Here is a 55398-nt window from a genome sequence, read left to right on the forward strand (position 1 = left end):
TCGCCCCTCGAACGCAACGTCATGGAGTACGCCGAGGCGATGAGCCAGACCCCGCCCGCCGTCACCGACGAGCTGTCGGCCGCGCTCCTCGACGAGCTCGGCCCGGCCGCGCTCATCGAGCTCACCGCGAAGGTGGCGTTCATGAACATGAGCTCGCGCATGAACGTCGCCCTCGGCATCCACTCGGAGGGCTACGCCGACGCGTGCGAGCTGCCGCCGATCGCGACGCGCGCCGATGCCTCGGCCGAGGTCGTAGGCTCGGCATCATGACCGACGACCCGTTCGTCACCCACCGTGCGCTGCTCTTCACCGTCGCGTACGAGATGCTCGGCTCGGCGGCCGACGCCGAGGACGTGCTGCAGGAGTCGTGGCTGCGCTGGAACGCCGTCGACCGTACGGAGGTGCGCGACGAGCGGGCCTACCTCGTGCGGATCGTCACGCGCCAGGCGCTGAACCAGCTGCGCACCCGGTCGCGCCGGCGCGAGTCGTATGTCGGCGAGTGGCTGCCCGAGCCGCTCCTCACGAGCCCCGACGTGGCCGACGACGTCGAGCTCGCCGAGAGCGTCTCGATCGCGATGCTGACCGTGCTCGAGACGCTCGGGCCGACCGAGCGGGCGGTGTTCGTGCTGCGCGAGGTGTTCGACGTGCCGTACGACGAGATCGCCGACGCGGTGGGCAAGACGACGGCCGCGGTGCGCCAGATCGCCCACCGCGCGAAGGCGCACGTCGCCGCGAGGCGGCCGCGCGTCGCGGTCGATCGGGCCGAGCAGGAGGCCGTCGTCGCGCGATTCGTCGCGGCCGTGAACTCGGGCGACCTGCAGGGCCTCATGGACGTGCTCGCGCCCGACGTCGTCTCGGTCGCCGACGGCGGCGGCTTCGTGAAGGGCGCGGCGCCACGCCCGATCGTCGGTGCCGACAAGATCGCCCGCTACCTGCTCGGCGGTCTCGCGAAGCTCGGCCTGCCGTTCGAGGCGCGGCCGACGTGGGTCAACGGGCACCCCGCGATCCGCGGCGAGGTCGACGGCGCGCTCGCCGGCTCGATCAGCTTCGAGATCGAGGACGGGCGCATCACGCGCATCTTCTCGATCGCGAACCCGTACAAGCTCGGGCACCTCGACGAGGAGGCCGAGCTGGCTCGGTAGCGACCCAGGCGATTCCATGCGGACGGCGGCATGATGCGGCATCCGCTCTCTACGATGAACGGGTGGACTTCTCCTTCGCCCTCACCCCCGATCTGATCGCCGTCTTCCTCACGCTGTTCGTGCTCGAGATCGTGCTCGGCGTCGACAACGTCATCTTCATCTCGATCCTCGCGTCGAAGCTGCCGAAGGAGCAGCAGGCGAAGGCCCGCAACCTCGGCCTGACGCTCGCGATGGTGATCCGCGTGATCCTCGTGTTCTTCGCCGGTTGGATCATCACGCTGAAGGAGGACGTGGTCGTCTGGTTCGGCATGGGCTTCTCGGTGAAGGACTTCATCCTCATCGCGGGCGGTCTCTTCCTCGTCTACAAGGCGGTCACCGAGATCCACCACAAGCTCGAGGGCGCCGAGGAGGAGCACGGCGGCGCGCCCCGGCGCATCACCTTCGGCTCGGTGCTCGCGCAGATCCTCGCGCTCGACATCGTGTTCTCGCTCGACTCGGTCATCACCGCGGTCGGCATGACCGAGAACCTCGTCGTCATCGTTACCGTCGTCGTGCTCTCGTTCGCGATCATGCTCTTCGCCGCGCGCTTCATCTTCACCTTCGTGAACCGCCACCCCACGGTGAAGATGCTCGCCCTGTCGTTCCTGCTGCTGATCGGCGTGTTCCTCATCGCCGAGGGCTTCGGCGTGCACATCGACAAGGCGCTCATCTACGCCCCGATGGCCTTCGCGATCCTCGTCGAGGCGCTCAACCTGCTGGCTGCGTCGCGCAAGGCGAAGCGCGAGCAGCGCCGCCGCACGCCGGTGCAGCTGCGCCCGCAGTACCCCGACGTCGACGAGTCGGTCGCGGTGTCGGCCGCGCTCTCGAAGGGCGAGCCGGGCGCGGGCTCGGTGGGCCTGTCGAACCGCCCGGTCGAGGGCGAGCGGGATGCCTCGGAGGAGGAGCGCGCCGGGCTCGGCTGAGCCTTGCCTGCGCGCTGCCGTCAGCCCAGCCGTTCGGCGAGCGCCAGCACGATGCCGGCGGGGCCGCGGAGGTAGCAGAGGCGGTAGACGTTCTCGTAGTTCGCGATCTCGCCGAGGAGTTCGGCGCCGTGGCCGCGCAGGCGCGCGACGGTGTCGTCGATGTCGTCGACGGCGAACATCACGCGGTGCAGGCCGAGGGTGTTCGGCGGCGGGTTCGGCGGTGACATCTCGGATGCCACGGGCTCGAGGTACGTCGCGAGCTCGAGCCGGCCGTGGCCGTCGGGCGTGACGAGCACCGCGATCTCGCTGCGGACGCCGTCGAGGCCGACGGTCCGGTCGGCCCACGTGCCTTCGATCGGGGCTCGGCCTTCGACGGCCATGCCCAGCTCGACGAAGAAGGCGACCGCGGCGTCGAGGTCGTCGACGACGATGCCGACGTTGTCCATCCGTTGAACGGTCATGGGGGTGAGCCTACGCCCGGGGCCGCGAGCCCGGGCCGAGCCGAGTGATGCCGTCAGGCGACGGCGGCCGTCTTGCCGGGCTGCGACAGCATGATGGCGAGCACGATGAGGCCGGCGATCGGCACGAGCAGCCAGAACACGTGGCCCCAGCCCTGGCCCGTGTCGCGCAGGCGCCGCACGATCACGGCGAGCGTCGGCAGCAGCATGGCGATGCCCCAGAGGCTCGACAGCACGGCACCGAGGCTCGACGCGTCGCCGAGCGGGATCACGTTGAACACGCCGAGCGCCGCGGCCACGAGGGCGTAGAAGAGGATCCACCACCAGAACTCGGGGCGGGCCGCCCGGCCGTCGAAGTCGGCGTACTTCCGCAGCACGGTCGTGATCGCTTCACCGAATGACATGGGCGTCCTCTCCGGAAGTGGGGTCAGGGACATCCTATTCAGCGGGGCGGATGCGCCCGCGACCGAACGGCAGTGCGGGCGCACGGTAGACGAGCGAAGCGGGACGCCCCGGCTCGAGGGCGAACTCGGCCGCGCCGAAGCGCCACAGCCGGTTGAAGAGGTAGGCGCCGATGACGGCGTGCTCGTCGGCGCGGAGCTGCCACGTTCCGACGCCCCACTGGGTCGGCTGGCCGCGGCCATCGATGACGAGGGTCGGCCTGACGCCCCAGTAGAGGGCGAACCAGGGCTTGTGCAGCGCCAGCTCGAGGCGGCGGGTGGCGGGGGCGTCGGTCACCCGGTGAGTCTCGGCAATCCGGGTGCCGGGCGAGCGAATCGGCGGGATGATTGAGGTGGAGCAGACTTCGCCACCGGAAGGAGGCGATCGCATGTCATTCGACACGTCGAACGGCACCCGTGGTGCGCGGCAGCCGGCGCGCAACCGCTTCGAGCGGTGGGCCAACCTGCGCATGGCCGAACGCATCCGCCGCAAGGGCGACCGTCGCGGCACGAAGCTGGCGCTCGTCACGATCGGCCACCGCACGGGGCTCGAACGGGTGACCCCGGTGCGCTGGTTCCCGGCCGGGGGCGGCGCGCGGTACATCGTGGCCTCGGCGAACGGTGCGGCCCAGAACCCCGCCTGGTACTACAACATCGCCGCCAACCCCGATCGGGTGCGCATCGAGTTCGCCGGGAAGCACCTCGACGTCGTCGCCGAGCAGCTGCACGGCGCCGAACGGGCGGCGGCGTGGGCGCAGATCACGGCGACGGCGCGGGGCTTCGCGAAGTACGAGCGGCTCACCGACCGCGAGATCCCGGTGATCGTGCTGCGGTCGCGACCGCTCGGGCGGCATGCGGCATCGTCGAACGGTCGATGACGGCGAGCGCGCGGCACGAGCAATTGCAATCTTTTGGTTGCATTTCTTCCTACTGTTGTGCAACTCTGAAGTTGCACAATTCGAAGGAGGTTCGACATGCTGCTCGAGAACAAGGTGGCCGTGATCCACGGCGGTGGCGGTTCGATCGGGAGCGCGGCGGCGCGGGTGTTCGCCCGCGAGGGCGCACGGCTGTTCCTCGCGGGGCGGTCGCTGCCGAGGCTCGAGGCGGCGGCATCCCTGGCGAGGGTCGAAGGGGCCGAGGTCTCGGTCGCCGTCGTCGACGCCATGGACCAGGCCGCGGTCGACCGGCACATCGACGAGGTGGCGCAGGCGGCTGGTCGCATCGACGTCGCCCTCAATGCGGTCGGCTTCGACCACGTGCAGGGCCTCCCGATCGCCGAGACCTCCCTCGACGACTACCTGCACCCCGTCGTCGGGTACCTGCGGACGAACTTCGTGACCGCGAAGGCGGCGTCGCGGCACATGGTCGCCCAGCACGACGGCGTCATCCTCACCATCTCGACGCCCGGTGCCCGGCTCACCGGCCGCGGGCTCATCGGCAACGCGGCCCAGTCGGCCGGCCTCGAGGGCTTCTCGCGCGCGCTCGCCGGCGAGCTCGGACCCGACGGGGTGCGGGTGGTCTGCGTGCGCCCGCACGCCATGTCGGACGCGCTGGCGACCTCGTACACGGGCGAGATGTTCGGCCGCATCGCCGACGCCGGCGGCATCGCGATGGACGAGTGGGTCACGGGGCTCAGCGGCATGACGCTGCTGGGTCGGCTGCCGAAGCTGGAGGATGTCGCCGAGTACCTCGCGTTCGCGGCATCCGACCGTGCGCACTCGATGACGGGCGCCATCGCGAACCTCTCGGCGGGCGCGCTCGTCGACTGAACCCGCCGTCGTCGGCCGAGCCCGAGGGGTCGCGCCGGCGGGATCACTCCGGCCGGTTGCCCGCGTCGCCGTTGATCGTGAACGGCGTCGTCACGCCCTCGTACATGAGGTGGGCGATGAGCCCGTCGACGGCGTGGGGGAGGGTGTGGCAGTGGTCGCTCCAGATTCCCGGGTTGTCGGCGACGAAGGCGATGTCGTACGACTCGCCGGGGTGCACGTCGAGCGAGTCGACGACCCACGGGCTGCCCGACGCCGCGACCCCGTCGCGCGAGAGCACGACGACGTGGTGGCCGTGCAGGTGCATCGGGTGCACGTCGCCCGAGTCGTTGCGGAGGTGCATCACCACGACGTCGCCCTGGGCCACCGCGAACATCGGCACGTCGGGGAACATGCGCCCGTTGATCGTCCAGAAGTTGCCGGGCCGGCCGTCGATGATGCCGAAGCGGCGCGCGATGGCGTACTCGTACGAGCGGTCGGGCGATTCCGCGTCGAAGTCGAGCGGGGCGGGGGCGCCGTAGGCGAGCAGGTCGAGGGTCTCGGCCGGCTGCCGCACCGGAGGGGCGGAGGCGTCGGGCTCCGAGGTCGGGCCGATGAGCACGCTCCGGGCGCCGCCCACGTGCAGGCGCGCTGCGCCGCGCGCGGGCACCGGCACCGTGACGTCCGCCCGACCGCCCGCCGGGACGAGCAGGCGCTCGCCGTCGACCTCGCCGGGCTCGTGCACCTCGTGCCCGTCGGTCGCGACCACGCGGAACGGGACGCCCGACCACACCGCCGCGGTGCCCTGGTCGGAGTTGATGACGCGCACCCGCACCGTCGAGCCGGGGGCTGCGGTGACGCGCTCGTCGCCGGCCCGTCCGTTGAGCGTGTGCTGGCCGCCGTAGACGTGCAGCAGCGCGGTGACCTCGGCCGAGGCCGAGGCCGAGGGCGCCGGCTCGTCGGCCGGGCCGGTCTCGGGGTCGATCACGATCGCGCCGAGCAGCCCGCCGACGACCTGCTCGTGCGAGACCTGGTGCGAGTGGTACCAGTAGGTGCCGGCATCCGTTGCCTCGAAGCGGTACACGTGCCGGCCGCCGACGGGCACGGCGTCCTGCGTGATGCCCGCGACGCCGTCGGCCGCGTTCGGCACGTCGATGCCGTGCCAATGCAGCGTCGCACCGGCGGTCACCGACTCGTTCACGAACTCCACCTCGACGAGGTCGCCCTGCCGCGCCCGGATCTCGGGGCCGGGCGACGTGCCGTTGACCGTGTAGCCCTCGACGTCGCGCCCGGCAGGGCACCTCGACGGTGCCCTGCCGGGCGACGAGCTCGACGCGCACGTCGGCCGGGCGGTCGGGGGCGGTGAGCGCGGTCACGCTCAGCAGGCCGGGGGGAGCGGATGCCTCGGTGCCGCCGCCCTCGACGGGCCCGCCCGAGCCGTGGCCGGCGTCGCCGCCGTGGCCGGCGTGCCCCTCGCCCGAGCCCATGTCCATCACCGAGTACTCGCCGAGCAGCGTGGAGCTCCACGCGAGCGCACCGACGCCGAGCGCGGTCGCGACCGCGACGCCGACGACGGCGCACCGCAGGAGCTCACGCCGCGACGGCATCGCTCGTCGCCTCCTCCGGGCGTTCCGCCGCGGCGTCCGCCCGTCGTGCCCGGCGCATGCGAAGGGCGGCGACCGCCCCGGCGGCGACGATCGCGAGCGCGTTCGCGCCGTGGATGAGGCCGAGGTAGGGCGACCCGACGATCGAGAACCCGAGCGTCACCTGCAGCACCACGAGCCCGAGGGTGATCGCGGCCCACAGCTTCGCCCCGCGCACGCGGACGAAGAACGACACGACGAGCAGCGCGACCGCGACGAGCGGGATCAGCACGCCGCCGACGACGCCGTGGATCAGGAATCCCATCTCGCCGACGCCGGCGGCCTGGAAGCCCTCGAGCAGCGCCTTGTCGACGACCCCGCCCTCGGCGATGAGGTTGAGCATGCCGCCGAACGCGAACGCGATCGCGGCGGCCTGGACGACGACGGCGCCCGACACGGTCCAGGCGAGTCCCGAGTACAGCTTGCGCATGATGCCTTCTCCTTCGTGCGGGCGCCGGTGCGTGGCATCCGCTCGTGTTCACGCTGCTCGCTGCCCGGCCGCGCCGGAACGCGGCGGGCCGGATGCCGCATGGCAGGCGCCCCCTCGCCCCATGGGGGCCAGCCGCTAAGGGACGGCCGGGGCAGGCCCCCTCCCGCCGAGCGCCGGAGAGGAGGACGATGGAAGCGTGGAACGCAGGTGGGTGTGCCTGGCGACGCTCGGCCCGATCGGGGTCGCGGCCCTGGTCTACATCGTCGTCGTGCGGGGGTTCATCGACGGCGAGGCCGACCACGGCCTGGCGTGGCCGATGATCGGGATCCTGCCGATGTTCGTGTTCGGCATGTGGCTGCTCACCGTCTCGGCGTCGCGCATGGCCGTGCTGATCGCGCTCGCCGCCACGGCGATGCTCGTCGGCTCGGCGTACGAGACGTTCGTGCTGCGCAACCCCTTCGTCGTGGCCGAGCCGTGGTTCCCGCTCTTCAACGCGATCGGGTTGACCGCAGACGCCACGGCGACGGCGGCGTTCCTGATGGTGTTCGCGACGTTCCCCGACGGCACCGCCGAGCACCGCTGGCAGCGGGTCGCGGTCGCGTTCCTCTGGATGCCGCTGCTCGCCGCCCCGCTGACGCTGCTCACCACCCCGCACGTCGTCACGTCGCCGTACCTCGGCGTCAGCGGCGATGCCATCCCGAATCCGTTCGCGGTGACGTGGCTCGAATGGGCTGCGCCCGCGGTGCAGTACCTCGTGGTGCAGTCGTGGGCGGTCGTGGCGATCGGACTCGCGGTGCTCGGCACTCGCGCACTGTTCGGGGCTCCCGAGGTGCGCGCCCACACGCGGGTCATGGCGCTCGTCGTCACCGGCGCGATGGTCGCCTTCGCGCTCTGGACGTTCTTCGACAACTGGTTCGTGCAGCTGCTCGTCTTCGCGTCGCTGCTCGCGATCCCGATCGCCGCGATCCACGGCATCCTGCGGTACGGCGCGTTCGACATCGCTCCGGGCGACCGCGGGCGGCTGGTCGCTCGGTCGTCGAACCTGCTGATCACCGTCATCTACGCGGCGGTCGTCGCCACGCCGGCGGTGCTGCTGGCGCCGCCGCTGCGCGTCGTGCCGGCGATCCTCCTCACGACCTTGCTCGCCGTCGCGCTGCTGCCGCTCCGGAGCTGGTTGCAGCGGCGCCTCCATCGACGCCTGTTCGGCGACCGCGAACGGCAGCTCGAGATGCTCGGCGAGCTCGGCGCACGGCTCGAGCAGGCGGTCGAGCCGCGCGAGCTGCTCGCCCGCCTCGCCGAGGCGGTGCGCGAGGGGCTGGATGCCTCATGGGTGCGCATCGAGCTCGTCGGCGTCGACGGCGGAGTGGCGCCGGCGCCGGTCGGGTTCGCGAGCGCCGATGCGGCTGGGACCGCCGCCGCGGCCGGCGAGGCCGCCGCCGACGTCTGCGACCTCGTGCACGGCGACGAGACGCTCGGGCGGATCGAGCTCGGTCCGAGACGCCGCGGCGAGTACGGCGAGGCCGAGCGGATGCTGCTGCGCACGGTGGCGGGCCAGGCCGCGGCGTCCGTGGCGAACGTGCGCCTGACGGCGCAGCTGGCCGAGCAGCTCGACGAGCTCACGGCCTCGCGGGAGCGGCTCGTCGCCGCGCAGGACGACGAGCGCCGGCGCCTCGAGCGAGACCTGCACGACGGCATCCAGCAGGACGTGGTGGCGCAGATCGCGGGGCTCCGCCTCGCGCGCAACCGTCTCCAGCGCGGCGAGCTCACCGCCCCCGAGCTCGTCGCGCTGCAGGAGCAGGCCCGCGACACCCTGCGCGAGCTGCGCGAGCTCGCCCGTGGCATCCACCCGCCCGTGCTGAGCGACAACGGGCTCGTCGCCGCGGTGGAGTCGGGGGTCGCGCGCTATCCCATCCCGCTCGAGGTGTCGGCCGATGCGGCGCTGCGCGCCACCCGCTTCCCGGACGACGTCGAGACGACCGCCTACTACGTCGTGCGCGAGGCGCTCGCGAACACGGCGAAGCACGCGAACGCGACGCACGCGTCGGTCGGGCTCGTCCGCAGCGACGGGCACCTGCGCATCGCGATCAGCGACGACGGGTGCGGGATCGGCGGGATCGCGGCGGTGGATGCGGCGCCGGCGTCGCACGGCGGGCTCGCGAACATCCGCGACCGCGTCGCCGCCCTGCGCGGCACCGTGCGCGTCGGGCCGAACGACCCGTCGGGCACGACGCTGGTCGTGGAGCTGCCGGTCGACACCGCGCCGGCGGCGGGGCAGGAGGCGCCCGTTGGATGACCCGGGCGTGCTGCGCGTCGTCGTCGCCGAGGACAACTACCTCGTGCGCGAGGGCGTACGGCGCCTGCTCGAGGACTCGGGCGAGGTCGACGTCGTCGCCTCGGTCGGCAACGGCACCGAGCTGCTCGACGCGGTGCGGCGGCTCGCGCCGCACGCCGTGCTCACCGACATCAGGATGCCGCCGGGCCATCACATGGAGGGCATCGAGGCCGCGCACGCGATCCGCGCGTCGTCGCCGTCGACCGGGGTCGTGGTGCTGTCGCAGCACGCCGACGAGAGCTATGCGCTCGCGCTCTTCGCCGATGGTTCGGCCGGCCTCGGCTACCTGCTGAAGGACCGCATCGGCGACCTCGAGGACCTCGTGCACGCGCTTCGCGAGGTGTGCGCCGGCGGGTCCGTGATCGACCCGCAGATCGTCGACACGCTCGTGCGGCGGCGGAGCGCGGGGTCCGCGAGCCCGCTCGCGACGTTGTCGCCGCGGGAGCTCGAGGTGCTGCGCCAGATGGCCGCGGGCAAGACGAACGCCGGAATCGAGCAGGCGCTGTTCCTGTCGACCTCGACGGTCGAGAAGCACGTGAACGCGATCTTCACGAAGCTGCGGCTGCCCGAGTCGGGCGTGCACCGGCGGGTGGCGGCGGTGCTGGCGTTCCTCCAGAACGACGGGGGAGCGGGGCATCCGGCGCAGGGGCTCCCGGACTGATTCCGCTGAGAGCGAGCGCCGGCCGGAGGGTCTCCGCGAGCGAGCAGAATTGCCGCATGGTCGAGATCTCCGACGACGACTTCGAGCGCATGGTGAGCGAGGTCTACGACGCGCTGCCCGACGAGATGGTGCGCGGACTCGAGAACGTGGCGGTGCTGATCGCCGACCAGCCGCCGGGGGAACGGCCGCGGCTCTACGGCCTCTACAGCGGGCGGCCGCTCAAGACCCGCGGGGTCTACGGCTACGGCGAGCTGCCCGACCGCATCACGCTCTTCAAGAACAACATGCAGGCGCACAGCGCCGACCTCGACGCGCTGCGCACGCGGGTGCGCATCACGCTCGTGCACGAGATCGGCCACTACTTCGGGCTCGACGACGCCAAGCTGCGCGAGCTCGGCTGGGCGTAGCGCCTCCTCGCAATCGGCGCCATCGCGGCGCCGGTGATCAGGCGGATGCCTCGGTCGCCTCCGCCGTCGCGTGCCGTTCGTCGATCTCGGGCTCGAGCAGGTGCCGCTTCGCAGCCTGCAGCGTGTGCGAGTACCCGACGAGCTCGTGCCCGACGACCTCGATGACGCAGGAGAGCGACACCAGCCCGATCACCGTCACGAGGGCGGTGAGGTCTCCGCCGGGCTCCAGGTCGATCGGCGCCCCCGCGTCGACGACGGCGGCGATGATCACCGCGGCGACGAGCGGCACGAGGTTGCAGATGAACAGCGGCACGTGGGTGAAGTCCATCGAGTGCATGAGCACGCTCCAGATGAGGAAGACGAGCACGACCACGCACGCCACCGGCACCGCGAGTGCGAGGGTGATCTGCAGCAGGCTGAGCTCCTGGTGCTCGACCCCGAGCGCGGCGACGTGGAGCCCGGCGCCGACGGCGGCGATCGCGCCGAACAGCGGCAGGTGCACGTATCGCCAGCCCCACGTGCGTTCGGGCCACCGCTCGAGGATGGTGCGCGACGGGATCAGGTAGTACGCCCACCACAGCCCTGCGGCGATCACGAGTCCAGCCGCGACGATCGCGACCGCCGCGATCGACCACCCCTGCTCGGCGACGAGGGCGCCGACCGCGGCGACCGTTCCGGCGATCACCTCGCCGATCGTGATGAGCGTCAGCAGGCCGAACCGCTCGGCGATGTGGCCGGCGTTCCAGGGCGCGCGACCGTAGCGGCGCTCGATCACGAGCGGTGCGATGAGCTCGGCGGCGGCGAGCACGGCGAGCGCGGCGACCGTCGCACCGGCGGGGATGCCGGGCACCGTCGTGAGCAGCCAGCCGACCTGCGCGACCGCGATCACGACCGCGTAGGCGACGGAGGTGCGTCGCCGGCTCGGATCCTGGCGGGCGGCGCGCAGCCAGAGCGCGATGAGCGGCACGCGCATGACGATGTAGCCGGCGACGAGCAGCACGTTGTTGGGGCTCTCGCCGTGCGCGGCATTCTCGAAGCTGACGGGCAGCCCGAAGATGAAGATCACGACGCCGACCATCTGCGCCACGACGGCCGCCCGCACGAGGGCGTCGTCGTTGTCGTAGGCCGACGAGAACCAGGTGAAGTTGAGCCACGCCCACGACACCCCGAAGATCGCGAACAGGTATGCGCCGATGCCCGGCCCCACCTCGCCGACGAAGAGCGCGTGCGCGAGCTCGTCGGCCGCGGCCGCGAACGCGATGACGTAGGTCAGGTCGTAGAGCAGCTCGAGCGGGGTGACGGCGCGATGCGGTTCGTCGGGGTTGCGGCCCGACATGGGGCGCAGGCGATGCCTGAGGTCGAGCCTGAGCTGCGCGGTGAGGGTCGGCGTCGTCATGGGGACATGATGCGCCCGCGCGCGCCGCGCGTCGAGAGTGAGCCGTTCGCGCGGCCCGTCAGGCGTCGGGTTCGAAGAACAAGGCCTGCAGCTCGTCGGGCCAGTCGGCGCCGCGCCGCGTCGTGGCGTCGACGTACGCCACGATCATGAGGCAGGTCGCGGCGGTGGTGCCCGAGGCATCCGTCATCGTGCACTCGATGATCGCGTCGTGCCCGCGGAACTCCCGCACGAAGGAGGTGATCGTCACGGCCTGGTCGCCGTCGACCGGCCGCAGGAAGTCGATCTCCATGCGCCGCACCCACGTCATGAAGCCGAGTGTGCCGAGCGTCGGAAGGTTCCAGCCCGCGTAGCTCGCGAGGCCCTCCATGCGATGGTCGGTGAAGTACCTCGCGTAGTTGCCGGTGCTCAGGTGCTGGAAGGGGTCGAGCTCGGAGAAGCCCACCTGGTGCGCGGTCTCGTAGATGATCGGTGCCCTCGCCATGGCGACCTCCTCGTGCAGCACGGCGTCCGGCGCTCACGCTACTCCCATCGTGTCGGCGCGGCGGGGTCGCCGACCACGCCCGAACTGGGGTCAGCGCCGAACCCCGGCACGGTCGAGAATGGCGCTCATGGGGGCACAGCGCGCGTCGCTGCACGCGGAGGCGGGTCCGTCGTCGGACGCCCACCTCGTCAAGACCTACGTCTACCTGCGGGTCTCGCTCATCGCCGCCGTGCTGCTGGTGTTCGCGGCGCTGGTCTTCGAGACCTTCGGCACCGGCGAGCTGCTCAACTCGATCAGCGCCTATTACTACACGCCCGTCAGGAGCGTCTTCGTCGGCGCGCTCGTCGGAATGGGGTTCGCGCTCATCGTGCTGGTGGGCCGGCCCGGGCCCGAGGACGCGGCGCTCAACCTCGCGGGCATGCTCGCACCCGTCGTCGCGTTCGTGCCGACCCCGGTGCCCGAGCCCTGCCCGACCGCGGGCGAGCGGTGCATTCCCGAGGCGTACCTGCCGGGCGTCGTGAACAACATGGCGGCGCTCTTCGCCGTCGGCTTCCTCGCGCTCGTCTTCACCGCGCTGTCCATCCGCCGGCTGCAGCGCGGCGACCGGTGGTCGCTCTGGGGCTTCGTCGTCGCGGCGGTCGTCTGGCTCGGCGCACTCGTGTGGTTCGGCTTCACCGACGACTGGCCGCTGCGCGAGTCGTTCCTCTCGTTCGCGCACTACGGCGCGGCCGTGCCGATGTTCGTGCTCATCATCGTCGTGGTGTTCGTCAACGGCTTCAGCTCGGAGACGCCGCTCGTCACGATCCGCGATCGCGAGGTGACGTACCGGCCCGTCTACCAGGCGATCGCCTGGGTGATGGCGGCGACCGTGGCGGTCGGCCTCGTGGCCTGGTTCATGACGCGAACCGACGAGCGCCCGCCGCCCGTGATCTTCTGGGTCGAAGCGACCGTGCTGCTCTTCTTCGGCGTGTTCTGGGGCCTGCAGACGTGGGAGCTCCGGCGGCAGGGGCCGCCGCCGGCGTCGGAGGCCGCCCCTGAGTCGCACGGGCGGTCGCAGCGGGTCGCGTGAGTCATGCCGGGGGCGCGGGCGCGGGGCGCGGGCGCGCTCGAGGGCGGAGGGTTCTCCACCGGGAATCGGTGGTGAAGCAGCGTCGCAGAGCACTTCTGCCCGCGGAACCCACTCGCGCGCGCGAGCCGTCGGGAAGCCCGCCGTCTACCGGATGACGTCGATCTCCACGAAGCCGAACGTGAACGGGATCGAGAACGGCTCACCCGGGCTCGGCGGGTCGAGCGGGATGGCGAGGAACGAGACCATCGTGAGCGCCGCCCAGGCGAACGTGCCCGCGATGATCACGATGACCACACGGTCGATGACCTTCAGGGCGGATGCCTCGGTCCGCCCCGTGCGCAGCACGAGCGTCAGCGCGACGATGACCGTCACCGCGATCGCGGTGTACACGATCGGGCTCGGGTGCAGGGTGAGGTTCACGCACGTCGGGGCGGCGTCGGCGGGATCGCCCTGCGTGGCGATGCTGCCGCCGCCCAGGCAGCCGCCCTTCGTGGCTGTGCCGAACATCGAGTAGAGCAGACCTGCGCCCAGCGCGACGAAGATCATCCGGCGGATGCGCCGGATGATCGTCGCACCGGGCAGGGTCGAGAACGGCGCGGCGTGCGGGCGGTCGAGCGTTGCGGGCATCGGGACTCCAGTCACGTCGGCGTACTGGCATCGTGGCAGTCGGATGCGCCGCTCCGCTACCTCACGGCGTCGTCGGCGCCTGCCCGATGCTCAGCCACTCGTCGGGCCCTTCGCGATGCTGCTGCGTGCGGGTCGCGCCCGGGTCATCCCCCTTCATGGCCTGCAGCTGCCGCTCGACCTCGGCCTTCGCCGAGAGCGTCGCGAGCTGCCGCTCGATGTCGGCGTCGGGCGCCGCGGTGAGGTCCTTGAGGGCGCCGCTGGCGAGCAGCTCGTCGGTCGCGGCGGCCCGGGCCTGCATCTGCGTGACGCGGTCGCGTGCGCGGTCGAGGCTGGCACCGACGTCGTTGATGCTCGACCCGATGCCGGCGACGGCCTCGTTCGCCTTCACCTGCGCCTCGGAGGCGGTGTAGGTCGCCTTGATCGTCTCCTTCTCGACGCGGAACGCGGCGACCTGCTCGGAGAGCTGGCGCTCTCGCTGCTGCAGCTGCGCGGTCTGCTGCTGCATCGAGGCGTACTGGTCCTGCAGCTTGGCGACCTGCGACTCGAGCAGCGCGCGGCGCTCGAGGGCGGCGCGCGCGAGGTCCTCGCGGCCCTGCGCCATCGCCTCGCGGGCCTGCTCGCCGAGCCGCTGGTACCGGGTGCCCATCTCCTGCCCCTGCAGGTCGACGCGCTTCTTCGCCGTCGCGACCTCGGCGACCGCCTGGCGCACCTGCTGCAGCAGCTTCACCTGCTGCTCGTAGCTGTCGTCGAGCGTTTCGCGCGGGTCCTCCATCTTGTCGAGCGCCTTCTTCGTCTTGCTGCGGAAGATGGTGCGGACGCGCGAGGTGTTGTCGCTCATGGTCGGGTCTCCTTCAGGTCGTACGTCGGACTGGGGCGGCGCGCGGCGCTCGCGGATCGGGCGGGAGCCCGGGTCGAGGGTCGTGCCGGCGCGACGTATTCGTCGCGGCGGTTGAGGCGCTGCAGCTCCTGCACCCCGGCGGCGAGTGCGGCGACCTCCCGCTCCATCTCGGAATGGAGGATGCCGAGCGTGTCGTCGGTGGAGCCGGCGAGGCCGGTCGACACCGCCGCGCGCAGGCGGCGGACGAGCGCGGTCACCTGGTCGACGCGGTCCTCGGCCGCGGGCAGCTCGCCCGCGAACACCGGCCGATCGATCTCGCTCTCGAGCAGCCGCAGCTGCAGGTCCAGCGCGTCGCCCTCGGCCTTGATGCGCGCGAACAGCCGAGGGAGTTCGCCGTGCGCGCCTCCGCTCTGCGCGGCGAGGTCGATCGCGGCCTGCCCGCTGTCGAGCGCCTCGGCCAGTCGCACGCGGAGCGCGAGCACCTTGCGTCGCGGGCCCCGGCTGAACCCGGCCCTGGTGCGCAGCGCCGTCGTCGCGACCGCACGGTTGCGGCGGATGCGTCGGTAGACCGCGCGCACCACGAGCACGACCGTGGTGATCGAGACGATGACGAAGACCAGGAATGCGATGACTATGCCGAGCAGCACCTCCATGGCGCCCACCTCCTGCCGGCGCGCCCGAGGGCGTCGAGCGCGATGTGCCGTTGTCCGTGATTCAGGTTCATGTGTCCGCCTTCGTCGAGCCGAGACGTGGCCCCCTCGCCACGCCTGAAACGCGATATAACGCAATCTACGCTTGCTCAGGCCGAAGCCCTAGCGCTCCCTGCGAATTCGGAGCGAAGCGACCCGGGGGAGGGCGGCGCCGCCCGGGCTCGAGAAGTACCCGCCCTATCATGGACAGCACCGTACGAGATCGTGATCGTCCGCGAAGAGGAGTCACCTTGGCCGCTCCCGCCACGCCAGCCAAGCGCGCGGATGCCCGCCGCAACATCGAGGCGATCCTCGATGCCGCGACCCGGCTGCTCGCGACGAACCCCGATGCGAGCGTGCAGGACATCGCCAAGGCCGCCGGGGTCGGCCGGGTGACGCTGTACGGGCACTTCGACTCCCGGACGGCCCTCGTCGCCCAAGTCGCGACGCGCGCCATCGACGAGACCGAGCTCGCGCTGCGCGAGCTCGACATCGACGGCGACCCGCGGGCGGCGCTCGCACGCCTGCTCGAGGCGAGCTGGTACCTCACGCACCGGTTCGGCGGCATCGTGATCGCGGCCGGGCAGGCGCTGCCGGCCGAGCAGATGCAACGCGCGCACGAGGGCCCCGCCCAGCGGGTGCGCGCGCTGCTCGAGCGCGGTCGGCATCAGGGCGTGTTCCGGGCCGATATGCCGGTCGAGTGGCAGATCATCACCATCCAGGCGGTGCTGCATGCCGCCTCGGGTGCGGTGCACCGTGAGGAGCTCGCCGTCGCCGATGCGCCGCGCCTCGTGGTCGAGACGGCGCTCGCCGTCGTGGCCGCGCAGGGCTGAGGCGCTCCGCGTTCGAGCCGCACGGCCCGAGGCGCCCGCCCGGCGTCGCGAGCGGGGCCGCGGAGCCCTCGATGCGCCCGCACAGGCGGTCGTCCATCTCACCGTTGTCGAACACGTGTGTTCATGTTATCGTGCGAACTCGTACACAAGAGTTCGACTTGAGATGAGGGCGGCACATGTCCGAGCAACGACCGAACACCGACACCGGCAACACCCCGCAGCCGTACCAGCGGCGATGGCGCATGCTCGCGCTGCTCGGCATCGCGCAGCTCATGCTCATCGTCGACGTCACGGTGGTGGCGCTCGCCCTGCCGCAGATGGGCGTCGAGCTCGAACTCAGCCGCGGCGAGCTCACCTGGGTGGTGAGCATCTACGCGCTCATGTTCGGCGGCCTGATGCTGCTGGGTGGCAAGGCGGCCGACGTCTTCGGCGCACGTCGCATCGTGCTGGCGGGCCTCGCGGTCTTCACCGTCGCCTCGCTGCTCACCGGCTTCGCCGCCGACCCGACGACGCTGCTCATCGGTCGGGCGTTCCAGGGCGTCGGGGCGGCCGCGATGTCGCCCGCGGCGCTCTCGACGATCGCCCGCACCTTCCAGGGCGCCGAGCTCGCGAAGGCGCTCGGCGTCTGGTCGGCCCTGGGTGGCGCCGGTGCCGCGATCGGCGTGCTGCTCGGCGGCCTGCTGACGTCGGGGCCGGGCTGGTCGTGGGTGTTCTGGGTGAACGTGCCCGTGGGCGTGCTGCTGCTCATCGCGCTCGCGCGCATCCTGCCGCGCCTCCAGGGCTCGGGCGGGCGCCTCGACGTCGTCGGCGCCGTGCTCGCGACGCTCGCGACGGCGAGCGTGATCTTCGCGCTGGTGAACGCGGGCGACGCCGGCTGGCTCAGCCTCGCCGTGCTCCTGCCGCTCCTCGGCGGAGCCGTCGGCTACACGCTCTTCGCCTGGCGCCAGCGCACCGCTCGCAGCCCGCTGCTCGACCTGGGCATGCTCGCGCGACGACCGGTCGCCTCGGGCCTCGGGCTCATCTTCATCGCCACCGCGCTCATGATCGCCGTCTTCTTCCTCGGCTCGTTCACGTTCCAGCAGGTGCACGGGTTCTCGGCGCTCGACACCGGGCTCGTCTTCATTCCCGTCGCGCTCGGCACCATCGGCGGCGCCCAGTTCGGCGCCCGCGCGCTCGGGCGCTTCGGCGCGCGCACGACCGCCGTCGTCGGCCTGCTCATCGCCGCGCTCGGCATGGCGGCGGCCGCGGGCATCGCGAGCATGACGGTGCTCGTGATCGCGATGACCGTCGCGGCGCTCGGCATCGGCGCGACGTTCGTCGCGTCGTCGACCAGCCTGTTCTCGGCGGTCGCCCCGCACGAGGCCGGCATCGGATCGGGTGTGCTCAGCACGTTCCACGAGTTCGGCGCCGCCACCGGCGTCTCGGCCGTGTCGAGCATCGCGGCGGCGGCCCTCGTGGGCGACGCGATCACCGCCTTCGACGGCGGCTACTGGTTCGGCGCCGTCGTCGCGGCGGTCGCCGCGCTGCTCGCCATCGTCGTCATGCCCGGTCGCGCGGCCCCGTCGACGCGCACGCAGCCGGGGGGCGAACGCGCCGCCGAGGCGTGACGCATGCGGTGAGCACGCCTCCGGCGCTACGCCGAGCGGCCGTCGGCGACCTCGGGCGGCCACACCACCCTGAAGCGCTCGAAGACGACCTCGTGCTGCTCGGTCCACTCGAGTCCGATCGCCGCCGCGGTGCGCCGCCAGTAGCGGGAGTGGTTCTCGCGCCACGACTCGAGCGAGCGGTCGTCCTCGCCCTCGTCGTCGGCGAAGGCGGCGTCGACGCTCGTGAACGGGCCGACGCGCAGCTCGGTGCTGCGCAGCACGACGCGGGGCGCGCCGGTCGAGTCGCAGGCGATCCAGTGGCTGCCGACGCGGGGGAGCGCCTGCTCCTCGGCCGCGAACTCGGCGACGAGGGTCGCGGTCGCGCGCTTCGTGCCGTCGAGCACGAGTCCCAGCAGCTCGTCGGTGAGCTCGGGGTGATCGCCGAACCGCTCGACCGAGGGCGGCTCGGCGTCGGTCGCGATCGCCGGATGCGCGGCGCGGTACTCGGCCCACATCGCGAGGGCGGCGTCGTGGTCGATCGGGGCGTTCGGCATGAGGCCAGTCTGACAGTGCTTCGAGAGTCGCGTGATTCGTAGACTCGCAGCATGGGTGCCGTCGTCGATCGCACGCCGCGCCGCCCCGCAGGGCGGGCGTTCGCGATCGTCGTGGCGATGCTCGGCGGCGTCGCGCTCGCCGCATGCACGCCGTCGAGCGGTTCGGGGCCGCCGGGTGCCACCGGCCCGGGCGAGGCATCCCCGTCGACCGACCCGACCGCGCCGAGCGCCGCGACGACGAGCTTCGCCGTCGTCGGCGACTCGATCACCGATGCGAACAGCCCCGACCTGCCGCGAGGCGAGCTCGGCAGCGAGTCGTGGGTGACGTACGCCGTCGAGGCAGGCCTCGAGTTCGCCGGGGGATGGGCCGAGTGGGGCGCAACGACCGCGTTCATGGCCGACTCGGTCGGCGCGGTCGACGCCGACGTGCTCGTGGTGCTCGCGGGCACGAACGACCTCGCGTTCGGGGTTCCGTTCGACGCGTCGACGGCGAACCTCGACCGCATCGTCGAGCGGGTCGGCATCGACGAGGTGGTCGTCTCGTCGATTCCGCCGGCCGACGCGTTTCCCGCGGCGTCGGTCGAGTACAACGAACGGCTCGAGGCGCTCGCCGACGATCGCGGCTGGCGGTTCACGGATGCCTCGGCCGACCTCCGCACGGTCGACGGGAGGTTCGCCGACGGCATGTCGTACGACGGGCTGCACCCCTCGGAGCAGGGCGCCCGTGCGCTCGGCGAGGCGATCGCGGCGGAGCTGCTCGCCGGCGGCTGAGCGTCAGCGGGTCACGCGCTCCCGTCGCGGGGCCGCGTGCCGTCGACGAGCAGGCGGATGCCGAAGCGCGCCGCCATGAGCACGACGATCAGCAGCGTGACCGAGAAGAACCCGCCGAGCTGCACGGCATCGCCGAAGAGCAGGTCGGTGAGCCACAGGATGAGGAACTTGCTGCCCCCGCCGAGCACCATCAGCAGCGCGGTGTTCATCGCCTTGCGGGCGGGGGTTCGCGCCGACCGCACCCGGTCGATGATGCGCGACTTGAGCCAGGCGATGACCTCGAGTGCGAGCTTGAACAGCACCGCGGTGAGCAGCGAGACGAGGAACGACTCGGTGATGACCGCCGGGAAGAACTGCGTGAATAGCCCCAGCACGACGAGATAGACGAAGACGTCGACGAGGTCGACGGCACGTAGGCGCACGGAGGGCTCCTCGCTCGGCGGTCCGATGCGTCGAGGCCCGATGCAGCGGTGCTCGCAGGTTACACCGGGGGCGCTGCCGCGAGCGCCCGCGCCTGTGCCGCGAGCGCGTGCGAGAGCGCCGTGACCTCCTCGGCGAGGCCGGTCCAGTCGTCGTCGGCCTCGCCGCGATAGCCGGAACGGGCGCGTTCGAGGAGGGCCCGGTCGCCCGGCGCCAGCGTCTCGGCCACCGCTGCGGCCGCGACATCCTTGGGCACGATCTCGCCCGTGCGCAGGGTCGTCACGATGCGGGCGAACGCGAGCAGCGTGTTGCGCTCGTCGCCCACGATCTCGCCGAGGATGTCGTCGATGCTCGCGAGCATCGCCTCGCGCAGTTCGCCGGGGGCGACCGGGTCGACGACCTCGTCGAGCGGATGCCCCCGCAGCACACGGTGCGCGGTGTGCGCGGTCGCCAGCAGGATCGGCACGTCGGGGTCGAGCGTCGTCTGCGGCGTCTGCCCGGCCTGGATGTCGGCGCGCAGCCACTCGCCGTACTGGAAGTCGTGCGCGGCGGGATCGGGCCACCGGCGGTGCTCGTCGACGACGACGCACGTCAGCTCGAGCGGGCGGCCCGCGGCGCCGTCGGAGAACTCGAGCGGGTGCGACGATCCGCTCGAGGCGTCGAGCAGCACGTGCGTCAGCGCCATGCGCTCGCCGGGGGTGAGCGAGCGTCGCGTCAGCACGAGCACGTCGAGGTCGCTGTCGGGGCGGAGCCCGCCCGAGGTCGCCGAGCCGTACAGGTAGACGCCGACGATCTCGCCGGGATCGGCCCGGTCGAGATGGTCGAGGACGGGTGCGAGCTGCTCCTCCATGCGGGTCACGCGAGCACGCCGCGCGCGGTCACGCGGCCGGCTTCAGCACGGTGAGCACGTACGTGTCGGGATCTGGGCAGGCCTCCCGCAACGCGGCATCCATCTCCTGGTCCATGAACCGCTCGTCGTCACCGACGGAAGGGAACCAGACGAAGCCCGGATACGTGTCGACCCAGACCTCGCGCCCGGGCGGCTCGGGCACCTCGATGCCGTTCGCGGCGAGGCACGGGGCGTAGAACTCGGTGAGGTAGTCGTAGATCCACCCGAGCTCGGCGTCGTTCGGGCCTGGGCTCGTGATCTTCGTCGGATGCGCGGTGTCGCACGTGTACGCCGCGATGAGCTCGGCCTCGCTGCCGCTGCCCGACCAGCCGATCGAGTCGGGCGGCCCGTCGGTGTTGCCCGCGCTTCGACCCTCGTCGACCTGCAGGCCGCCCGCCTCGTAGCATTCGCGGAAGACCTCGACCCGGTTCTCGTCGGTCACGTAGCCCGCGAAGGCATCTGCGGGGCGCACCGCGTCGGGGTAGCTTGCGAGCACCGCCTGCCATCGCGCATCGGCGTCCTCGAGGCGCTTCGCCTCCGACTGCGCCTCGGTGAGCGGCGGATCGGACTCGGGGTACGGCGCCCAGTCGGGCATCTCGATGCTCACGACCGACGCCGGGCCCGTCGGCTCGACCGCGTCGGCGTCGCCGGCCGCGGACGGCGCGGCGCACCCGGTCAGCACGACGAGGGATGCCGCGGCCAGCGCGAGGCCGAAGCCGGCTGCCGTGCGCCGGCCACCGGCCGTGCGGAGTGATGTGCTGATCGCGTCGTCGCGCATGCGTCCCCTTGTTCGTCGTCGAAGCGGTGAGCACCATCATGCTCGCCCGGGCGCCGCCCGCGTCGCTGTCACGACGTGCACGCGCGGTGCTCCGCTCAATGGATATGTCCGGTGCGCGGCAGCAGGTTCCGGATCCGTCTGCGACGTCGGGGCATCCGGCGGGATGTCTCGGCGTCGCGCCGACTCGGTCGCGGTGACCCCTCGGGGCTCAGACGTGTCCGATGCCGAAGTTCCACGGCGCGAAGACGCGATTGGAGGCCCCCTGCCACTCCCACGTGTTCACGGCGACCGAGTACGCGTTCTCGACGTCGTGGCCTGCCTGCTGCGGCCCGATGGGCTCACCGGTCTCGACGCGCACCTGGTCGTAGCCGTTGTCGAGCCACGGCTCGCCGAGCTCGGCCGCGAGCGCCTCGGCGTCACCGCCGGGCTGGAAGCCGTCGACCGTGCGGACGACGACGCCGTCGCCGAGCGTCGGGGCACCGAAGTTCACGCTCACGTTCATGTCGATCGGCCCGTAGCCGCCGAAGCCGTTGTCGGAGATCTCCTCCTCGTGGTCGTCGCTGAGGATGACGCCGGGCCATGTGTAGTCGGTGCGCGGCGGCGTCTCCATGCTGGCGGGGTGCTCGGCCTGCTCGGGCTCTGCGCCCGCGATCGTCGAGAGCGCCGCGACGAACTCGGCCGCCTCGGCGTCGTACGACAGCGAGTGGACGACGGCACCGGAGGCGTCCACGAACTCGAGCTGCTCGGGTCGCACCACGATCGCGGCCGTGGTGGTGATCGGGTCGACCGGCACGGCCTCGGCAGAGGGTGTCGGCTCGGCGGACGGCGCGGTCTCCGGGGGCGCCGTCGGCGCCCCGAAGCAGCCGGTGAGCGCGAGGACGACGGTGAGTGCTGCTGCGGCGGAAGCGCTGCGGAGTACCTCGCTCATTGAGACCCCGATTCTCGACTGGATGAGGCGTTGGCTCAGTGTACGAGCGAGGTGCCGGTGCGTCGCCAGAGGTGCCGGTGACGATTTCACAACGAAGCAGGCGAGCCGATCATCGCGGGATTCTCCGTCGTATGGGGGAGGCGGCGAGCCGCCATCCGGCCGCATACTGCGAGGTATGAGCAGCACCATCTTCACGCCCGGAGCCGAGGTCGTCACCGCACGAGGTCGGGGCACGATCATCGACGTCCGCGCGACTCCTTCGGGCAAGTTCGTCTTCGGCGTCGAGGACGCCGAGGGCGAGGTGAACTACTTCACCGAGCAGGCGCTGCGGCTCGTGCAGGGCTAGCGGCCGGATGCCGCTGCGGGCTCGGGCGCCGCGGTCGGAGCGGTGCGGCGCCGCCCCGGCGCGTTCGCGATGAATACCCCGGCGACGAGCACCAGCCCGCCGACGGTCTCCCACAGGTTCGGGATCTGCCCGAGCAGCAGCGCGGCGGAGGCCATCGCCACGACCGGCGCGAGCAGCACCCACGGCACGACCGAGGCCGAGCGGTTGCGGGCGAGCAACCCGTTGAAGATCGCGTAGCCGATCAGGGTGCAGAGCCCGGCCGTGTAGAGCGTCGAGGCGATCGGGCGCCAGCCGAATGCGGCGATGCCCGCGGCGATCGCGTCGGGACCCTCGATGAGCGCTGACAGGCCGAGCGCCGGCAGCGGCACGACGAGCGACGACCACACCGTCAGCGACAGTGCACCCAAGCGCTTCGCCGGGGCGACCGGCCCCGCCTTGCGCGAGATGACGTTGCCGACCGCCCACGAGAAGGCGGCGAGCAGGCACAGCACCACGGCGAGCGCCGGTGCGTCGCCGCCGCGGCCGAACGCGACGACGCCGAGCCCGACCGTGCCGACCAGCACGCCGACGGTCTGCAGGCGGCTGGGGCGCTCGCGGAGCGCGAGCGCGGCGACGACGATCGTGAGCACGACCTGCGCCTGCAGCAGGAGGGCGGCGATGCCGGGCTGCAGCCCGAGGGCGATCGAGGTGTAGAGCAGCGCGAACTGGCCGAGGCACATGAAGAGGCCGACGCCGACGACGGTCTTCCAGCTCGCGAGTGGGCGGGGCACGACGACCACGGCGAGGGCGACGACGGCGAAGCGCACGGCGACGAAGAACAGCGGCGGGATGCCCTCCATGCCCCAGGCGATCACGACGAAGTTGAACCCCCAGAGCGTCGCCACCAGGGCCGCCAGCAGCATGTCGCGTCTCGTCATGGTTCTACTTCAGCGCGAGGCATCCGGAAACACCAGCGATCATTTGTGCGGTTGATTCGGTAGCATCCGTACATGATCGATCTCGAAGCCGTGGTCGCGCTGCGCGCGGTGGCCACGAACGGCAGCGTCGCGGCCGCGGCCGACGCGCTCGGCTTCACGCCGTCGGCGGTGTCGCAGCAGATCAAGCGCCTCGAGCGCGGCACGCGCGTCGCGCTGCTCGAACGGGCGGGCCGCGGCGTCGTGCTCACCGACGCCGGGCGACACCTCGTCACCTCGTCGGCGACCGTGCTCGCCGATCTCGAACGTCTCGAGGCCGACCTGCACCTCGCCGGCGGCGCGGCCGGGCCCGAGGGTGCAGGCCGTCGCCCGGTCACGGGCGAGGTGCGCATCGGCGCGTTCTCGACGGCGGTGCGCGGCATCCTCGTCGAGGTGCTGCCGCGGCTGCGCGCGGAGCATCCCGAACTGCGGGTGCCGACGCGCGAGAGCGAGCCGTGGGAGACCATCGCGCTCGTCGCGTCGGGGCAGCGCGACCTCGGCATCGTGCACCGCTGGGGTGCGGTGGCGCTCGCGATGCCCGATCACCTCATCGAGACGCCCCTCTTCACGGATGTCGCGGACGTGATCCTGCGGCGCGACCACCCGCTCGCCGACCGCGCCGAGCTGGAGCCCATCGATCTCGCCGACGAGCAGTGGATCGCCACGTTCGACTCGACGATCTGCCGCCAGTGGCTGCGGCGCCTGTTCGACGGCGTCTCGAACGCGCCGCGCATCGTGCACGAGTCGATGGAGTTCGAGAACCACCTCGAGCTCGTGCGCGCGGGGCTCGGGGTCGCGCTCGTGCCGCGCATGGGGCGTCCGGAGCTGCACCCGGAGCTGGTGGCGATTCCGACGGTGCGGCCGGCGTCGACGCGCGGGGTGTCGGCGGTGCACCGGCGCAGCCAGGCGGACTCGCCGGCGCTGCAGGTGGTGCTCGATGCCGTGCGCGAGGTGGCGACGCACGGCGCTGCGGCTGCGTGAGAGGAAGGGGTCAGCCCGGATACGGCTGACCCCTTCAGATCGTGCGTGCGATTCAGCCGGCTCGTGACGCCGCCGACCGAATGGCGTCGGCGAGGTCGCCGGCGCGGCTCCACATCGGCCAATGGCCTGTCGGGAGGTCGATGACGTCGAGGGTCTCGAGCTTCGCGACCTCGGCGAACATGGGGTGCCCTTCCCTCGCCATCTCCAGCACCTGTGCGCCCGAGATCGAACAGCACACGAGGGTGGTCGCGACGGCGTTGCGGGCGTCGTTCGTGAGCTCGACGGCCTGGCGAAGCACGGGCCCGGGCTCGGGCACGGCCTCGGTGCGGAAACGCTCGAGGTCCTCCGGGCTCAGGCCGTCGAGGCTCGCCTGCTGCCCGAGCACGTCGAAAGGCGGCAGGGGGAGTTCTTCCACGTCCGCTGGAAGGTCTGCGGCGAACGCGGCCCCCGTCGCCATCGGACCGGAGTCGACCCACACCACCCGGTGCACCAGTTCAGGATGCCGGTCGAGGACGAGGCTCACGGGCCCGGTCGCCCCGCTGTGGGCGACGATGACCGCGGGCTGCTCCTCGGAGACCTCGAGTCGGGCGAAGACGTCGACGATCGCGGCGGCTTGATCCTCGAGCGTCCTCGTCGCGCGCTCGGGATCGCTCGCGTCGAGACCGGGCAGCGTCAGTGCGACCGTTGGGGAGTGATCGGTTCTCAGGTGTTCGACGACGTCGTCCCACGCCCAAGCGCCCAGCCAGTGGCCGGCGATGAGGATGATGGGCGGAGTGCTGTTCACGGTTGGCATGTCTCCACCTTCGTGCACCCCCTGGACAGGTGCATGTCACTATTTATGTCATGAATCTGAAATGTGCCGAGCGGTGAAACGAGCGGAGCGACTCCACGCCCTGTCCGAGATGCTGCGCCGGAGCGGAACGAGAGGTTCCTCCGCCGAGCGGCTGGCGAGGGAGTTCGGCGTCTCCGTGCGCACGGTCAAGCGAGACCTCGACGCGCTCGAACGCGGCGGCGCGCCGATCTGGTCGCGTCCGGGGCCGGGCGGCGGCTACGGATTGGCCGTCGGCGCATCCCTGCCGCCCGTGAATCTGTCAGCAGCACAGGCGGTGGCGCTCATGGCGGCCGTGTCGGCCGCACCAGACGCTCCATACGCCGACCTGGCGGCAGCCGGGATTCAGAAGGTCCTCGACGTCCTCGATCCCCGAACCCGAGCACGAGCCGACGAGCTGGCCGGCCGAGTCTGGGTCAACACGGCGCCCTCCGCCTCGCGCGCGATCAGGTCGGCGCTGGAGGAGGCCATGGCCGAGCAGCGCGTCGTCCGCATTCGCTACACGTCGAGCAACGGAGCAACGACCACCCGCGACGTGGAGCCCGTGGTGTTCGCCTCCACGAACGGCCAGTGGTGCCTGGTCGGGTGGTGCCGCTTGCGCGACGCGATGCGGTGGTTCACCGTGTCGCGCGTCGAGCGCGCATATGTGACCAAGATGGCGTGCGGAGGTCACACCATCCACGAGATCGGAGAGCCCCCGGAAGGCGCCAGACCGGTTCACGGCCGGGGCGAGTGAGTCACTGCGTGCGACGTCTCGGTCGACAGCACGACCGTGTCAGTCCCTCGAAGCCGCAGGGCGTCCCGTGGGTCAGGCGGGATCGATCCGCAGCACCGGCGCCGATTCGCCGACGGTGAGGTCGTCGACGATGCGGATGCCACGTGCGAGGTCATCGACCGCGCCGATCACCGTGCCGAAGCGCTCGCGATCGCTGCACACGGCCGTGACGGTCACGAGGTGCGTGCCGAGATCCCACGTGTAGGTGGCGAACGGCGGGCGACCGGCCGGCGGCAGCGGCATGACGAGCTTCTCGCCCATGCCGAGATAGGTGCCGCGGAACTCCTCGGTGTCGTCGTACTCGATCGGCATCGAGGCCCGCGCGATACGGAGGTCGGGCGTCGCCGCCTGCACCTGGGCCATCACGACGAGCAGGTCGGGCTCCGCCTTCCAGACCCAGACGAGCACGCGCCCCGCCGCCTTGCGCATCAGGAACGGCACGGCCTGGCTCATCGCCCAGACGCTGAAGCCGCCGCCGCGCTTCGCAGGCTCGGCGTTCGGCCCTTTCGCCTGCGACAGCAGCATGCCGATCGCCTGCTTGCGGGCGCGGCGGCCGCGGAAACCGAGGGAGTCGGTGACGGGCACCCACTTGGTGCGATCGGGTTCTGCGTGGAGTCGGGGCACGGCTCCAGCCTACGAGGGGACGCCTGAGCGACGTGCGGATGGACGGACGCGAACTCCCTGTAGCGCACCGTGAGAGCGCTCCACTACGGTGTTCCCATCGACACGTCGCCGCCCGCGCTCCTCGGCCGTGCCGGCGAGCGTGAGCGTCTCGCCGAGCTCGTCGGTTCGGCACGCAACGGGCGCGGGTCGGCGCTCGTGATCCGCGGCGAACCGGGCATCGGCAAGACGGCGCTGCTCGACGACGTCACGCGCGAGCTCGCGGGCGTCCGCGTGGTGCGCGCGCACGGCTTCGAGGCCGAGCAGGCGATGCCCTACGCGGCGCTGCAGCGGCTCGGCGCCCCGTTCACCGAGCTCGTCGAGTCGCTGCCTCCGCGCCAGGCCACCGCCCTGCGCATCGCCGCCGGCCTCGACGACGGACCGCCGCCCGATCGCTACCTCGTCGGACTCGGCATGCTCTCGCTGCTCGCCGCGGCGGCCGAGCGGCAGCCGCTCGTGTGCGTGATCGATGACGCGCACCTCGTCGACGTCGAGTCGCTCGAGGTGCTCGCGTTCATGGGCCGCCGCCTCGAGGCCGAGTCGGTCGCGCTGCTGCTGGCGACGCGGCCCGACGAGCGGGTCGCGGTGACGGCCGCGGGCGTCGCCGTGCTCGAGCTCGACGGACTCGACGGGCCGAACGCGGTGCAACTGCTCAACCGCTCGTCGGCCGAGCCGGTCGACCCGTACCTCGCGACGAGGTTCGCCGAGGAGACCGGCGGCAATCCGCTCGCCCTCATCGACCTCGGCCGAGAGTTCACCGCCCAGCAGCTCACCGACTCGTCGCTCGCGCTCGGGCGGCCGGTGCCGATCGGGCTGCGACTCGAGTCCACCTACCTGCGCGCGGTCGAGGCGCTGCCCGCCGCGACCCGGCGCTGGCTCGGCCTCGCGGCGGCCGAGTCGACGGGGCGTGCCGAGTTCATCGACGAGGCGGCCGAACGGCTCGGCATCGGCACGGATGCCGCGGGGCCGGCCGAGCGCGCCGGGCTCGCGACCGTGCGCGAGCGGGTGCGGTTCCGGCATCCCCTCGTGCGGGCGGCCGTCTACAACGCGATGCCGTTCGCCGATCGACGCGAGGTGCACGCGATGCTGCGCGACGTCGCCGACGAGCACGGTCGGCCCGACCTCGCGGTCTGGCATGCTGCGGCCGCGGCGGCTGGGGTCGACGACGAGGTCGCGGACCGCATGGAACAGGCCGCGGATGCCGCGGGCGGACGCGGCGGCACGGCCTCCCGTGCGCGCCTGCTCGCCGGAGCGGCCGATCGCACGACGCCCGGCCCGCGACGCGACGCGCGGCTCATGGCGGCGGCCGAGGCCGCGGCGGGCGCCGGTGCCGCCCAGCTCGCACTCGAACTGCTCGACCGCATCGACCCGGCGACGGTCGACCCCATCACGGAGGGCCGTCTGCTCATGCTGCGCGCGATGCTCGCGCTCTTCGTGGCCGACGCCGACGGCGTGCTCAGTGGTACGGCGAACCTGCTTCGCGCCGCCGAGCTCTTCCACGGCCTCGCGCCTGATCTCGAGCAACGCGCGCTCGTGCGGGCGTTCGAGGTCGAGCTGACCGCCGAGTGGGCGGTCGCGGGGGCGACGCTGCCCGAGCTCGGTGAGCGGCTCGCGGCCGGCGCCGAGGCCGCAGAAGGCCCGCGGTCGATCGCGCTGCGCGGCCTCGCGGCGCACATCCTGCTGCCGTACGAGGAGGCGGTGCCGCCCATGCGCGCCGCGGTCGAGATGCTCCGCGCCTCTGACGACGCGCAGCTGCTCGACCTCGGGTACTTCGGCGTCGCGCTGACGATGGGCCTGTGGGACGAGCAGGCCTGCATCGAGCTGCTCGAGCGCACGGCGTCCGCGGCCCGCGATGCGGGCAACCTGCGGGTGCTCGACACGACCCTGTGGCTGCTCGGCGAGGTCGAGCTCGTGCGGGGCGACCCCGCGGCATCCGTGCGGTACGTCGAGGAGGTGCGCGAACTCCGCCGGGCCATCGGCTACGACGCCGAGCAGGTCGTGAACGCCGCGGTGCTCGCCTGGGCGGGAGCGCCGGTCGAGCTCGTCGAGCAGGTCGCGCTCGGCATTCTCGCGAGCGGCTTCGTCGGGGCGCACACGATCGCGATGACCGGCCTCAGCACGCGCGACCTCGCCGATGGGCGCGCCGAGTCGGCGTACGCCCGGCTCGAGCCGATGGTCGCGCGCGACTTCCTGCAGGTGACGTACCAGCAGCTGCCCGAGCTCGTCGAGGCGGGCGTGCGCAGCGGGCGTGGCGACGAGCCCGCCGTGCGCGAGGCGGCGGCCCGCCTGGCCCGGTTCGCCGAGGTGAGCGGCACCCCGTGGGTCCGGGGCGTCGCGGCACGAGCGGCGGCGCTGCTCTCGGGCGACGCCGAGGCCGAGGCCCTCTACCGCGAGGCGATCGGGCACTTCACCGAGACCGGGTCGCGCGGTGAGCTCGGTCGCGCGCACCTCGTGTACGGCGAGTGGCTGCGCCGCATGAAGCGCCGCCGCGACGCCCGCGAGCAGCTGCGGGCCGCGCTCGCGATCTTCGAACGGGTGGAGGCGCCGGCGTTCGCCGCTCGGGCCCGCCGCGAGCTCGAGGCGACCGGCGAGCACGTCGTCGCGCATGCACCGGGGGAGTCGACCGCCGACGCGCTCACCCCGCAGGAGGCGACGGTCGCCCGCCTCGCCTCGGCGGGCCGCACGAACGCCGAGATCGGAGCCGAGCTGTTCATCAGCGCGAACACGGTCGACTACCACCTGCGCAAGGTGTTCCGGAAGCTCGGCATCACCTCGCGCCGCCAGCTCGCCGAGCGCTACGCCGACGGCTGACCGCTCCCGACTACGCGCACCACGTGGTTCGGTGGCGTGGCCGCCGGCGCGAGCATGAGGCATCCGCGATTCGCACCCGCGCGAGTCGCCAGCCGAATGGAGGCGCCATGCCCTACGTCACCGCCGATGACGGCGCGCAGATCTTCTACAAGGACTGGGGGTCGGGCGGCACGCCCGTGCTGCTGAGCCATGGCTGGCCGCTCAACGCCGACGCGTGGGAGGCCGCCGCGCGCTTTCTCGCCGAGCACGGGCACCGGGCGATCGCGCACGACCGTCGCGGGCACGGGCGATCGAGCCAGACGTGGAACGGCAACGAGATGGACACCTACGCCGACGACCTCGCCTGCCTCATCGACGCCCTCGACCTCACCGAGCTCACCCTCGTGGGGCATTCGACCGGCGGCGGCGAGATCGCGCACTACGTCGGCCGGCACGGGTCGTCGCGCGTCGCCAAGCTCGTGCTCGTCTCGGCGGTGCCGCCGCTCATGCTCGCGACGGACGACAACACCGGCGGCCTGCCGATCGCGGTCTTCGACGGAATCCGTGCGGGCGAGGCATCCGATCGCTCGCAGCTGTACCGCGACCTCGCCGACGGGCCGTTCTTCGGCCACAACCGCGCGGGCGACGTCTCGCAGGGCGTGCGCGACGCGTTCTGGCTGCAGAGCATGGCGTGCGGGCACCGGGCCGCGTACGAGTGCATCGCCGCGTTCTCGGCGACCGACTTCCGGCCCGACCTGGCGAAGATCGACGTGCCCACGCTCGTGATCCACGGCGACGACGACCAGATCGTGCCCTTCGAGGTCGGCGGCGCACGCTCGGCCGAATTGATCGACGGCGCGACCCTGCTCGTCTACGAGGGCGGCGCCCACGGCCTGCCCGACACCGACCGCGACCGGCTGCACGCCGACCTGCTCGCGTTCATCGATTCCTGAATCGGGATGCCGCGGCGGCCGGTCGCGGCATCCGTCGCTGTTCGCCCGACTACTCGACCCACTCGACCCACTCGACCGCTCGACCACTCGAAAGGACCGCACCATGACCGAGACCACCGCCCCCGACACCATCGTGCTCGTGCACGGACTCTGGATGACGCCCCGCAGCTGGCGCGGCTGGAAGGAGCACTTCGAGGCGAAGGGCTTCACGGTGCTCACGCCCGGCTACCCCGGCTTCGAGATCGAGGTCGAGGCCCTGCGCGAGAACCCCGACGTGATCGCGAAGCTCACGGTTCCCGAGACGGTCGATCACCTCGCCGCGCAGATCGAGGCGCTGCCGAAGCCGCCGATCATCATGGGGCACTCGTTCGGCGGGACGCTCACGCAGCTGCTGCTCGCGCGCGGGCTCGGCGCCTCGGCGGTCGTCGTCGACTCGGCGCCGACCGAGGGGGTGCGCGTGAACCCGCTCTCGCAGGTGAAGTCGCTGTTCCCGGCGCTCAAGAACCCGGCGAACCGGTACAAGGCCGTCGGCTTCACGCCGGAGGAGTTCCACTACGCGTTCGCGAACACGCTCTCCCGTGAGGACTCCGATGCGGTGTGGCAGGAGTTCGCCATTCCGGCTCCCGCGAACTGGGTCTGGTCGTACGGGCTCATCGCGAACTTCAAGCCCGGCAAGCAGGAGACCTGGGTCGACTACGCCGCCGATCGCGCCCCGCTGCTCTTCATCGGTGGGGAGAAGGACCACATCATGCCGCCGTCGGTGAACAAGTCGAACGCGAAGCACTACGCGAAGTCGCCCGCGATCACCGAGTACGTGGAGTTCCCCGGTCGTTCGCACTGGATCTGCGCCGAGCCCGGCTGGGAAGAGGTCGCCGACAAGGCGCTCGAGTGGGCGCTCGCCCACGCGGGGACGGGTGCGGCGGCAACGTCGAGTGGGTCGGGCACGGATGCCGGGTCGACCGTGGCGGCGGGCGCGGAGCCGGCGGTAGAGTCCGCGGAATGAGGGGCCTGACGGGATGAAGGACCTGATCTCGTGAAGGGCTCGGCGGGATGAAGCACCTCGTCGCATGAAGGGCTCGCGGAATGAAGGACCTGATGGCATGGAGGGCTCCGCGGCATGAAGAGTCGGCGGCATGAAGGGCTGCGCGGCATGACGGATGTGGCTGCATGAGGCTGACGCGCATCGGGGGCCCGACCGTGCTGGTCGAGCTCGACGGATGGCGCCTGCTCGTCGACCCCACGTTCGACCCGGCGGGCCGGCACTACTCGTTCGGCTGGGGCACCGGTTCGACGAAGACGGCCGGCCCGGCGATCGGCGTCGACGAGCTCGGACCGATCGACGTCGCCCTCGTCAGCCACGACCACCATGCCGACAACCTCGACGACGCGGGTCGCGCGATGCTGCCCTCGGTCGGCGCCGTCGTGACCACGGCGAGCGGCGCCGCCCGGCTCGCGCAAGGCGGGCCCGGCCGCGCGCTGCCCGGCCGCGCGGTGCCCGCCGATCGGCTGCACGGGCTCGAGGCGGGGGAGTCGGTCACGCTGCATGGCACCCGCCCGGGGCTGCCGACGCTCGTGATCGCGGCGACGCCGTGCCGGCACGGGCCTCCGCTGACGCACCCCATCGTCGGCGACGTCATCGGGTTCGCGGTGCGCCGCCAGGGCGAAGAACGCGTTGCGCTCTGGATCACGGGCGACACAGTGCTCTTCGCCCCATTGCGCCGCGTCGCCGAGGAGCTCTCGATCGACGTCATGCTCGCCAACGTCGGCGGCGTGCGCTTCAACGCCACGGGCCCGCTGCGCTTCACGATGACCGGTCGCCAGGCGGTCGAGCTCGTCGCCATCGCCGCGCCTCGCGTCGCGACTTTCGCGCACTACGACGGCTGGTCGCACTTCGTCGACGGCGAGCAGGGGTTGCGCGACGCGCTCGATGCGTCGGCGCCGTCGGTGCACGACCGCGCGGTGTGGTTGGAGGACGGTGTGGCCGTCGAGGTGTGATCAGACGCGGACGGGCTGCCAGGACTCCCGGGTCTCGGGAGGATGAGTCGTGCCGGGTTCGGGGAGCCCGTGGCATCCAGCACACCGGATGAGCCAACCCAACGTGGCGCAACCCCCGCACGTGAGCACCGGATCGCAGTGGCCGTGGGCATAGCAGGCCCCCGCCCACGAAGAGACGGCGCCACGAACTCCACGCAGGATATGTCACGCCGCTCGCCTCTCGCGCAGCTCGAATCGCGCCCGCCCGCCGAGGCGCGGCACCCGGTCTGGGTCGATTTGCGGTGGCGGGATGAACCACACCTCGCTCGGGCTCGCGTCGATCGCCCACCCGTCGCGGTGCACGCGGTGGTGGCAGAAGCTGCAGAGCATCACCCCGTTCGAGAGGTCGGTCGGGCCGGCGTCTCGCTGCCACCAGCGGATGTGATGGGCCTCGACGTAGGAGATGTTCTGGCCGCACGAGGCGCAGCCGCCGTCGCGCTCGCCGAGGGCGAGGCGCTGCGCCTTGGTGAAGAGCCGGGCCGCCCTTCCGAGGTCGAGCGGGAGGCTCTCGCCGCCGAGCACGGCGGGGATGACCTCGGCGGCGTCGGCCATGCGGCGCACGGTCGACGCCGGGACGGGCTGGTCGAGCCCGTCGATGTTGGCGTGCCCGAGGCCGCTCACGAGCGTGTCGAGGTCGACGCGCACGACGACCGTGGTCTTCGCGAGGGGCGTGAGGGTCTGGGTGCAGCCGAGTGTGTGGCGCGCGAGCGCGGCGAGTGCGTCGGCCTGGATCTGCGGGATCGATCGGTCGTCGTCGACGACGGGCGCGTGGTCGCCGTCGCCCGGCCGACGTCGGCGCAGCGCATCGCTCACGAGCGCCTCGATCGCGGCCTTGACCGGCGCGGCGCTCTCTGGGTCGAGCCGGGCCTGCAGGTGCACCATGCCGTGCCGGTCTTCGCGCATCGTCAGCGATCGCTCGGTTCGGAGCTCGTCGTCGCGCGGTTCGACGCCGTCGGGATCGAGCCGCGCCTCGGCCTCGCGGACCCCGCGCAGCAGGGTCTCGAGCGGCACCTGCACGGCCAGCTCGACGAGCGTCGCTTCGACGACGTCGATTCGGGAGGCGTCGGCCCTCGCCCACGCCCGGTCGAGCATCGAGGTGATCGCGGATGCCGCGTCGAGACCGATCGCCGCCGTCGCGAGCGCAGCCGCCACGTGTGGATGCCTCGAGGGTGAGCGCTCGCCGCTGAAGGTCTGCCGCTCGGCGGTGGCGGCGCCAACGGCGATCAGCCGTTGCGCGTCGGTGCGCGACGCCCCGGTGGATGCCGCGATGAGCCGGGTCGGATTGTGGAAGCCCTGCGCCTTCGCGAGCCCGGTCTCGCCGAACTCGGGCCCCGAACGTCGCGCGACCTCTGCGGCGACGCGGGCGAGCACGGCGTCGATGTCGCGCCGCGTCTTCGCGAGGGCGTCGGTGACCCGGATGAGACCCGGGTCGCTCATCTGTTCGAGGTCGAACTGCGCCGAGCCGAAGCTCGCGCCCCACGCCGGCATCGCGCCGGCCCACGCCTCACGGAGACCCGCCACCTCGCGCTCGAGGGCGGCCAGCGCGTGCAGCGCGGCCTGCGCCGCCGGTGCGGCCTGCCCGAGTGGCGAGGTTTCTTCCATGCCTTCATCCTGCACGCACCCACTGACATTCAGTCGCGCCGAAAATCAGCCATGATCTGCTGTTTTGCCTGTGGATGAATCGCGCAGAGCGAGACCTGTGGAGGAGAAGTCGTGCGCCGTGGCATCCGTCATTCGGCGTTGCGCGCCGATTGCCGGGTGGGAGCGTCGCTCGGACTCCGAGCCTGGTCAGGACCGGCATCCGCCCGTGTCAGCAGCGAGTCGGCGATGATCGCGTTCTTCGCCGCTCATCGGGTGATCCCATCCGTGGTGTCAGGGTGACGTCGCGTTGGTCTGGTAACCGACGGAAGCAAGGGTGTACTCGAAGGTTCCGTACGCCTCCGTCGGCACCTCGACGGTGAAGACTCCGTCGGGGTGGTCCAGGCCGTTGTAGAAGTCCCCGTAGACGAGCAGCGCCTCGGCCACGAGCTGCTCGGCAGCGCGTCGTTCCTCATCATTGGCGAAGCGGTATCGGGAGGTGCCCGCCTGCTCTGCGGCGATCGGGCTCGTGCCGAAGCCGATGACGCGACCGACGAAGCGCGTGCCGGCTTCCGAGTCGACGGGCTCGAGCTCGTACTCGAACGGGATCACCCGCTCGCCCCACACGAGCTTCATCAGCCGGATCGCTTCGTACGCGCGCATGCCGAGGGGCACGAGCGCGGCATCTCGTTCTCGATCGACGACGCGGCGTTTCCGAGGCCGCTCGGGATCCGGTTCGATCACGAACACAGGGCGCTTCTCCATTCACTCGTCGAAATTCACTCGTCGACAATGTCGGCAGCGAGCATCGCCACCGTCGCTGCACGCCAAGGGTCCGGGTCAGTCGAAGCGGAGACCTCGACTTCCGGAGCCTATCGACGCCGCTCTCACGGCGTACTCCCCAGTTCGCGGGGAGCACGAATCAGGGCGACCAGCCCGCATGGCCTGCGAGGGCATCGCGGCCGAGGGCTGACGGATGTCTCTCACGCGGCGCCCCTGCAGCAACGCGCCCCTCACACTGCGACCGCCGCCCCGCACCACCGCAGCAGCTCGACCTCGTGGTCGCGCATCCAGTGTCCGCCGTCGGAAACGACCTGCAGCTCCGCATGCGGCAGGAGTTCGAGCCACGCCCGCCCGTGCGAGGCGGGCACGAGCACGTCGGCACCGCCGTAGACGAGACGGGTGGCAGCCAGCACCCGGCTCGGGTCGAACGTCCAATCCCGGGCGAAGAGCGCGAGGTCGTCGTCGACCCAGCCGTCGATGCCGTGCACGCTCCACTCGGTCGCCTCGACCGCTTCCTCGTGCTGCACCTCGGGCCGGCCGAGTATCTCGCGGTCGCTCGCGGGCAGCCGCGCGAACCAGTCGTCGAGCGCCTCGGCGCCGTTGCCGAGTGAACGCAGATGCTCGCGCAGCGCTGCCTCGCCACGTCGCGCTGCCGAGATCTCGGCGACCGTCTCGGCCACCATCCCTGTCGCGCCGTCGAAGACGAACCCGCCCGACCCGACCCCCGCCGGCCCGAGCCCCACGTCGACACACAGCGCCGTCACCCGCTCGGGCAGCAGCGCCGCCGTCGCAACCGCGTGCGGCCCGCCGCCCGAGGTGCCGAGCACCGCGAAGCGGTCGGCACCGCAGGCGTCGGCGATGCGCCGGCTCCACTCCGCGGCATCCGCGACCGTACGCCCCGGTGCCGACGGCGAGCCGCCGTAGCCGGGGCGATCATACGAGCACAGCCGCACGCCGGCAGTCGAGGGCCCCGCCCAGCCGCCGGGCACGGCGATCGAACTGCTCGGCGTTCCATGGTGGAAGACGACGAGCGGTCCGTCGGGGTCGCCCCACTCGCGCACGCGGATCGAGCCGGTCGCGGTCGGCAGCTCGAACTGCCGCGTCCACGGGGCGTTCACGCGAACTCCAGCACGTCGCGCGGCAGCGACGACAAGAACCGCGGGCCGGATGCCTCGAACACCACGGTGTCGACGAGAATGAGCGACGTCCACGACTCGAAGTTCGTGACGAGCCCGGCTTCGATCACGTCGTCGCGCTCGTCGTTCATCGCCCACGCGAACTCGCCGACCCAGTCGCCGGGTGCGACCGAGAGCCCGAGCTCGTATCCGCCGACGCCGCCCTCGGCGCCCGGCGACACTCCGGCCGAGGCGAAGTACCGGCGCAGCTCCGCGAGCAGCCCTCGCCAGGATGCCCCCACGGTGCCGTGCGAGGCGACCACCTCGTACGCCCCGGCGGCGATGGTGATCTGCCGTCGGCTCTCGTCGGAGACGCCGCCGAACATCAGCGGCCGGGTCGCGCGCGCGTGGTACCCGTCGACCGCCGACGCCATGTCGGGGTGCACGACCGGTCCCGAGCCGAGCCGCGTGCGCCCGCTCAGCCGGTGCAGCGCCGACACCGACGATCCGGCCGCGACGGTCTCGTGCAGCACGGCGGGCTCGCCGCCCGCCCGCACCATGCCGAGCGAGTACAGCGCCCAGGCCTCGAGCTCGGTCGTCTCGGGGGTGGCCTCGGCGAGGATGGCCCGGATGCCGGCGTCGCACGCCGCCTGGGCGAGCTCGATCTTCGCGAGCTCGGCCGGGCTCTTCAGGCGCCGGATGCCGCGGAACGGCAGGGTGACGTCGACCACGCGGCATCCGAGGCCCTCGAGCATGGCGTCGACGACGTCGGCGACCGCGGGGCTCGGGATGCAGCTCCACCGCTCGAGGCCGACGCGGCCGCCCGCCCACGGGCGGAGCTGCTCGGCGAGGAACGACACGTAGTCGTCGAGGGTGGCCTCGTGCGTCTCGCTCGAGGTCGGCAGGGTGCGGATGTCGTCGAGCACCGTCGAGGTGCGGGCGAGCTCCTCGTGGTAGCCGGCGTCGATGATGAAGGGATGCCCCTCCTCGACGTGCACGACGATGCACTGCGCCGGCGGCATCGAGGTCGAGGTGTGCTGGCGGTACCAGCGACTGCGGTATCCGGTGAGCCAGGCCATCGTGTCGGGCGCGGTGATGATCGCGAAGGCGACGTCGGCGTCGGCCATGGCGCGGCGCATGCGGCGGAGCCGGTCGTCGTACTCGGCGCGGCTGAAGGGGAGTTCGTGGGCGTCAGTGGTCACCCGACCATCGTGACCGCGCGGCGGCGGTGGCGCCTGCGACATCCGTCGCAGATCAGAGCGTGAACTTCCACGGATGTCGAAACCCTCGCCGGTCGTGATCGGATTGACTCTCGGGCATCCCCTGAAGCCGTCACACGGCCCGATGCTCCAATGGAGGCGCAATGACCGTCAGCAGCCCGCCGACAGCCCCACCGACGCAGCGAATGTTCTTCGGACTGCCGCGCACCATGTACCCGGTCGCCGGCTTCGCCGCGTTCGACGCGCTGGCCTTCTACGGCATGCAGACGATCCTCGTGTACTACGTGTACTTCGCCGTCGCCGAGGGCGGTCTCGCACTCTCGACCGACGTGGCGATCGCGATCGTGTCGACCTACAGCGCTGCGACGTTCCTCGCGACGATCTTCATGGGCTGGCTGGCCGACAACGTGCTCGGCGCAGGCCGGGGCCTCCGCTGGGGCGCGGTGCTCGCGCTCGCCGGATACCTCGTGCTCGCCGCCGTGCCCGGCGAGGTCGGCCTCGCGACCGGGCTCATCGCGATCGCCTTCGGCGCGGCATCCATGTGGGTCAGCGAGGGCGCCGTGCTCGGCGGCACGCTGAACGCGCACGAGCCGAAGCGCGAGTCGGGCTTCACCGTCTACTACCTCGGCAGCGCGGGCGGCGCCCTCGTCGGCATCACCCTCACGGGCGTGCTGCAGTCGGAGGTCGGCTTCCGCCTCGGGTTCCTCGCCTCGGCGGTCGCGATCCTCATCGGCCTGCTCGTGTACCTGCCGTTCCGCCGCTCGACCGAGGCGACCGCGCCAGTCGTGCAGGGCCACGGCGTGAAGGGGTGGGCGCTCGCCTGGCCGATCATCGCCGTCGCCGCCGGCGTCGCGGCGATCATCGGCACGGTCGCCGCGGGGTCGAACCCGGCGACGATCGTCGGACTCGGCGCGCTCGTGCTGGCCGCGGGCATGTTCGTGCGGATCTTCACCCGGCGCGACCTCGATCGCGAACACAAGCGGCGGGTGCTGCACTACCTGCCGTTCTTCGGCGCGACCGCGGTGTTCGCGATGCTCTACCAGCAGCTCTTCACGACGGTCGCGATCCACTCCGAGGCGAGCACCGACCGCGTCGTCTTCGGCATCGAGCTGCCGCCGTCGACCGTGCTCGGCATCGCGCCGCTCTGCACGATCATCGTCGCGCCGATCCTCGCGACCCTGTGGGGCTCGCTCGGCGACCGACAGCCGTCGCTCGCGGTCAAGTTCGCCGTCGCCTTCGGCGGCTGCGCCCTCGCGATGGGATGGCTCGCCGCCGCCTCGGGCACGGGCGAGCTGACGCCGATCATCGTGCTCGTGGTGATCGTGTTCGTGTTCGGCGCATCCGACGTGGTGGTGTCGCCGTCGGGCCTGTCGCTCGCGAGCGCGGTCGCCCCCGCGGGCTTCGAGACGCGCATGCTCTCGCTGCACTACCTGGGCGCCGCGATCGGCATCGCCGCGGCGGGCGTCGCCGGCGAGGGTTTCTCGCCCGGCGAGAACGAGACCGCGTACTTCGCCGCCTTCGCTGTGGTCGGCGCGGTCGTCGCCGTCGCCATGATCTTCGTGCGGTTCGCGTTCGGCAAGCGGCTGATCGCGACGGATGGCACGAGCCAGGGTGTGGAGGCGCTGTGATGACGACCACGAACACCACTTCGACCACCGCAGCCAGCCGGCCCCGGGTCATCCGTGCCGGCGCCGTCGCCGACGTGCTCACCGGCGAGGTGCTCGCCGACCATGCGATCGTGCTCGACGGCGAACGCATCGCCGCCGTCGAGCCCTGGTCGGCCTCGCGCCACGGCAGCGGCGACGACGTGCTCGACCTGCGCGACCACCTCGTCGCGCCCGGCCTCATCGACCTGCACACCCACCTCGTCGGCGAGCTCGAGCGCGGCAGCTACAGCCCGTACCTCACGGGCTCGGCCGCGCGTGACGCCCTGCTCGGCGTGCGCAACGCCCGCGCCACGCTGCGTGCCGGGTTCACGACGGTGCGCGACGTCGGCAGCTTCCGCGCCTTCGTCGACTGCGACCTGCGCGACGCGATCGACGCGGCCATCTGCGAGGGCCCGCGCATGGTGTGCGCCGGCGCCTACGTGACCTGCTCGTCGGGCGGCGGCGAGATCACCGACCTCGCGGTCGACATCGAGCTGCCGCGCTCGTTCCGGTTCGGCGTGGCCGACTCGGTCGACGAGGTGCGGTCGGCGGTGCGCCGCATCGCGCACCGCGGCGCCGACGTGATCAAGGTCATCGCGACCGGCGCGGTCTACGCCGCGGGCACCGTGCCCGGCGCGCCCGAGTACACCGAGGCCGAGCTGAAGGCGTGCGTCGACGAGGCGGCGCTCTACGGGCTCCACGTCGCGGCGCACGCGCACGGCGAAGAGGGCGCGCTCCGGGCCATCCGTTCGGGTGTTCGCACCATCGAGCACGGCACCATGCTCGGCGAGGCCGCGATGTCGGCCATGCTCGAGCACGGCACCTACTACGTGCCGACCACCTACCTGCTGCAGTGGGACGACGCCCACGGCGACCTCGACGGGTACCCGGCGGGCGTGCGTGAGAAGACGGCGCTCGTGGGCGAGTCTGCGCGCGCCTCAGTGCGACTCGCGATCGAGGCGGGCGTGCGCATCGCGTACGGCACCGACGCGATCGTCTTCCCCCACGGGCTCAACGCCGGGCAGCTGCCCGAGTTCGTCGAGTTCGGCATGACGCCGATGCAGGCGCTGCAGTCCGCGACCTCCGTGGCGGCCGACTGCCTCGGGCGGTCGATGGATGTCGGTGCCCTTGCGCCCGGCCGCTACGCCGACCTCGTCGCCGTGCCCGGCGCGCACCTCGACGACGTGCAGCGCTTCACCGACGTCGCGGCCGTGGTGAAGGGCGGAGCGCTCGTCGTGTGACGGCGGCGGGCGATGCGCGCGGCATAGGATCGGAGGCATCCCGCCGGCCAGGTAGCGGAGGCCCGATGTTCGACACCGTGCAGGAGACCGTCGACCGGCTCGCCGTGGCGCTGCACCGCTCGGTGGTGCTCGACGACGCCGAGTTCGTGCTGCTCGCGAGCAGTGCGCACTACGACGACCTCGACCCGGCCCGGCTGCAGACCCTGACCGCCCGGCGCCCGAGCGACGCGCTCGCCGCCGAGCTGCGCGCCCGCCGCCTGCACGCGCAGCTCGTGCCTCGTGTGCTCGAGGCCGACCCCGCGTTCGGCCTCGAGCATGCGCGCCTCGCGATCACGCTGCGGTCACGGTACGGCGTGCTCGGGTTCCTCTGGATCACGCTCGTGCGCCCGCTCACGCCGAGCGAGGCATCCGTCATCGCCGAGACCGTCGAGACCCTGCGTTCGCTGCTGGTCAACGTCTCGCAGTCGATCGAGGCCGTGAACGCCGAGGTCGAGTCGGAGATGCTGGGCCTCCTCACCCCCGACGAGCCGAGCCGCCGCAACGCGGCGAGCGAGCTCGTCGACCTCGGCATGTACACGCGCTCGCGCCGGTTCGTGGCGCTCTGCCTCTCGCTCGGCGCCGAGTGGGCGCCGTGGGGCGGACCGCCGCCGCGCGAGGTGATCTCGCGCGTGCTGCTGCGCGCGATCACGACGCCCATGATCGACGCCTACGGCTTCGTGCCGAGCACCCCCGACACGTTCATCCTCGTCGGGTTCCGCAACGAGCCGACGCCCGAGGCGATCGGCAGCATGGTCGCGGCCATCGTTCGCGAGGCGGATGCCGCGGACGTGCAGGAGCCGCTCGACGCCGTGATCGGCATCGGGGCGCCGGTCGACGAGCTCTCGGCCGCCTGGGAGTCGTACGAGCAGGCGCTCGTGGCGGTGCGTGTTGCGCGATCGCGGGGCACACGGTCGGCTTCGTGGACGGCCGACCCGATCGCCGCCTCCGTCGCGATGCTGCTCGCGGAGGAGCCGCCGCCGCACCTGCTGCCCGAGCCGCTGCGCCGCCTCGCCGCGGCGCCGCCCGAGACCCTCGAACTCTTCGAGCTGTACGTCGCCCACGGCGAACGCATCACCGAGGTGGCCGAGCAGCTCGGCGTGCACCGGGCGACCGTGCACTACCGGCTGAAGCGCGCCGCCGCGTCGATCGGCATCGACATCGACGCCGACGATGCGCGGTTCGTCATCGGGGCGTGGTTGCGGCAGCGCTGGTTGCGGGGCTGAGCGGTCGCACCGCCTCGAGGATGCCTCGCCGCGACCTCACCGGCTGCCGAGGTCGGCGGCGGCGTGCTCGTGGACGCCCGGCGCGAACGATCACCCGGCGACAGCACGAACGCAGCGTCGCGGGAGTGAACAATCGGCAGACATCCCGGAGGGCGATTGCGACAGCTGATGAAAGAGCGGTCGACCGATGCCGGGGAAACTGGCCGGGTCCATCGCAGAACTCGATGAGGAGGCACCCACCGGTGAATCTGCAGCAGAGCACCACCGACACCGCGCAGCGTTCTCGCCGTGGGTCCTTCCATCAGCCGCGCGCGCTCTACGTGGTGAGCGCGTTCGAACTCGCCGAACGCTTCTCCTACTTCGGGATGCTGGCGATCCTGGTGTACTACGTCTACTTCAGCGCAGGCGAGGGCGGCCTGGGGTTGAGCCAGGGGCTCGCGACCGCGCTGGTGGGCGGATACACCGGCGGGATCTACCTGTTCACGGTGGTGGGCGGCTGGGTCGCGGATCGCGTGCTCGGAGCGGCGCGCACCCTGGTGGTCGGCGCATTCATCGTGCTCGTCGGCCATGTGACGCTGGCGTTCCTGCCGGGGCTGTCGGGCCTGCTCATCGGCATGCTGCTCGTCGCCGCCGGCAGTGGATGCACGAAGGCGACGACCGCGAGTGTGGTGGGCACGTTGTACCAGGCGGGCTCATCCCAGCGGATCATCGGGTTCACGCTCTTCTACCTGAGCCTCAACCTGGGAGCCCTGCTCGGCGGTCTCTCGGTCGCCTGGATCCAGCAGAGCTGGGGCTTCCACGCCGGGTTCGCCGCAGCTGCGGCCGGCATGGTCGTCGGGCTGGTCATCTACCTGCCCGGCCGGAGAACGCTTCCGGCGGAGGCCATCCGACCGCCTGCGCCCGCGCCGGCTCCGGTCGTCGCTCGAGCGGTGGCCCTGGCGCTCGGTATCGCCGTGGTGCTGTGCGTCGCATTCGCGACCGGTGCGATCAGGCTGGAGGACACCTCGACCGTCGTCGCCGTGTTGGGTGCACTCATCGCCACCACGTACTTCGTCGTGATGCGGCGTGCGACGGCCGCATCGCCCGAGGAGTTCCGCACGGTGGTGCGCTACATCCCCATCCTCGTCGCGTCGACGGTGCTGGTCGCGTTGTGGATGCAGCTGTACATCGCGGTCGCGGTGCATGCCGACGCGCGCATCGACCGGCACTTCCTCGGCATGGAGATCCCGCCGTCGGCGGTCGCGGCGAGCGGGGCGGCGTTCGCGATCCTCCTGACGCCGCTCGTCAACGCGGTGTGGACGAGACTCGGAAGCCGCCAGCCGGGCACCGCTGCCAAGTACGCCATCGCCTACGTCATCCTCGGGGCGTGCTACCTCGCGCTCGGCACGACCGCGTCGATCGAGGAGCTCCAGCTCCTGTTCATCGCGATGCTCGGCATCGTCGGCGGGTTCTTCCTCGCCGACCTCGTCGCCTCGCCGGCGGGCCTGGCGTACGCCACTGCGACCGCACCGCACCAATTCCGGACCCAGCTCGTGTCCGTCCATTCGATGTCGTACGCGGTCGGAGCAGCGCTCGCCGGCGTCACCGCGCAGTGGTACTCGCCCGACGGGAACGCCGGAGGCTACTTCCTCGGTCTGGCGGTGGTCAGTCTCATCGGAGCCGCGGTGATGTTCGTGCTGCGCCGGATCGTCGTCGACGGTCGTGCCCTCACCGCGGCCACCCAGGCCATCACCGAGTGACGACGACGATGCCCACCATCTACCGTGCCGGCACGGTGGCCGACGTCAGGAACCGAACGTTGCTCGCCGACCAGGCGATCGTCGTCGACGAGCAACGGATCGTGTCGGTCGAACCATGGCGCGCCACGCAGGCGAGCTACACCGACCTCTCCGACTGCCTCGTCGCCCCTGGCCTGATCGATCTGCACACGCACCTCATCGGTGACCTCGACCACGGCAGCAACACGCCGTTCCTCACCAAGTCGGCGGCCTGGGCCGCGCTGGCTGGAGTGAAGAACGCCGCCGCCACCCTCCGCGCGGGCTTCACGACGGTGCGTGATCTCGGCACCTTCCGCGCCTTCATCGACTGCGACCTCCGCGACGCGATCAACGACGGCACGGTGATCGGCCCGCGAATGTTCACGACCGGGGGATTCGTGACCACCTCGACGGGGGGAGGTGAGATCACCGACCTCGCCCTCGACATCGAGCTGCCACCGGAGTTCCGCGTCGGCGTGGCCGACTCGGCCGATGAGGTCCGCCGAGCAGTCCGCACGTTCATCCACGGTGGCGCCGATCTGATCAAGATCATCGCCACCGGCGCAGGATTCGCCGCCGGCACCGTGCCCGGCGCAGCCGAGTACTCGGAGGACGAGATCCGCGCCGCAGTGACCGAAGCGGCGAACTACGGCAAGTACGTCGCCGCGCACGCCCACGGAACGGAAGGCGCGCTCAGGGCCGTGCGCGCGGGGGTGCGCACCCTCGACCACGGGTCGTACATCGAAGGCGATGAGATCTTCGACGCACTGCTCGCGCACGACACCTACTACGTCCCGACGACCTACCTGATCCACTGGCTCGACGCGCAGGGCAGCTCGTCGGGGTTCCCCGAGGAGGCTCGCCGGAAGGTGCGTGCCGCGGTCGATCTGTCGATGGACGCCCTCGGAGAGGCCGTGCGCCGCGGCGTCAAGATCGCCTACGGCACCGACGCGATCATCTTCCCGCACGGGTCGAACGCGTTGCAGATGCTCGACTTCGAAGCGGTCGGCATGAACGGGTTCGACGTCCTCGCGAGCGCGACCATCAACTCCGCCGAAGCCCTCGGATCCGCCGACGTCGGCGCGCTCGAGCCAGGACGCTTCGCGGACTTCGTCGCGATCAGGGGAGCGAAGAGCGTCGACGACATCCGCGTCTTCCAGCAGATCGACCTCGTCGTGAAGGGCGGCGAAATGGTCGTCTGACCCGCCGGTAGTTCGTCACATCATCGACTGCAGCAGTTGCGTGGCCTTCTGGTTGTCGCTCGTCGCGAGCACGACCCGGTTTCGGGATGCCACGTACACGAGCGAGATGTTGATGCCCGCCTCGGCGAGGGCGCGAGCCATCCCACCGAACACGCCAGGTGTGTCGAGGTCGGGCTCGGGCAGCGCCGGACTGACGATGACGTCGGTCTCGGCGTCGACCGCGATGCCGGCGCCCTCGAGCGCCGCCCTGGCGCCCGCGACATCGTCGACGAGGATGTGGACGGCGCCCCGACCGCCCTCCATGAGCGCGCAGAGGCCCTCGATGTTGACGCCCGCGTTGCCAAGCGCCTCGCCGAGTCGAGCCCCCTCGCCGGGCTGGTCCTCGAGGGTGACCAAGAGATCCTTCGCCATGTCGGCACCTCCTTCTCGGGCTGACTCAGGTCTACGCCGGTGGGAGGGCGCGTCAACGGGGCACGGCGAGGTCGGGGACTCCGCTCGCCGCGTCGCCTATCGGCCGCCGGACTCAGCAGCCTCAGCCACTGACGCGCAGTCGACTTCGACGGCCACCTCTACCGGATCTTGCCGTTGGCACTGTGATGAATCAAACCTCTCGAGCCGTTGAGCCCACGACTAGCGTGGGCCGAGCGCCCCCAGTCCAGATCGAACATCGATCTCGACCGGGAACGGCAGTGCGGTCGCCCCGAGACTCTTGAAGTGGTCGACATCGGTGGAGTTCCAGGCCTCAGCAGTCGTCGCGAGCACGATCCGATCCGCGCGGAGAGCGGCGGCCACTCTCATCAACTTCGCCGATTGTGGCCCCCTCCCTTTCGCGCCGAAGGTTCCATTGGATTTCGCCTCAACAATGACCACTTCGCCGTCGACGCAGGCCACAATGTCGACCTCCGCCACGGCCTTGCCAGATTCCTGATCGAAAAACTCCAGTTCTGGCGTGTCCGCGTATGTCCGACTCATTGACCGAAGTTGTGCGGCAGCCAAAAGCACCACGTCTCCGTGAGCGCCAAGCATCTCGCGGAGGTTTGAGTACAGATCGTAGAACCATTTCGGCTCGGTGGACAGCCTCTTCCATCGGGGAGAAAGCAGCGCATTCATTGCTCCGCATTGGGGGCATTCATACTGCTGACCGACTCGGTCCGCGTCCACGAACGAGGGCCGGCCGCACTCCTCACACCCGAGCACAAGACCCCTGCGCAGAATTCGTGCAGAGATCAGACGATCTATCAGGTCCATGCGCTGATCCGGCGTGTATCTCGGCGACAGGCTCTCGATTGCGCTGAAAGACAGGTAGGGATCGAGTCCAACTACTACGACTTCTGGGTCACGCTCGTTCCGCGATGGGCGCCCTGTGCGTCGACAAAACGCCCGGAGCAGTGGCAGATTCTCGGAGGTTATAACCTCCAGAAGGTCTTCCCTACTGCCGAGTCGGGAACGCACAAGCTCTACACGGCGACCCGCATCGGACAGACGGACATCCAGGCCATCCTTTTCGGCCATAGCCCGGACCCACGCGACCATGGAGGGAGAGCGGAAGCGCGGTCTTCCGATGCGAGAGGTTAGCAAAGCTCCGGAGGGAACGAACCCCATCGATCGGGGGTCGAAAGTCACGCCGTCTATGCTGGAACGCAGGTGAACGTGCGGATAATACCCGTCACGAACGGTGAGGGCTCGGGACGGAAAGTCGCGCCCTCGCGGCGTAGTGTCACCCGCAGTGTTCACATCGACATACCAGTACGGCACGCGGCCCGACCCTTCTTCGAAGAGGAGTTTCGTTGGTAGCGGAGACTCGAAGCCGACCAGGGACTCGCGCGAGCCTTCGTCGTCGCTGGCGACTGGCTGCAACACAGTGGCCCCGATGTGCTCGTCGGCCATTAGCCGCATGAGGCCGCTGCTCAGATCTGCCTTCCGAATTTCGACCGTATCCTGGCGGGTGTCAATCGAAATCTGCTGCCCGTCCGCCTCGAACTGAAATCCCCATTCGTCCAGTTGCAGCTTGGCGGAGAGCTCCTGGAGATACGCGTCGGGTGCGGACGCCGAAGTCAACACAAGGTGGCCCCCGTGGTTCTCGAGCTCGGATATTTGCAGCTGCATGACTGGGCGGATACTGCGTGTCATGAGCACATCGTCTTCGACGAGAGTTGTGCTGAGCCAGACGCCGTTTCCGATCATCCGGTCGTACGCGAGCGCAAGTGCGAAGTCGTGGACAGTATCGCCAACGACGAGCACGACCCCATCGAAGTTGTGCCCGCGGGTGATGTGCACAAGTCGCTGAGCGCTGCGGAACCAGGACTCAAGTGGCTCGTCTGACTCGCCTCGCTCACCCCACACAAGATCGCTCGGGGGGCTGTGCTCCATCCGAAGGAGCCAGCCGAGCGAACCCGATTCGGGCTCGGGGCGGGCACCGGGCGCCGAGGTCGAGACCCCGAGGCGCATCGCTGCCAGCAGCGAAACGTCTGATCGCCAGTCCTCCGCCGCTGCCAGCCCAGTTGTCCCTCGGTCGGCAGCGGCCGCCAGCGGCCCATTGTCAGATGGCCCCCGATGCTTCCCGAGCGTACTGACGGTCGCCATGGGCACCTTCCGGTCTTGACTCACCCGGCCCGTGCGCATCGGCGAGCACCATGTTGTCACCTGCGCCTGCGCTCGTCGAGCGGTCTCATCTGGGTGACGGAGGTTGGAATTCGCGATCAGGCGATGCCGTTCTTCCTCGTCCTCGACGTTTCCGAACTGAATTGACCCCGGGTACAGCTTCTCCCAATCACTGAGCGGTAGCTCCAGGACGACGACGTGATCCGGGTCGTATGAGCGCACGATGTCCGCGAATTCCAGCGAAGCATCGCCTGTCCGTCGGCTGTATGGAACCAGAATGAACCCGCCGCCGCCCCAGTATTCTCCGGCAGTCGCCAACGCATACATGACCCAATCTCGCCATGCGTCGTCATCCGGCACCAAGATCGCCACCCGCGGTGGCCGGAGGCAGATCGAGCTGGATACGAATCCAAGAGAAGCACTCACAGTCGTATTGAACCGTATTCGTCCTCAGACGCCGTGACCCGATGCCACTCGCCTCGGTTGTCGGCGCGTCACTCAGCCCGGTTGTCCCCCGTTTACGGGTAAGGCACTTTCAGTGCTCCGGGGGTGACCTGGGATAGCTTTCACGGTAGCGCGCGCAACGTACCTGGAGATTGGTTGCATCGGGATTGGCGGATCTAATGTCGGCAAAGAAGCCGAGGCTGAAGAGCGGCTTTACGCTGGGAGGCGAACAAGCCGAAGCGGATCCACTTCTCTCTGGGGCGTTCTTCAACTCAAGCGACTACGACGTGATTCGTTCAAGGTCCGACCCGCGTTGCTTTATCGTGGGGCGGACGGGAGCTGGAAAGTCTGCAGCCTTCCAAAAACTGGAGGACGAGGCACAAGGTCATTGCATCCGTATCAACCCTGAGGACCTTGCGCTCCCTTACATAACTGACTTAGGCGTCATTCGTTATCTCGACTCGCTTGACGTGAACCTTGATCTCTTCTGGACCGCGCTGTGGAAGCATGTGTTGTTAGTTGAAGTCCTCCGTCACAGATATCGCGTGAACGAACCTGCCGCTAAACAGAAGTTTCTTGATCAGATTCGAGAGAAAATTACCCGCGACCCTGCCAAGCAAGCGGCTCTCGACTACCTTGACGAGTTCGAAGGTAGGTTCTGGTGCGAGGCTGAGGAACGCGTACGCGACATCACGGACAAATTCACCCAGACGATAGGTGCGGATGCATCGCTCAAGGCGGGTCCTGCAGGTTTGGGTGCTGCCGCCAGCGCCGAGATTTCTTCCGAGACTCGTAAGGAAGAAGCTGATCGTTATCAGCGAGTGGTCAATGCGACACAGATCTCGAAACTGAACAAGATGATCGCCGTTCTCAACGAGGACGTGCTAGACGATCAGCACTTCACCTATGTGGTAATCGATGATCTTGATCGCGACTGGGTTGATGAGCGGTTGGCAAACGACCTGGTGCGATGTTTGTTCAGGACCGTTCTCGACCTAAAGCGGGTAAGCAATTTGAAAGTGCTGGTTGCGCTTCGAACGAATCTCTTTCAGGAACTCGATTTCGGGCGTCGCGGCGGTGGCCAGGAAGAGAAGTTTCGTTCCTTGGTGCTCAGGATGCGCTGGACAGAATCGGACCTCGAAGAGTTGCTGGACGAGCGCGTCCGGGCCGCTGCTCCACCGTTGGGCCTCGATGCACATAGCGTCCGGGACCTCGTACCGAATCCGAACCGTACCCGCGGAAGCGCCATCAATTACATTTTCGATCGCACCCTACTTCGGCCACGGGATGCGATCGCCTTCATGAATGAGTGTTTGGGAACGGGTGTGGGAAAGACCCGTCTGTCGTGGGAGGACATCCACTCGGCGGAGGCGACCTATTCAGCGAACCGGCTCCTTGCCTTGAGAGATGAATGGAAAACGACGTACCCCGGGATCGCCAAAGTGTTCGATGTATTTCGGGGCTGTCAGGCTCGGATGACAATGGGCGAGTACACGGATCGACTGGATTCGGCCTTTCTGATCACAACGGAGCCCAACTTTGAGGGCATAGCTTGGATGACCGACCTCTCGGAGGCCGTCTGGTCTTCAGGGAAGTCGAGTTGGGCCGAGACATACGGGCCGCTCTCCGACCTGCTTTATCAACTTGGCTTGGTTGGCTTCGCTGTTGGCCAGACGAAGGCACCTCAGTTTCATTCCGAAAGTCCACGCCTCCTGGGATCAGCGGCCTCGATGGAGAAACTCAGTGCCGCTCACGTTCACAGGATGTATCACGCAGCGCTTGATGTTCGCGCGTCGAGCTGAAGGCTGGATCAGCGGCTGGTCAAGCTAGGAGCTACGTTTTTCGGCCCGATCGTGCCCGTAGAGACTCCCACTTCACACACCAAGCACGCCGACTATTGATGCGAAGCACATGTACGGGGCGTCTACGATGCGCGTCGGGGGTCTCAATGGGTGTTGCTGCTAGTTCTGGGAATACTCACACACACTCCGCGTTGAACTTGAGCGAACCACACTCAACTTCAACCAGGAGGCCAGGTGCCCAACGACTTCAACGAGGCCGGCGCAAGCTCGTTCGACGAGTTCCTTGCCCGATACCTCGCGGGTGAGCAGGCGCGACAGGCGCGGTCGATCGACCTCAGCCGGTTCCTTACCGCGCGCACCCAATCGATCCTTCAGCAGGCCGGGCGCTTCGCTCTCGAGCGCGGGCAGACCGAGCTCGACGCCCTGCACATCCTGCGCGTGATCGTCGAGGACGAGAGCGTGCAGCAGGCGATCCGCCGTGTCGGGGCGAGCCCCGAGCGCATCATCACGGCGACCGAGGCGCGTCTGCCCGCGGCATCCGATATCGCTGACATCAATGCGGCGACGATCACGCCGTCGGCCTCCCGCGCGCTGTTCCACAGCTACCAGGTGGCGCGGTCGAGCGGGGCGACGTACATCGACCCTGAGCACCTGTTCTTCGCGCTGGTGCTGGGGCAGGATGCGCCTGCCGGCCAGGTGCTCGCGCGCGCCGGCGTCACCGCCGAGGCGCTCACGCAGGGCATGCGCGAGACCGTCAGCACCGACGGCATCGATGCCGAGCACGGCGAACAGGGTCAGCAGGCGAACGGTACCGGCACCGAGGCATCCGAGACCCCGATGCTGGACAAGTTCGGCATGGACCTCACCGAGCGTGCCGCGAACGGCGAGCTCGACCCGGTGATCGGCCGTGCCGACGAGATCGAGCAGACCATCGAGATCCTCTCGCGCCGCACGAAGAACAACCCCGTGCTCGTCGGTGAGGCGGGCGTCGGCAAGACGGCGATCGTCGAGGGCCTCGCCCGCGCGATCGTCGAGGAGAACGTGCCCGAGGCCCTGCTCGGCAAGCGCGTCATCGCGCTCGACCTGCCCGGCATGCTCGCCGGCACCCGCTACCGCGGCGACTTCGAGGAGCGCCTCACGAAGACGATGGAGGAGATCGCCGCCAACACGGGCGAGCTCATCGTCTTCATCGACGAGGTGCACACGGTCGTCGGCGCCGGTGGTGCGGGCGAGGGCGGCATGGATGCCGGCAACATCCTGAAGCCGCGCCTCGCGCGGGGCGAGCTGCACCTCGTGGGTGCGACCACGCTGAACGAGTACCGCAAGATCGAGAAGGACCCGGCGCTCGAGCGCCGCTTCCAGCCCGTTCGAGTCGGCGAGCCGTCGATCGAGGACGCCGTGCTCATCCTGCAGGGCCTGAAGCCCGCGTACGAGCAGCACCACGGCGTCGAGTACACGGATGCCGCGATCCGCGCCGCCGTCGAGCTCAGCGACCGTTACCTCAGCGACCGCGTGCTGCCCGACAAGGCGATCGACCTCATCGACCAGGCCGGCGCGCGCCTGCGGCTGCGCCTCGGCGTGAAGGTGGATGTCTCCGCGATGCAGTCGCGACTCGGCGAGCTCGAGGCGGAGAAGAACGCCGCCGTGCGCACCGAGCACTACGAGGAGGCCTCGCGCCTGCGCGACGAGATCTCGAAGGTGCAGGCGAAGCTCGACGAGGTCACCGAGCAGGGTCGCGCCGCGGCATCCGATGCCACCGTCATCGACGAGGCCGAGATCGCCGCGGTGATCTCGCGGGCCACCGGCATCCCGGTGAACCGCCTCACCGAGACCGAGCGCGAGCGCCTCGCCGACCTCGAGGGCGAGCTGCACCAGCGCGTCATCGGGCAAGACGACGCGGTCACCGCGGTCGCCAAGGCCGTGCGTCGCAACCGCACCGGCATGGGCGACTCGCGTCGGCCGGTCGGCTCGTTCCTGTTCCTCGGGCCGACGGGTGTCGGCAAGACCGAGCTCGCGAAGGCCCTCGCCGACCGCCTGTTCGACGACGAGACCGCCGTGATCCGCTTCGACATGAGCGAGTTCGGCGAGCGGCACACCGTGTCGCGACTCGTCGGCGCCCCTCCCGGATACGTCGGCTATGACGAGGCCGGCCAGCTCACCGAACGCGTGCGGCGCAACCCGTACTCGATCGTGCTGTTCGACGAGATCGAGAAGGCGCACCCCGACGTGTTCAACCTGCTGCTGCAGGTGCTCGACGACGGACGCCTCACCGACGGCCAGGGCCGCACGGTCGACTTCCGCAGCACGGTCGTCGTGATGACCTCGAACCTCGGCAGCGAGTTCCTCGCGTCGCGGTCGGGTGCGCTCGGCTTCGTCGCCGGCTCGGATGCCTCGGGCTTCGCCTCTGCCGATGATGTGCGCCAGCGCGTCATGGGCAAGGTGCGCGAGGCCATGCGACCCGAGTTCCTGAACCGCATCGACGAGATCGTGCTGTTCCAGAAGCTCGACCAGCCGCAGCTCGCGCAGATCGTGAAGCTGATGCTGGGTGCGACCGCGCGTCGCCTCGCGTCGCGCGAGGTCGGCTTCGAGGCCACGGATGCCGCGGTCGCGCTGCTCGCCGAACGGGGCTACGAGCCCGAGTACGGTGCGCGGCCCCTGCGCCGGGTCATCCAGCGCGAGGTCGACGACCGAATCAGCGACCTGTTCGTCTCCGGCGCCCTCGGCGACGGGGGAGCGGTGCGCGTCGACGCCCGTGACGGCGAGTTCGTCGTGGCAGCGGCGGGTGTGGTGCCGCTCGCGGCGTAACCCGCAAGACCCGAACGCCCGGCCCTCGTGATCGAGGACCGGGCGTTCGCCGTCTCGGCTCAGGCGTTCGTGCCGAGGCCGAGTGTCACAGCGCCGCGAAACTGACTCCGAGGAGCACGAGGTGGACGAGGGCCTGGACGACTGCGGCGACGCCGAGGGCGATCCCCGCGCCGGCGCGCGCCCGGGCCGCCGTGCCTCTGAGCGCAGCTCTGCCGGTCACGATCGCCACAATGCCGAGCACGACGGATGCGATGCAGAGGAGCATCGGGAGCGAGAGGAAGACGAAGATGCCCAACGAGGGCCCGGGCGGCAACCAGTCCAGAGGCACCAAATGGAGGAGCGGGTTCGCCAGGAAGTAGGCGACCGCAGCGAGGATGCCGGTCGTCAACGGCACCGTCGCGCGGGACGCGCGGGGCTCGGTCTGCGAGTACGCGGTCGAGATCCAGTCCATGTGCACAGTGTGGCGCTGCCGTGGCGAAACGACGAGGCAGGCAGCGGCCCCAATTCGGGGCAAGGCGCCCGCCGCCGTCGAGCACGATTCCGATCTTGCGTGATGGAGCCCGCGAATGACGCGGGATCTCGTCAGTGCGGCGACTGCAGCTGGTCGTCGGGCAACAGGGCGGTCTCCGGCCGGCAGCCGAGCTCGCCCGGCTCGAGCAGGATCGACGGGGCGTGCACGACCTCGACGCCGGCCGCGGTGCGCTTCACGAGCAGGCACGAATGGCCCGAGCCCATCGCGAAGCCGATCTCGCCGTCGACCACGACCACGGCCGGTTCGAACGCCACGTCGTAGGGGCCCGTGGGCCGAGGCATCCGCTCGGTCACCTCGGCGACGATGTCGTCGGCGGTCGCGTTCGCCGGCGCCGCGGTGAGCAGCTCGACGACGAGCGCCTCGGTGCCCTCGGGCACGACGAAGACGGGGTCGGTGTCGACCGGCGGGTCGATCGGCTGCGCGTCGGGCGGGCAGTCGAGGTCGTGGGCGACGGCGGCGTCGCTCGCGGTCGGGTCGGGCACGACGCCGTACAGGTCGAACTCCGACCAGAAGCAGGCGACGTGATCGTCGGCGCCGTAGCCCTCGCTCGGCACGACGACACGGAACTCCAGCCGGCCGACGGGCCCGCCCGCGCTCGCGTCGGCGTCGGCATACGCCTCGTACCCGATGAGCACGGGCCAGGCGTGTTCGGCCAGCGCCTCGTCGGCCTCGCGGGCGTAGTGCTCGATCGTGGTGTCGGATCCCTCGCCGTACAGCCCGCGCGAGAGCTCTGCCACCTCGCCGCGCGCGAAGGCGTGGGCGTCGGCGTCGATCGCCGCCGGCAGCAGCGCGCACCCCGACAGGCCCGTGACCGCCGCGGCCACGGCGAGCACGAACCCCGCCCCCCGGCGACGTTCGGGCGGTAGGGCCCCGAGACGACGCATGTCTTGAGTATCGGACGGCGGGTGGGATGCGGCAAGGGTCCGGGTCTCGATACGCGTCCTCCTTCGTCGGGCGCTCCTCGACCGCCGGAGGGCGACTCAACCGGCGGCGCTGAGTTGCTCGAGGCGGGCGGTGCCGGTCTTCGTGTGGGCCTTCAGTCGCTCGAGCACCGAGTCGAGCTGCGCCGAGCGGGGCGTCCCGGGCGGGATGCGGGCCGGGTTCGTCGCGACCGTCGAGGCCCACTCGGCGATGTCGCGCTCCGCCCCGAACGCCGCCGAGTTGCGACCGCCGACGGCGATCATGCGCGCCCACGCCGCCATCGAGTCGGGGTAGGGCGAGGGCGGTGCCAGCCGGTTCTTGACGTCGTCGTCGTCGCGGGTGGCCTCGACGTACCCGGCGATCGCGCCGCCGAACGACGGGAATCCCGCGCGGATCGGTTGGAGCGTGATCGCGCCGGGCGACCAGATCGGCACGAGCGGCCGGTACATGAGCCCCGAGCCGGCGCAGTGCACGATGAGGGAGTCGTCGGCGATCGCGACCGAGTCGCCGCCGAAGTCGAGCCGTCCGTGCGCCGCCCGCCGGATGTGGCCGAGTCGCACGACGTCGTCGATCGTGCGCAGCAGTTCGAGCTCCCAGGTACCGAGCGTGGGCGCCTTGGCCATGGTGGGCATCACCGAGCGGTCGATGCGCAGCATGACCCCGGCGTCCTCCAGCCGGAGGAAGAGCTGCTCGAGCGACTCCGCGTCGTCGGCCGACTCCATGATGTCGGCGACCATGCCGAGGAACACCTCGGGTAGCGGCTGCTGGACGGCGCGGTTCACCATCCACGGGTCGCGAGGGCGCACCCAGGTGATGTCGCCCGGGTCGACGCCGCGGCCGAGCAGCCACACGATCGCGTCGGTCGCCGTCTTGCCCGACCCGGCGATCACGTACCGGCTCGGCGCCTCCTCGACGTGGGCGAGCTCGTTCACCGGAATCACCCGGGCGTCGTCGTCGACCTCGAACGGCGGCGGCACCTCGGCGGGCACCCGCGGGGCGAGGTAGTGCGCGTCGACGACGCGGCACCGCTCGGGCACGCTGAATTGCTCGCCCGAGACCCGCGACACGAAGGCATGGTCGCCGAGGTACTCGCAGCCGGGGAAGAACTCGACCCGGCCCGACTCGAGCATGCGGTCGGCGAGGATCCGCTCGAAGTACGCGCAGATCTCCGACTTCGTCGCCCGCTCCTGCAGCCCGGCCTCGGGGCCGCGGTGCTGCACGCGACCGCCGCCGAGCCGCGTCGAGGGCACGCCGTACAGGGCCGAGGCCTGGTGCAGGCGCACGAAGGGGTAGGCCTCGAGCCAGTGCCCGCCGACGCTGTGGCGACGATCGACGAGCGCGACACGCACGTCGTCGGCATGGTCGATGAGGGCGTCGGTGAAGGCCATTCCCATGGCGCCGGCGCCGACGACGAGGTAGTCGGCCTCCACCGCGGTGGTCATGCTGGGCCCTCGGCTACCCGACCCGGTCGGCGTGGCGGTGCACGACCCGCCAGCCGTCGCCGTCGCCGTCGCGGCGATAGACCTGGGTGGCGCGCAGCGTGAAGCTGCGCGGCTCGCCGTCGATCGAGGCGGCGACCCGTTCGTAGCCCACGGTGTAGGCCATGTTGCCGAGCACCTCGAACGAGATGAGGTCGAACTCGTAGTCGGCGCAGTTCGAGAAGCTCGTCGAGAGCTCGTCGAACGCCTCGACGAGCTCGGCATGGTTCGAGACGTTGCGCCAGGCGCCGAGCACGGTGACCGGCTCCTGCTCAGCCCAGATCGCCCGGCGCGGACCGGCGTCGCCGTCGAACATCGCGCGCTCGGCCCGCACGAAGTCGCGCTGCAACCAAATCAAGAAATCCTCACGATCGGTCATGATCTCAGCATCCTCCGGTCGGCGGCCGCGCACAATGACTCACGACCCCCGTTCGTGGGCTCCCCGTTCGCGGGGCTGGCGGATCGGGCGCGACGGGTCGAGTGTTGGGTCAGTTCCGCGCCGAGCCCGACGGTCGCGGATCGACGGCGATGGTGCCGCCCGAGGAGGGCCCCATGTCCACTGCGTCTCACCCGCGCACTGCCGAAGCGACCCACCCGATCGCCCCGGCGAT

55 protein-coding genes (2 of these 55 cut by a window edge) are annotated in these 55398 nt (G+C 70.8%); 27 read left to right on the plus strand and 28 right to left on the minus strand.

What is annotated here, in order from left to right; all coding sequences use genetic code 11:
* The 3 genes from ACFVTH_RS11835 to ACFVTH_RS11845 form a co-directional block, all read left to right on the plus strand.
* Positions 1-270, plus strand: partial view of a carboxymuconolactone decarboxylase family protein gene (locus ACFVTH_RS11835; RefSeq protein WP_387090858.1) — the 3' end only. 336 nt of this gene lie to the left of the window's left edge; 270 of the gene's 606 nt are visible here — the last part of the coding sequence; the start codon falls outside the window, past its left edge; the stop codon is at positions 268-270.
* Positions 267-1142: an RNA polymerase sigma-70 factor gene (locus tag ACFVTH_RS11840; RefSeq protein WP_387090860.1), complete on the plus strand. Its 876-nt coding sequence runs from the start codon at positions 267-269 to the stop codon at positions 1140-1142. Before ACFVTH_RS11835 ends, ACFVTH_RS11840 begins: the two co-directional genes overlap by 4 nt.
* A 62-nt stretch (positions 1143-1204) precedes the next feature.
* Positions 1205-2104: a TerC family protein gene (locus ACFVTH_RS11845; RefSeq protein ID WP_387090863.1), complete on the plus strand. Its 900-nt coding sequence runs from the start codon at positions 1205-1207 to the stop codon at positions 2102-2104.
* Between the two features lie 20 nt (positions 2105-2124).
* Here ACFVTH_RS11845 and ACFVTH_RS11850 read toward each other — a convergent pair whose 3' ends face one another.
* The 3 genes from ACFVTH_RS11850 to ACFVTH_RS11860 are packed head-to-tail and all read right to left on the minus strand — an operon-like array spanning position 2125 to position 3300.
* Positions 2125-2565 carry a VOC family protein gene (locus tag ACFVTH_RS11850; RefSeq protein WP_387090866.1) on the minus strand — a complete coding sequence of 147 codons (441 nt, stop codon included), beginning with the start codon at positions 2563-2565 and terminating at the stop codon, positions 2125-2127.
* Between the two features lie 53 nt (positions 2566-2618).
* Positions 2619-2966: a DUF805 domain-containing protein gene (locus tag ACFVTH_RS11855; RefSeq protein WP_387090869.1), complete on the minus strand. Its 348-nt coding sequence runs from the start codon at positions 2964-2966 to the stop codon at positions 2619-2621.
* Positions 2967-3000: 34 nt separating this feature from the next.
* Positions 3001-3300: a hypothetical protein gene (locus tag ACFVTH_RS11860; protein WP_387090872.1), complete on the minus strand. Its 300-nt coding sequence runs from the start codon at positions 3298-3300 to the stop codon at positions 3001-3003.
* 91 nt (positions 3301-3391) lie between these two features.
* Between ACFVTH_RS11860 and ACFVTH_RS11865 the strand changes: the two genes are divergently transcribed.
* Positions 3392-3880, plus strand: a complete 489-nt coding sequence (locus tag ACFVTH_RS11865; protein ID WP_387090874.1) for a nitroreductase/quinone reductase family protein — start codon at positions 3392-3394, stop codon at positions 3878-3880.
* A gap of 96 nt (positions 3881-3976) precedes the next feature.
* Complete coding sequence (locus ACFVTH_RS11870) at positions 3977-4771, plus strand: SDR family NAD(P)-dependent oxidoreductase (RefSeq protein ID WP_387090877.1); 795 nt, start codon at positions 3977-3979, stop codon at positions 4769-4771.
* Between the two features lie 43 nt (positions 4772-4814).
* On the opposite strand, the gene ACFVTH_RS11875 is transcribed toward ACFVTH_RS11870, so the two are convergent.
* The gene (locus ACFVTH_RS11875) at positions 4815-5987 is read right to left on the minus strand and encodes a multicopper oxidase family protein (RefSeq protein WP_387091852.1); all 1173 of its coding nucleotides are present in this window, start codon (positions 5985-5987) and stop codon (positions 4815-4817) included.
* Positions 5988-6337: 350 nt separating this feature from the next.
* Positions 6338-6820: a hypothetical protein gene (locus ACFVTH_RS11880; RefSeq protein ID WP_387090880.1), complete on the minus strand. Its 483-nt coding sequence runs from the start codon at positions 6818-6820 to the stop codon at positions 6338-6340.
* A 196-nt stretch (positions 6821-7016) separates the two neighbouring features.
* Between ACFVTH_RS11880 and ACFVTH_RS11885 the strand changes: the two genes are divergently transcribed.
* The 3 genes from ACFVTH_RS11885 to ACFVTH_RS11895 are packed head-to-tail and all read left to right on the plus strand — an operon-like array spanning position 7017 to position 10220.
* Positions 7017-9113 (plus strand): histidine kinase, encoded by a 2097-nt coding sequence (locus tag ACFVTH_RS11885; RefSeq protein WP_387090882.1) that lies wholly within the window; start codon positions 7017-7019, stop codon positions 9111-9113.
* On the plus strand, positions 9106-9813 hold the full coding sequence (locus ACFVTH_RS11890; protein ID WP_387090885.1) for a response regulator: 708 nt from the start codon (positions 9106-9108) through the stop codon (positions 9811-9813). The genes ACFVTH_RS11885 and ACFVTH_RS11890 overlap by 8 nt, the downstream gene beginning before the upstream one ends.
* Positions 9814-9869: 56 nt before the next feature.
* Complete coding sequence (locus ACFVTH_RS11895) at positions 9870-10220, plus strand: metallopeptidase family protein (protein WP_387090888.1); 351 nt, start codon at positions 9870-9872, stop codon at positions 10218-10220.
* A 37-nt stretch (positions 10221-10257) separates the two neighbouring features.
* Here the strand turns inward: ACFVTH_RS11895 and ACFVTH_RS11900 are convergent, their stop codons facing one another.
* Both ACFVTH_RS11900 and ACFVTH_RS11905 read right to left on the minus strand, forming a co-directional pair.
* Positions 10258-11616 carry a low temperature requirement protein A gene (locus tag ACFVTH_RS11900; RefSeq protein ID WP_387090890.1) on the minus strand — a complete coding sequence of 453 codons (1359 nt, stop codon included), beginning with the start codon at positions 11614-11616 and terminating at the stop codon, positions 10258-10260.
* 58 nt (positions 11617-11674) lie between these two features.
* Entirely contained in the window at positions 11675-12097 is a 423-nt protein-coding gene (locus tag ACFVTH_RS11905) for an acyl-CoA thioesterase (protein WP_387090893.1), read from the minus strand.
* 127 nt (positions 12098-12224) lie between these two features.
* Between ACFVTH_RS11905 and ACFVTH_RS11910 the strand changes: the two genes are divergently transcribed.
* On the plus strand, positions 12225-13166 hold the full coding sequence (locus ACFVTH_RS11910; protein WP_387090895.1) for a hypothetical protein: 942 nt from the start codon (positions 12225-12227) through the stop codon (positions 13164-13166).
* Between the two features lie 144 nt (positions 13167-13310).
* On the opposite strand, the gene ACFVTH_RS11915 is transcribed toward ACFVTH_RS11910, so the two are convergent.
* From ACFVTH_RS11915 to ACFVTH_RS11925, 3 genes are all read right to left on the minus strand, one after another.
* Positions 13311-13793 carry a hypothetical protein gene (locus ACFVTH_RS11915; protein ID WP_387090897.1) on the minus strand — a complete coding sequence of 161 codons (483 nt, stop codon included), beginning with the start codon at positions 13791-13793 and terminating at the stop codon, positions 13311-13313.
* 61 nt (positions 13794-13854) lie between these two features.
* On the minus strand, positions 13855-14631 hold the full coding sequence (locus ACFVTH_RS11920) for a PspA/IM30 family protein (RefSeq protein ID WP_387090900.1): 777 nt from the start codon (positions 14629-14631) through the stop codon (positions 13855-13857).
* Positions 14628-15284 carry a hypothetical protein gene (locus ACFVTH_RS11925; protein WP_387090901.1) on the minus strand — a complete coding sequence of 219 codons (657 nt, stop codon included), beginning with the start codon at positions 15282-15284 and terminating at the stop codon, positions 14628-14630. The genes ACFVTH_RS11920 and ACFVTH_RS11925 overlap by 4 nt, the downstream gene beginning before the upstream one ends.
* 287 nt (positions 15285-15571) lie before the next feature.
* Here ACFVTH_RS11925 and ACFVTH_RS11930 point away from each other — a divergent pair, with 287 nt between their 5' ends.
* Together ACFVTH_RS11930 and ACFVTH_RS11935 are read left to right on the plus strand one after the other, a co-directional pair.
* Positions 15572-16153, plus strand: a complete 582-nt coding sequence (locus ACFVTH_RS11930) for a TetR/AcrR family transcriptional regulator (protein ID WP_387090903.1) — start codon at positions 15572-15574, stop codon at positions 16151-16153.
* A 176-nt stretch (positions 16154-16329) separates the two neighbouring features.
* Positions 16330-17760: an MFS transporter gene (locus tag ACFVTH_RS11935; protein WP_387090905.1), complete on the plus strand. Its 1431-nt coding sequence runs from the start codon at positions 16330-16332 to the stop codon at positions 17758-17760.
* 26 nt (positions 17761-17786) lie between these two features.
* On the opposite strand, the gene ACFVTH_RS11940 is transcribed toward ACFVTH_RS11935, so the two are convergent.
* Complete coding sequence (locus ACFVTH_RS11940; RefSeq protein ID WP_387090907.1) at positions 17787-18293, minus strand: ASCH domain-containing protein; 507 nt, start codon at positions 18291-18293, stop codon at positions 17787-17789.
* 51 nt (positions 18294-18344) lie between these two features.
* On the opposite strand from ACFVTH_RS11940, the gene ACFVTH_RS11945 reads away from it, so the two are divergent.
* Positions 18345-19064, plus strand: a complete 720-nt coding sequence (locus ACFVTH_RS11945; protein WP_387090909.1) for an SGNH/GDSL hydrolase family protein — start codon at positions 18345-18347, stop codon at positions 19062-19064.
* Positions 19065-19075: 11 nt separating this feature from the next.
* Here ACFVTH_RS11945 and ACFVTH_RS11950 read toward each other — a convergent pair whose 3' ends face one another.
* The 4 genes from ACFVTH_RS11950 to ACFVTH_RS11965 form a co-directional block, all read right to left on the minus strand.
* Positions 19076-19486, minus strand: coding sequence for a hypothetical protein (locus ACFVTH_RS11950; protein WP_387090911.1), 411 nt, complete (start codon positions 19484-19486; stop codon positions 19076-19078).
* Positions 19487-19545: 59 nt separating this feature from the next.
* Positions 19546-20334, minus strand: coding sequence for an aminoglycoside adenylyltransferase domain-containing protein (locus ACFVTH_RS11955; RefSeq protein ID WP_387091855.1), 789 nt, complete (start codon positions 20332-20334; stop codon positions 19546-19548).
* A gap of 28 nt (positions 20335-20362) precedes the next feature.
* Entirely contained in the window at positions 20363-21151 is a 789-nt protein-coding gene (locus ACFVTH_RS11960; RefSeq protein WP_387090914.1) for a hypothetical protein, read from the minus strand.
* A 208-nt stretch (positions 21152-21359) separates the two neighbouring features.
* Positions 21360-22079 carry a hypothetical protein gene (locus ACFVTH_RS11965; protein WP_387090915.1) on the minus strand — a complete coding sequence of 240 codons (720 nt, stop codon included), beginning with the start codon at positions 22077-22079 and terminating at the stop codon, positions 21360-21362.
* A 175-nt stretch (positions 22080-22254) separates the two neighbouring features.
* Here ACFVTH_RS11965 and ACFVTH_RS11970 point away from each other — a divergent pair, with 175 nt between their 5' ends.
* A complete protein-coding gene (locus ACFVTH_RS11970; protein WP_387090918.1) occupies positions 22255-22425 on the plus strand; it encodes a hypothetical protein in 171 nt (56 codons plus the stop codon).
* On the opposite strand, the gene ACFVTH_RS11975 is transcribed toward ACFVTH_RS11970, so the two are convergent.
* Entirely contained in the window at positions 22422-23342 is a 921-nt protein-coding gene (locus tag ACFVTH_RS11975; protein WP_387090921.1) for an EamA family transporter, read from the minus strand. The two genes, ACFVTH_RS11970 and ACFVTH_RS11975, sit on opposite strands and share 4 nt — an antisense overlap.
* A 72-nt stretch (positions 23343-23414) precedes the next feature.
* Here ACFVTH_RS11975 and ACFVTH_RS11980 point away from each other — a divergent pair, with 72 nt between their 5' ends.
* On the plus strand, positions 23415-24359 hold the full coding sequence (locus ACFVTH_RS11980) for a LysR family transcriptional regulator (protein WP_387090923.1): 945 nt from the start codon (positions 23415-23417) through the stop codon (positions 24357-24359).
* A gap of 52 nt (positions 24360-24411) precedes the next feature.
* Here ACFVTH_RS11980 and ACFVTH_RS11985 read toward each other — a convergent pair whose 3' ends face one another.
* Positions 24412-25152, minus strand: coding sequence for an alpha/beta fold hydrolase (locus tag ACFVTH_RS11985; protein ID WP_387090926.1), 741 nt, complete (start codon positions 25150-25152; stop codon positions 24412-24414).
* Positions 25153-25225: 73 nt separating this feature from the next.
* Here ACFVTH_RS11985 and ACFVTH_RS11990 point away from each other — a divergent pair, with 73 nt between their 5' ends.
* A complete protein-coding gene (locus ACFVTH_RS11990; protein ID WP_387090928.1) occupies positions 25226-25924 on the plus strand; it encodes a helix-turn-helix transcriptional regulator in 699 nt (232 codons plus the stop codon).
* A gap of 72 nt (positions 25925-25996) precedes the next feature.
* Here the strand turns inward: ACFVTH_RS11990 and ACFVTH_RS11995 are convergent, their stop codons facing one another.
* Positions 25997-26587, minus strand: a complete 591-nt coding sequence (locus tag ACFVTH_RS11995; protein WP_387090930.1) for a hypothetical protein — start codon at positions 26585-26587, stop codon at positions 25997-25999.
* A 69-nt stretch (positions 26588-26656) separates the two neighbouring features.
* Between ACFVTH_RS11995 and ACFVTH_RS12000 the strand changes: the two genes are divergently transcribed.
* The 4 genes from ACFVTH_RS12000 to ACFVTH_RS12015 all read left to right on the plus strand — a co-directional run bounded on the left by ACFVTH_RS12000 (position 26657) and on the right by ACFVTH_RS12015 (position 32361).
* Positions 26657-29434: an AAA family ATPase gene (locus ACFVTH_RS12000; RefSeq protein ID WP_387090932.1), complete on the plus strand. Its 2778-nt coding sequence runs from the start codon at positions 26657-26659 to the stop codon at positions 29432-29434.
* A 107-nt stretch (positions 29435-29541) separates the two neighbouring features.
* On the plus strand, positions 29542-30366 hold the full coding sequence (locus ACFVTH_RS12005) for an alpha/beta fold hydrolase (RefSeq protein WP_387090934.1): 825 nt from the start codon (positions 29542-29544) through the stop codon (positions 30364-30366).
* A gap of 103 nt (positions 30367-30469) precedes the next feature.
* Positions 30470-31369, plus strand: coding sequence for an alpha/beta hydrolase (locus ACFVTH_RS12010; protein ID WP_387090936.1), 900 nt, complete (start codon positions 30470-30472; stop codon positions 31367-31369).
* 164 nt (positions 31370-31533) lie between these two features.
* Positions 31534-32361: an MBL fold metallo-hydrolase gene (locus tag ACFVTH_RS12015; RefSeq protein WP_387090939.1), complete on the plus strand. Its 828-nt coding sequence runs from the start codon at positions 31534-31536 to the stop codon at positions 32359-32361.
* Positions 32362-32565: 204 nt separating this feature from the next.
* Here the strand turns inward: ACFVTH_RS12015 and ACFVTH_RS12020 are convergent, their stop codons facing one another.
* The 4 genes from ACFVTH_RS12020 to ACFVTH_RS12035 form a co-directional block, all read right to left on the minus strand.
* Entirely contained in the window at positions 32566-34002 is a 1437-nt protein-coding gene (locus ACFVTH_RS12020) for a DUF222 domain-containing protein (RefSeq protein ID WP_387090942.1), read from the minus strand.
* A gap of 270 nt (positions 34003-34272) precedes the next feature.
* The gene (locus ACFVTH_RS12025; RefSeq protein ID WP_387090944.1) at positions 34273-34641 is read right to left on the minus strand and encodes a hypothetical protein; all 369 of its coding nucleotides are present in this window, start codon (positions 34639-34641) and stop codon (positions 34273-34275) included.
* A gap of 350 nt (positions 34642-34991) precedes the next feature.
* Positions 34992-35879 (minus strand): alpha/beta fold hydrolase, encoded by an 888-nt coding sequence (locus tag ACFVTH_RS12030; RefSeq protein WP_387090946.1) that lies wholly within the window; start codon positions 35877-35879, stop codon positions 34992-34994.
* On the minus strand, positions 35876-37078 hold the full coding sequence (locus ACFVTH_RS12035) for a M24 family metallopeptidase (RefSeq protein WP_387090949.1): 1203 nt from the start codon (positions 37076-37078) through the stop codon (positions 35876-35878). The genes ACFVTH_RS12030 and ACFVTH_RS12035 overlap by 4 nt, the downstream gene beginning before the upstream one ends.
* A 161-nt stretch (positions 37079-37239) precedes the next feature.
* Here ACFVTH_RS12035 and ACFVTH_RS12040 point away from each other — a divergent pair, with 161 nt between their 5' ends.
* From ACFVTH_RS12040 to ACFVTH_RS12060, 5 genes are all read left to right on the plus strand, one after another.
* Complete coding sequence (locus ACFVTH_RS12040) at positions 37240-38724, plus strand: oligopeptide:H+ symporter (RefSeq protein WP_387090951.1); 1485 nt, start codon at positions 37240-37242, stop codon at positions 38722-38724.
* On the plus strand, positions 38724-39983 hold the full coding sequence (locus tag ACFVTH_RS12045; RefSeq protein WP_387090954.1) for an amidohydrolase family protein: 1260 nt from the start codon (positions 38724-38726) through the stop codon (positions 39981-39983). Before ACFVTH_RS12040 ends, ACFVTH_RS12045 begins: the two co-directional genes overlap by 1 nt.
* 65 nt (positions 39984-40048) lie before the next feature.
* Positions 40049-41245 (plus strand): PucR family transcriptional regulator, encoded by a 1197-nt coding sequence (locus tag ACFVTH_RS12050; protein ID WP_387090957.1) that lies wholly within the window; start codon positions 40049-40051, stop codon positions 41243-41245.
* 242 nt (positions 41246-41487) lie between these two features.
* Complete coding sequence (locus ACFVTH_RS12055; RefSeq protein ID WP_387090960.1) at positions 41488-42984, plus strand: peptide MFS transporter; 1497 nt, start codon at positions 41488-41490, stop codon at positions 42982-42984.
* An 8-nt stretch (positions 42985-42992) separates the two neighbouring features.
* Complete coding sequence (locus ACFVTH_RS12060) at positions 42993-44204, plus strand: amidohydrolase family protein (RefSeq protein WP_387090963.1); 1212 nt, start codon at positions 42993-42995, stop codon at positions 44202-44204.
* Between the two features lie 15 nt (positions 44205-44219).
* Here the strand turns inward: ACFVTH_RS12060 and ACFVTH_RS12065 are convergent, their stop codons facing one another.
* Together ACFVTH_RS12065 and ACFVTH_RS12070 are read right to left on the minus strand one after the other, a co-directional pair.
* The gene (locus tag ACFVTH_RS12065) at positions 44220-44615 is read right to left on the minus strand and encodes a hypothetical protein (protein WP_387090966.1); all 396 of its coding nucleotides are present in this window, start codon (positions 44613-44615) and stop codon (positions 44220-44222) included.
* A 219-nt stretch (positions 44616-44834) separates the two neighbouring features.
* Positions 44835-47132, minus strand: a complete 2298-nt coding sequence (locus ACFVTH_RS12070; protein WP_387090969.1) for a hypothetical protein — start codon at positions 47130-47132, stop codon at positions 44835-44837.
* A 296-nt stretch (positions 47133-47428) separates the two neighbouring features.
* Between ACFVTH_RS12070 and ACFVTH_RS12075 the strand changes: the two genes are divergently transcribed.
* Positions 47429-49051, plus strand: a complete 1623-nt coding sequence (locus ACFVTH_RS12075; RefSeq protein ID WP_387090972.1) for a P-loop ATPase, Sll1717 family — start codon at positions 47429-47431, stop codon at positions 49049-49051.
* Positions 49052-49285: 234 nt separating this feature from the next.
* Positions 49286-51856, plus strand: a complete 2571-nt coding sequence (locus ACFVTH_RS12080) for an ATP-dependent Clp protease ATP-binding subunit (protein WP_387090975.1) — start codon at positions 49286-49288, stop codon at positions 51854-51856.
* Between the two features lie 85 nt (positions 51857-51941).
* Here ACFVTH_RS12080 and ACFVTH_RS12085 read toward each other — a convergent pair whose 3' ends face one another.
* The 4 genes from ACFVTH_RS12085 to ACFVTH_RS12100 form a co-directional block, all read right to left on the minus strand.
* Positions 51942-52307 carry a hypothetical protein gene (locus tag ACFVTH_RS12085; RefSeq protein ID WP_387090978.1) on the minus strand — a complete coding sequence of 122 codons (366 nt, stop codon included), beginning with the start codon at positions 52305-52307 and terminating at the stop codon, positions 51942-51944.
* Positions 52308-52438: 131 nt separating this feature from the next.
* Positions 52439-53272 (minus strand): hypothetical protein, encoded by an 834-nt coding sequence (locus ACFVTH_RS12090; RefSeq protein WP_387090981.1) that lies wholly within the window; start codon positions 53270-53272, stop codon positions 52439-52441.
* 96 nt (positions 53273-53368) lie between these two features.
* Positions 53369-54751, minus strand: coding sequence for an NAD(P)-binding protein (locus tag ACFVTH_RS12095; RefSeq protein WP_387090983.1), 1383 nt, complete (start codon positions 54749-54751; stop codon positions 53369-53371).
* 13 nt (positions 54752-54764) lie between these two features.
* Complete coding sequence (locus ACFVTH_RS12100) at positions 54765-55166, minus strand: YybH family protein (protein WP_387090986.1); 402 nt, start codon at positions 55164-55166, stop codon at positions 54765-54767.
* 173 nt (positions 55167-55339) lie between these two features.
* Here ACFVTH_RS12100 and ACFVTH_RS12105 point away from each other — a divergent pair, with 173 nt between their 5' ends.
* Positions 55340-55398 carry the beginning of an Ig-like domain-containing protein gene (locus ACFVTH_RS12105; RefSeq protein WP_387090989.1) on the plus strand. Its footprint extends 4486 nt past the window's final position, so the window shows 59 of its 4545 coding nt (coding positions 1-59); the start codon lies at positions 55340-55342; its stop codon lies beyond the right edge, outside the window.

This window comes from Agromyces sp. NPDC058104 (assembly GCF_042884835.1).
Classification (GTDB): domain Bacteria; phylum Actinomycetota; class Actinomycetes; order Actinomycetales; family Microbacteriaceae; genus Agromyces.

Bases quoted from the DNA above. Each gene is read 5' to 3' on its own strand.
- ACFVTH_RS11840 (WP_387090860.1), top strand. From the start codon at position 267: ATGACCGACGACCCGTTCGTCACCCACCGTGCGCTGCTCTTCACCGTC.
- ACFVTH_RS11850 (WP_387090866.1), bottom strand. From the start codon at position 2,565: ATGACCGTTCAACGGATGGACAACGTCGGCATCGTCGTCGACGACCTC.
- ACFVTH_RS11855 (WP_387090869.1), bottom strand. From the start codon at position 2,966: ATGTCATTCGGTGAAGCGATCACGACCGTGCTGCGGAAGTACGCCGAC.
- ACFVTH_RS11865 (WP_387090874.1), top strand. From the start codon at position 3,392: ATGTCATTCGACACGTCGAACGGCACCCGTGGTGCGCGGCAGCCGGCG.
- ACFVTH_RS11870 (WP_387090877.1), top strand. From the start codon at position 3,977: ATGCTGCTCGAGAACAAGGTGGCCGTGATCCACGGCGGTGGCGGTTCG.
- ACFVTH_RS11880 (WP_387090880.1), bottom strand. From the start codon at position 6,820: ATGCGCAAGCTGTACTCGGGACTCGCCTGGACCGTGTCGGGCGCCGTC.
- ACFVTH_RS11895 (WP_387090888.1), top strand. From the start codon at position 9,870: ATGGTCGAGATCTCCGACGACGACTTCGAGCGCATGGTGAGCGAGGTC.
- ACFVTH_RS11900 (WP_387090890.1), bottom strand. From the start codon at position 11,616: ATGACGACGCCGACCCTCACCGCGCAGCTCAGGCTCGACCTCAGGCAT.
- ACFVTH_RS11905 (WP_387090893.1), bottom strand. From the start codon at position 12,097: ATGGCGAGGGCACCGATCATCTACGAGACCGCGCACCAGGTGGGCTTC.
- ACFVTH_RS11910 (WP_387090895.1), top strand. From the start codon at position 12,225: ATGGGGGCACAGCGCGCGTCGCTGCACGCGGAGGCGGGTCCGTCGTCG.
- ACFVTH_RS11915 (WP_387090897.1), bottom strand. From the start codon at position 13,793: ATGCCCGCAACGCTCGACCGCCCGCACGCCGCGCCGTTCTCGACCCTG.
- ACFVTH_RS11920 (WP_387090900.1), bottom strand. From the start codon at position 14,631: ATGAGCGACAACACCTCGCGCGTCCGCACCATCTTCCGCAGCAAGACG.
- ACFVTH_RS11925 (WP_387090901.1), bottom strand. From the start codon at position 15,284: ATGGAGGTGCTGCTCGGCATAGTCATCGCATTCCTGGTCTTCGTCATC.
- ACFVTH_RS11935 (WP_387090905.1), top strand. From the start codon at position 16,330: ATGTCCGAGCAACGACCGAACACCGACACCGGCAACACCCCGCAGCCG.
- ACFVTH_RS11940 (WP_387090907.1), bottom strand. From the start codon at position 18,293: ATGCCGAACGCCCCGATCGACCACGACGCCGCCCTCGCGATGTGGGCC.
- ACFVTH_RS11945 (WP_387090909.1), top strand. From the start codon at position 18,345: ATGGGTGCCGTCGTCGATCGCACGCCGCGCCGCCCCGCAGGGCGGGCG.
- ACFVTH_RS11955 (WP_387091855.1), bottom strand. From the start codon at position 20,334: ATGGAGGAGCAGCTCGCACCCGTCCTCGACCATCTCGACCGGGCCGAT.
- ACFVTH_RS11960 (WP_387090914.1), bottom strand. From the start codon at position 21,151: ATGCGCGACGACGCGATCAGCACATCACTCCGCACGGCCGGTGGCCGG.
- ACFVTH_RS11965 (WP_387090915.1), bottom strand. From the start codon at position 22,079: ATGAGCGAGGTACTCCGCAGCGCTTCCGCCGCAGCAGCACTCACCGTC.
- ACFVTH_RS11970 (WP_387090918.1), top strand. From the start codon at position 22,255: ATGAGCAGCACCATCTTCACGCCCGGAGCCGAGGTCGTCACCGCACGA.
- ACFVTH_RS11975 (WP_387090921.1), bottom strand. From the start codon at position 23,342: ATGACGAGACGCGACATGCTGCTGGCGGCCCTGGTGGCGACGCTCTGG.
- ACFVTH_RS11980 (WP_387090923.1), top strand. From the start codon at position 23,415: ATGATCGATCTCGAAGCCGTGGTCGCGCTGCGCGCGGTGGCCACGAAC.
- ACFVTH_RS11985 (WP_387090926.1), bottom strand. From the start codon at position 25,152: ATGCCAACCGTGAACAGCACTCCGCCCATCATCCTCATCGCCGGCCAC.
- ACFVTH_RS12005 (WP_387090934.1), top strand. From the start codon at position 29,542: ATGCCCTACGTCACCGCCGATGACGGCGCGCAGATCTTCTACAAGGAC.
- ACFVTH_RS12010 (WP_387090936.1), top strand. From the start codon at position 30,470: ATGACCGAGACCACCGCCCCCGACACCATCGTGCTCGTGCACGGACTC.
- ACFVTH_RS12015 (WP_387090939.1), top strand. From the start codon at position 31,534: ATGAGGCTGACGCGCATCGGGGGCCCGACCGTGCTGGTCGAGCTCGAC.
- ACFVTH_RS12020 (WP_387090942.1), bottom strand. From the start codon at position 34,002: ATGGAAGAAACCTCGCCACTCGGGCAGGCCGCACCGGCGGCGCAGGCC.
- ACFVTH_RS12025 (WP_387090944.1), bottom strand. From the start codon at position 34,641: ATGCGCGCGTACGAAGCGATCCGGCTGATGAAGCTCGTGTGGGGCGAG.
- ACFVTH_RS12040 (WP_387090951.1), top strand. From the start codon at position 37,240: ATGACCGTCAGCAGCCCGCCGACAGCCCCACCGACGCAGCGAATGTTC.
- ACFVTH_RS12045 (WP_387090954.1), top strand. From the start codon at position 38,724: ATGACGACCACGAACACCACTTCGACCACCGCAGCCAGCCGGCCCCGG.
- ACFVTH_RS12050 (WP_387090957.1), top strand. From the start codon at position 40,049: ATGTTCGACACCGTGCAGGAGACCGTCGACCGGCTCGCCGTGGCGCTG.
- ACFVTH_RS12060 (WP_387090963.1), top strand. From the start codon at position 42,993: ATGCCCACCATCTACCGTGCCGGCACGGTGGCCGACGTCAGGAACCGA.
- ACFVTH_RS12065 (WP_387090966.1), bottom strand. From the start codon at position 44,615: ATGGCGAAGGATCTCTTGGTCACCCTCGAGGACCAGCCCGGCGAGGGG.
- ACFVTH_RS12070 (WP_387090969.1), bottom strand. From the start codon at position 47,132: ATGTATGCGTTGGCGACTGCCGGAGAATACTGGGGCGGCGGCGGGTTC.
- ACFVTH_RS12075 (WP_387090972.1), top strand. From the start codon at position 47,429: ATGTCGGCAAAGAAGCCGAGGCTGAAGAGCGGCTTTACGCTGGGAGGC.
- ACFVTH_RS12085 (WP_387090978.1), bottom strand. From the start codon at position 52,307: ATGGACTGGATCTCGACCGCGTACTCGCAGACCGAGCCCCGCGCGTCC.
- ACFVTH_RS12090 (WP_387090981.1), bottom strand. From the start codon at position 53,272: ATGCGTCGTCTCGGGGCCCTACCGCCCGAACGTCGCCGGGGGGCGGGG.
- ACFVTH_RS12095 (WP_387090983.1), bottom strand. From the start codon at position 54,751: ATGACCACCGCGGTGGAGGCCGACTACCTCGTCGTCGGCGCCGGCGCC.
- ACFVTH_RS12100 (WP_387090986.1), bottom strand. From the start codon at position 55,166: ATGACCGATCGTGAGGATTTCTTGATTTGGTTGCAGCGCGACTTCGTG.